The sequence below is a fragment of the Erysipelothrix sp. P66 genome, assembly GCF_038682365.1.
GTDB lineage: Bacteria > Bacillota_I > Bacilli_A > Erysipelotrichales > Erysipelotrichaceae > Erysipelothrix > Erysipelothrix piscisicarius.
This window is the reverse complement of the sequence record NZ_CP152290.1, coordinates 1-57,671: the sequence shown is the minus strand read 5'-3', so window position 1 is coordinate 57,671 and position 57,671 is coordinate 1. Positions and strand designations below refer to the sequence as shown.

General features: G+C 36.6%; 53 protein-coding genes, 2 other RNA genes and 1 other annotated feature (1 of these 56 running past the window's edge). Of the genes, 16 read left to right on the top strand and 39 right to left on the bottom strand.

Annotated features, from left to right (window positions below):
* Positions 1-547, top strand: partial view of a sulfatase-like hydrolase/transferase gene (locus AAG186_RS00275; protein ID WP_342621738.1) — the 3' portion only. Its footprint begins 1,268 nt before the window's first position; 547 of the gene's 1,815 nt are visible here — the last part of the coding sequence; its start codon lies off the left edge, out of view; it ends in the stop codon at positions 545-547.
* Between the two features lie 9 nt (positions 548-556).
* Here the strand turns inward: AAG186_RS00275 and AAG186_RS00270 are convergent, their stop codons facing one another.
* Positions 557-1,789 carry a glutamate-5-semialdehyde dehydrogenase gene (locus tag AAG186_RS00270; protein ID WP_342621736.1) on the bottom strand — a complete coding sequence of 411 codons (1,233 nt, stop codon included), beginning with the start codon at positions 1,787-1,789 and terminating at the stop codon, positions 557-559.
* Positions 1,790-1,797: 8 nt separating this feature from the next.
* The gene (proB, locus tag AAG186_RS00265) at positions 1,798-2,628 is read right to left on the bottom strand and encodes a glutamate 5-kinase (protein WP_161636930.1); all 831 of its coding nucleotides are present in this window, start codon (positions 2,626-2,628) and stop codon (positions 1,798-1,800) included.
* 115 nt (positions 2,629-2,743) lie between these two features.
* Here proB and ssrA point away from each other — a divergent pair.
* From ssrA to AAG186_RS00250, 3 genes are all read left to right on the top strand, one after another.
* Positions 2,744-3,091: a transfer-messenger RNA gene (gene ssrA, locus AAG186_RS00260) on the top strand.
* 125 nt (positions 3,092-3,216) lie between these two features.
* Positions 3,217-3,612: a hypothetical protein gene (locus AAG186_RS00255; protein ID WP_161636929.1), complete on the top strand. Its 396-nt coding sequence runs from the start codon at positions 3,217-3,219 to the stop codon at positions 3,610-3,612.
* 10 nt (positions 3,613-3,622) lie between these two features.
* Complete coding sequence (locus AAG186_RS00250; protein ID WP_200542949.1) at positions 3,623-4,249, top strand: hypothetical protein; 627 nt, start codon at positions 3,623-3,625, stop codon at positions 4,247-4,249.
* A 46-nt stretch (positions 4,250-4,295) separates the two neighbouring features.
* Here AAG186_RS00250 and AAG186_RS00245 read toward each other — a convergent pair whose 3' ends face one another.
* Positions 4,296-5,348, bottom strand: coding sequence for a G5 domain-containing protein (locus tag AAG186_RS00245; protein ID WP_342621734.1), 1,053 nt, complete (start codon positions 5,346-5,348; stop codon positions 4,296-4,298).
* A 211-nt stretch (positions 5,349-5,559) separates the two neighbouring features.
* Between AAG186_RS00245 and AAG186_RS00240 the strand changes: the two genes are divergently transcribed.
* Positions 5,560-6,177, top strand: coding sequence for an HAD family hydrolase (locus tag AAG186_RS00240; protein ID WP_161636926.1), 618 nt, complete (start codon positions 5,560-5,562; stop codon positions 6,175-6,177).
* A complete protein-coding gene (locus AAG186_RS00235; RefSeq protein ID WP_342621731.1) occupies positions 6,177-7,151 on the top strand; it encodes a serine hydrolase domain-containing protein in 975 nt (324 codons plus the stop codon). Before AAG186_RS00240 ends, AAG186_RS00235 begins: the two co-directional genes overlap by 1 nt.
* Here AAG186_RS00235 and AAG186_RS00230 read toward each other — a convergent pair.
* From AAG186_RS00230 to AAG186_RS00205, 6 genes are all read right to left on the bottom strand, one after another.
* Positions 7,148-7,702, bottom strand: coding sequence for a phosphatase PAP2 family protein (locus AAG186_RS00230; RefSeq protein ID WP_161636924.1), 555 nt, complete (start codon positions 7,700-7,702; stop codon positions 7,148-7,150). The genes AAG186_RS00235 and AAG186_RS00230 overlap by 4 nt on opposite strands.
* A 72-nt stretch (positions 7,703-7,774) precedes the next feature.
* Complete coding sequence (locus AAG186_RS00225) at positions 7,775-8,896, bottom strand: metal ABC transporter permease (protein ID WP_161636923.1); 1,122 nt, start codon at positions 8,894-8,896, stop codon at positions 7,775-7,777.
* On the bottom strand, positions 8,893-10,026 hold the full coding sequence (locus tag AAG186_RS00220) for a metal ABC transporter permease (RefSeq protein ID WP_342621729.1): 1,134 nt from the start codon (positions 10,024-10,026) through the stop codon (positions 8,893-8,895). The genes AAG186_RS00225 and AAG186_RS00220 overlap by 4 nt, the downstream gene beginning before the upstream one ends.
* Positions 10,023-10,763 (bottom strand): ABC transporter ATP-binding protein, encoded by a 741-nt coding sequence (locus AAG186_RS00215; protein WP_125163846.1) that lies wholly within the window; start codon positions 10,761-10,763, stop codon positions 10,023-10,025. Before AAG186_RS00215 ends, AAG186_RS00220 begins: the two co-directional genes overlap by 4 nt.
* Before the next feature lie 19 nt (positions 10,764-10,782).
* A complete protein-coding gene (locus AAG186_RS00210) occupies positions 10,783-11,697 on the bottom strand; it encodes a zinc ABC transporter substrate-binding protein (RefSeq protein ID WP_342621727.1) in 915 nt (304 codons plus the stop codon).
* 1 nt (position 11,698) lies between these two features.
* Positions 11,699-12,352: a metal-dependent transcriptional regulator gene (locus tag AAG186_RS00205; RefSeq protein WP_125163848.1), complete on the bottom strand. Its 654-nt coding sequence runs from the start codon at positions 12,350-12,352 to the stop codon at positions 11,699-11,701.
* Positions 12,353-12,499: 147 nt separating this feature from the next.
* On the opposite strand from AAG186_RS00205, the gene AAG186_RS00200 reads away from it, so the two are divergent.
* Positions 12,500-13,159, top strand: a complete 660-nt coding sequence (locus tag AAG186_RS00200) for a metal-dependent hydrolase (RefSeq protein ID WP_342621724.1) — start codon at positions 12,500-12,502, stop codon at positions 13,157-13,159.
* Positions 13,160-13,257: 98 nt separating this feature from the next.
* Positions 13,258-13,731: a hypothetical protein gene (locus AAG186_RS00195; protein WP_125163849.1), complete on the top strand. Its 474-nt coding sequence runs from the start codon at positions 13,258-13,260 to the stop codon at positions 13,729-13,731.
* A gap of 29 nt (positions 13,732-13,760) precedes the next feature.
* Here AAG186_RS00195 and pyrE read toward each other — a convergent pair whose 3' ends face one another.
* From pyrE to pyrR, 3 genes are read right to left on the bottom strand one after another with little or no spacing between them, the layout of a single operon-like run.
* A complete protein-coding gene (gene pyrE, locus AAG186_RS00190) occupies positions 13,761-14,387 on the bottom strand; it encodes an orotate phosphoribosyltransferase (RefSeq protein WP_342621721.1) in 627 nt (208 codons plus the stop codon).
* Positions 14,384-15,073, bottom strand: coding sequence for an orotidine-5'-phosphate decarboxylase (gene pyrF, locus AAG186_RS00185; protein WP_342621719.1), 690 nt, complete (start codon positions 15,071-15,073; stop codon positions 14,384-14,386). Before pyrF ends, pyrE begins: the two co-directional genes overlap by 4 nt.
* Before the next feature lie 12 nt (positions 15,074-15,085).
* Positions 15,086-15,595: a bifunctional pyr operon transcriptional regulator/uracil phosphoribosyltransferase PyrR gene (gene pyrR / locus AAG186_RS00180; protein ID WP_342621717.1), complete on the bottom strand. Its 510-nt coding sequence runs from the start codon at positions 15,593-15,595 to the stop codon at positions 15,086-15,088.
* Positions 15,596-15,819: 224 nt separating this feature from the next.
* Between pyrR and AAG186_RS00175 the strand changes: the two genes are divergently transcribed.
* A complete protein-coding gene (locus tag AAG186_RS00175) occupies positions 15,820-17,013 on the top strand; it encodes a helix-turn-helix transcriptional regulator (RefSeq protein WP_342621715.1) in 1,194 nt (397 codons plus the stop codon).
* A 110-nt stretch (positions 17,014-17,123) separates the two neighbouring features.
* Positions 17,124-18,347: an MFS transporter gene (locus tag AAG186_RS00170; RefSeq protein ID WP_342621713.1), complete on the top strand. Its 1,224-nt coding sequence runs from the start codon at positions 17,124-17,126 to the stop codon at positions 18,345-18,347.
* A gap of 729 nt (positions 18,348-19,076) precedes the next feature.
* On the opposite strand, the gene AAG186_RS00165 is transcribed toward AAG186_RS00170, so the two are convergent.
* From AAG186_RS00165 to AAG186_RS00150, 4 genes are all read right to left on the bottom strand, one after another.
* Positions 19,077-20,189, bottom strand: a complete 1,113-nt coding sequence (locus AAG186_RS00165; protein ID WP_342621711.1) for a cation diffusion facilitator family transporter — start codon at positions 20,187-20,189, stop codon at positions 19,077-19,079.
* A 17-nt stretch (positions 20,190-20,206) separates the two neighbouring features.
* The gene (locus AAG186_RS00160; RefSeq protein ID WP_342621709.1) at positions 20,207-21,046 is read right to left on the bottom strand and encodes a VOC family protein; all 840 of its coding nucleotides are present in this window, start codon (positions 21,044-21,046) and stop codon (positions 20,207-20,209) included.
* A 67-nt stretch (positions 21,047-21,113) separates the two neighbouring features.
* A complete protein-coding gene (locus tag AAG186_RS00155) occupies positions 21,114-21,533 on the bottom strand; it encodes a Fur family transcriptional regulator (protein ID WP_342621707.1) in 420 nt (139 codons plus the stop codon).
* A 12-nt stretch (positions 21,534-21,545) separates the two neighbouring features.
* On the bottom strand, positions 21,546-22,172 hold the full coding sequence (locus AAG186_RS00150; RefSeq protein ID WP_342621705.1) for a YigZ family protein: 627 nt from the start codon (positions 22,170-22,172) through the stop codon (positions 21,546-21,548).
* 79 nt (positions 22,173-22,251) lie between these two features.
* Between AAG186_RS00150 and AAG186_RS00145 the strand changes: the two genes are divergently transcribed.
* Positions 22,252-23,121 (top strand): DegV family protein, encoded by an 870-nt coding sequence (locus AAG186_RS00145; RefSeq protein ID WP_342621703.1) that lies wholly within the window; start codon positions 22,252-22,254, stop codon positions 23,119-23,121.
* 53 nt (positions 23,122-23,174) lie between these two features.
* Positions 23,175-24,029: a DegV family protein gene (locus AAG186_RS00140; protein ID WP_342621701.1), complete on the top strand. Its 855-nt coding sequence runs from the start codon at positions 23,175-23,177 to the stop codon at positions 24,027-24,029.
* Positions 24,030-24,098: 69 nt separating this feature from the next.
* Here the strand turns inward: AAG186_RS00140 and AAG186_RS00135 are convergent, their stop codons facing one another.
* The 7 genes from AAG186_RS00135 to AAG186_RS00105 are packed head-to-tail and all read right to left on the bottom strand — an operon-like array spanning position 24,099 to position 35,176.
* A complete protein-coding gene (locus AAG186_RS00135) occupies positions 24,099-26,390 on the bottom strand; it encodes an ABC transporter ATP-binding protein/permease (protein WP_342621700.1) in 2,292 nt (763 codons plus the stop codon).
* Positions 26,391-26,437: 47 nt separating this feature from the next.
* Positions 26,438-27,571, bottom strand: a complete 1,134-nt coding sequence (locus tag AAG186_RS00130) for an ABC transporter permease (protein ID WP_161636909.1) — start codon at positions 27,569-27,571, stop codon at positions 26,438-26,440.
* Complete coding sequence (locus tag AAG186_RS00125; protein WP_342621699.1) at positions 27,555-28,406, bottom strand: ATP-binding cassette domain-containing protein; 852 nt, start codon at positions 28,404-28,406, stop codon at positions 27,555-27,557. Before AAG186_RS00125 ends, AAG186_RS00130 begins: the two co-directional genes overlap by 17 nt.
* Before the next feature lie 57 nt (positions 28,407-28,463).
* A complete protein-coding gene (gene miaA / locus AAG186_RS00120) occupies positions 28,464-29,360 on the bottom strand; it encodes a tRNA (adenosine(37)-N6)-dimethylallyltransferase MiaA (protein ID WP_161636907.1) in 897 nt (298 codons plus the stop codon).
* Positions 29,357-31,114 carry a DNA mismatch repair endonuclease MutL gene (gene mutL / locus AAG186_RS00115; RefSeq protein WP_342621696.1) on the bottom strand — a complete coding sequence of 586 codons (1,758 nt, stop codon included), beginning with the start codon at positions 31,112-31,114 and terminating at the stop codon, positions 29,357-29,359. Before mutL ends, miaA begins: the two co-directional genes overlap by 4 nt.
* Complete coding sequence (gene mutS / locus AAG186_RS00110; RefSeq protein ID WP_200548992.1) at positions 31,107-33,614, bottom strand: DNA mismatch repair protein MutS; 2,508 nt, start codon at positions 33,612-33,614, stop codon at positions 31,107-31,109. Before mutS ends, mutL begins: the two co-directional genes overlap by 8 nt.
* Complete coding sequence (locus AAG186_RS00105; RefSeq protein ID WP_244660383.1) at positions 33,611-35,176, bottom strand: PTS transporter subunit EIIC; 1,566 nt, start codon at positions 35,174-35,176, stop codon at positions 33,611-33,613. The genes mutS and AAG186_RS00105 overlap by 4 nt, the downstream gene beginning before the upstream one ends.
* A 41-nt stretch (positions 35,177-35,217) precedes the next feature.
* On the opposite strand from AAG186_RS00105, the gene AAG186_RS00100 reads away from it, so the two are divergent.
* Positions 35,218-36,429, top strand: coding sequence for an FtsW/RodA/SpoVE family cell cycle protein (locus AAG186_RS00100; protein WP_125163856.1), 1,212 nt, complete (start codon positions 35,218-35,220; stop codon positions 36,427-36,429).
* A gap of 40 nt (positions 36,430-36,469) precedes the next feature.
* On the opposite strand, the gene AAG186_RS00095 is transcribed toward AAG186_RS00100, so the two are convergent.
* The gene (locus tag AAG186_RS00095) at positions 36,470-37,252 is read right to left on the bottom strand and encodes an NAD kinase (protein WP_342621692.1); all 783 of its coding nucleotides are present in this window, start codon (positions 37,250-37,252) and stop codon (positions 36,470-36,472) included.
* 42 nt (positions 37,253-37,294) lie between these two features.
* On the opposite strand from AAG186_RS00095, the gene AAG186_RS00090 reads away from it, so the two are divergent.
* Positions 37,295-37,840, top strand: a complete 546-nt coding sequence (locus AAG186_RS00090; RefSeq protein WP_125163854.1) for a CYTH domain-containing protein — start codon at positions 37,295-37,297, stop codon at positions 37,838-37,840.
* Here the strand turns inward: AAG186_RS00090 and AAG186_RS00085 are convergent.
* The 3 genes from AAG186_RS00085 to dnaX are packed head-to-tail and all read right to left on the bottom strand — an operon-like array spanning position 37,803 to position 41,108.
* The gene (locus AAG186_RS00085) at positions 37,803-38,681 is read right to left on the bottom strand and encodes a hypothetical protein (RefSeq protein ID WP_161636901.1); all 879 of its coding nucleotides are present in this window, start codon (positions 38,679-38,681) and stop codon (positions 37,803-37,805) included. The two genes, AAG186_RS00090 and AAG186_RS00085, sit on opposite strands and share 38 nt — an antisense overlap.
* Before the next feature lie 9 nt (positions 38,682-38,690).
* A complete protein-coding gene (gene recR / locus AAG186_RS00080; RefSeq protein ID WP_161636900.1) occupies positions 38,691-39,281 on the bottom strand; it encodes a recombination mediator RecR in 591 nt (196 codons plus the stop codon).
* A 12-nt stretch (positions 39,282-39,293) separates the two neighbouring features.
* Positions 39,294-41,108: a DNA polymerase III subunit gamma/tau gene (gene dnaX / locus AAG186_RS00075; protein WP_342621689.1), complete on the bottom strand. Its 1,815-nt coding sequence runs from the start codon at positions 41,106-41,108 to the stop codon at positions 39,294-39,296.
* 88 nt (positions 41,109-41,196) lie between these two features.
* On the opposite strand from dnaX, the gene AAG186_RS00070 reads away from it, so the two are divergent.
* Positions 41,197-41,820 carry a sortase gene (locus AAG186_RS00070; RefSeq protein WP_003774146.1) on the top strand — a complete coding sequence of 208 codons (624 nt, stop codon included), beginning with the start codon at positions 41,197-41,199 and terminating at the stop codon, positions 41,818-41,820.
* Between the two features lie 54 nt (positions 41,821-41,874).
* Here the strand turns inward: AAG186_RS00070 and tadA are convergent, their stop codons facing one another.
* On the bottom strand, positions 41,875-42,774 hold the full coding sequence (tadA, locus tag AAG186_RS00065; RefSeq protein WP_342622098.1) for a tRNA adenosine(34) deaminase TadA: 900 nt from the start codon (positions 42,772-42,774) through the stop codon (positions 41,875-41,877).
* Positions 42,775-42,795: 21 nt separating this feature from the next.
* Positions 42,796-42,883: signal recognition particle sRNA small type (gene ffs, locus AAG186_RS00060), an RNA gene on the bottom strand.
* 98 nt (positions 42,884-42,981) lie between these two features.
* Between ffs and AAG186_RS00055 the strand changes: the two genes are divergently transcribed.
* On the top strand, positions 42,982-43,770 hold the full coding sequence (locus tag AAG186_RS00055) for an HAD family hydrolase (protein WP_342621685.1): 789 nt from the start codon (positions 42,982-42,984) through the stop codon (positions 43,768-43,770).
* 11 nt (positions 43,771-43,781) lie between these two features.
* Here AAG186_RS00055 and serS read toward each other — a convergent pair whose 3' ends face one another.
* The 10 genes from serS to dnaA all read right to left on the bottom strand — a co-directional run bounded on the left by serS (position 43,782) and on the right by dnaA (position 57,617).
* On the bottom strand, positions 43,782-45,068 hold the full coding sequence (gene serS, locus AAG186_RS00050) for a serine--tRNA ligase (protein ID WP_342621683.1): 1,287 nt from the start codon (positions 45,066-45,068) through the stop codon (positions 43,782-43,784).
* A gap of 34 nt (positions 45,069-45,102) precedes the next feature.
* Positions 45,103-45,290, bottom strand: a binding site (T-box leader).
* Between the two features lie 77 nt (positions 45,291-45,367).
* The gene (gene gyrA / locus AAG186_RS00045) at positions 45,368-47,878 is read right to left on the bottom strand and encodes a DNA gyrase subunit A (RefSeq protein ID WP_200548984.1); all 2,511 of its coding nucleotides are present in this window, start codon (positions 47,876-47,878) and stop codon (positions 45,368-45,370) included.
* A gap of 9 nt (positions 47,879-47,887) precedes the next feature.
* Positions 47,888-49,807, bottom strand: a complete 1,920-nt coding sequence (gene gyrB / locus AAG186_RS00040; RefSeq protein WP_161636894.1) for a DNA topoisomerase (ATP-hydrolyzing) subunit B — start codon at positions 49,805-49,807, stop codon at positions 47,888-47,890.
* Positions 49,807-50,892: a DNA replication/repair protein RecF gene (gene recF / locus AAG186_RS00035; RefSeq protein WP_342621681.1), complete on the bottom strand. Its 1,086-nt coding sequence runs from the start codon at positions 50,890-50,892 to the stop codon at positions 49,807-49,809. The genes gyrB and recF overlap by 1 nt, the downstream gene beginning before the upstream one ends.
* Entirely contained in the window at positions 50,882-51,103 is a 222-nt protein-coding gene (locus AAG186_RS00030; RefSeq protein ID WP_342621679.1) for an RNA-binding S4 domain-containing protein, read from the bottom strand. The genes recF and AAG186_RS00030 overlap by 11 nt, the downstream gene beginning before the upstream one ends.
* Positions 51,104-51,231: 128 nt before the next feature.
* Positions 51,232-53,088 (bottom strand): fructose-specific PTS transporter subunit EIIC, encoded by a 1,857-nt coding sequence (locus tag AAG186_RS00025; protein ID WP_342621677.1) that lies wholly within the window; start codon positions 53,086-53,088, stop codon positions 51,232-51,234.
* A 4-nt stretch (positions 53,089-53,092) separates the two neighbouring features.
* Complete coding sequence (locus tag AAG186_RS00020; protein WP_161636891.1) at positions 53,093-54,016, bottom strand: 1-phosphofructokinase family hexose kinase; 924 nt, start codon at positions 54,014-54,016, stop codon at positions 53,093-53,095.
* A 102-nt stretch (positions 54,017-54,118) separates the two neighbouring features.
* Positions 54,119-54,868 carry a DeoR/GlpR family DNA-binding transcription regulator gene (locus AAG186_RS00015; protein ID WP_161636890.1) on the bottom strand — a complete coding sequence of 250 codons (750 nt, stop codon included), beginning with the start codon at positions 54,866-54,868 and terminating at the stop codon, positions 54,119-54,121.
* Positions 54,869-54,873: 5 nt separating this feature from the next.
* A complete protein-coding gene (gene dnaN / locus AAG186_RS00010) occupies positions 54,874-55,992 on the bottom strand; it encodes a DNA polymerase III subunit beta (RefSeq protein WP_161636889.1) in 1,119 nt (372 codons plus the stop codon).
* Positions 55,993-56,255: 263 nt separating this feature from the next.
* Positions 56,256-57,617, bottom strand: coding sequence for a chromosomal replication initiator protein DnaA (dnaA, locus tag AAG186_RS00005; protein ID WP_161636888.1), 1,362 nt, complete (start codon positions 57,615-57,617; stop codon positions 56,256-56,258).
* Positions 57,618-57,671: the final 54 nt, after the last annotated feature.

Genomic DNA, 57,671 nt, shown 5'->3' with positions numbered 1-57,671 from the left:
TGCAAAAGATGAAATAACACGTCTTTCCACAACTGGAAAACCGTTTAATTTCACCATGGAAACAGCCGATACACACTTTCCTGATGGCTACTTACAAGAAGGCGCACCCACACCACACGATTCTCAATATGCAAACGTAATTCAATTCTCACAAGCAGAAACTGTTAAGTTTGTTCGTTGGATTCAAGCGCAGCCCTTCTATAAAGACACAACCATTCTAATCACGGGTGATCACTTGAGTATGGATAAAAAATTCTTTGAGCATTTTGATCCGAGCTATCAACGCACGGTCTTTAACCTAATTCTCAATGCACCTCAAAAATCCGCAGAAACTCATAACCGTGCATTTTCCCCCGTTGATTTCTTCCCGACAACACTTTCCGCAATGGGTGTCGAGATCGAAGGCCACCGTCTTGGTTTGGGTACTGATTTGTTCTCAAAAGAACCAACACTGGTTGAACGTGATGGTCTTGAGACCTTTAATGCAGAACTATCTCGTAGAAGTACTTTCTATGATCGTTCTTTAATGACAACACTCGATAAATAATTAAAAGGGTCAGACACGTGTCTGACCCTTTCCTTTTACGATATATTTATACGATGTAAGCTGTTTTAAGCCCATAGGACCACGCGCATGCAACTTTTGAGTACTAATGCCTATCTCAGCCCCAAAACCAAACTGTGAGCCGTCTGTAAAGCGTGTTGATGCATTCACATACACTGTAGATGCATCCACTTCTTGCGTAAAGCGTTGAGCCGTTTGCTCATTATTTGTAATGATCGCTTCTGAATGCTTAGTATTATAGAAATTAATATGCGCAATCGCTTCTTCTAAAGAATCCACAACCTTAACCGACATTTCTAGATCCAAATACTCTTTTCTAAAATCATCCTCATCTGCGAGTACCATTGTATCCACAATTTCACACGCAACCAAATCCCCATGATAAACAACATGAGAAAGCTTATTCACTAATAAAGGTAAAAATGTTGGTGCAATATCTTTATGAACAACTAAAGACTCCATCGTATTGCACACACCCAATCTCTGACATTTCGCGTTTTCAATAATATCTAAAGCCATCGATACATCCGCATCGTGATCAACATAAATATGACAATTCCCTGCCCCCGTCTCAATAACGGGTATGGTACTGTTTTCCACAACGGCACGAATCAAGCCCGCGCTCCCTCGTGGAATCAAGACATCGATATATTTATTAAGTTTCATAAGTTGGGTCGTTACTTCACGACGTGTATCTTTAATAACTTGGACACAGTTGGGATTTATATTTAAATCCGTCAAGCTGTTACGAACAATTCGTTCAAGTTCTATATTGGTATGTATCGCTTCTTTTCCACCTTTTAATACAACCGCATTACCACTTTTAAAACATAAACCAAAAGCATCGACCGTTACATTGGGTCTTGATTCATAAATAATCCCAATAACACCCAGTGGTACGGATACTCTTTCAATGTACAATCCATTTTCAGGTTCTAAAACCTCTAAAACTTCACCAACTGGATCCTTTAACAGCGTAAGTTCATTTAGACCTTGTACCATCGCTTCAATGCGTGCTTGATTTAAAATTAAGCGATCACGCAATGCGCCAGTAATTCCATTTTGATCTGCCGCTTCCAAATCCAATTGATTCGCTTCGATAATTACATTAGCTTGTCCTAATAAATCATCGCCAATATGTTTAAGTGCTTTATTCTTCTGTTCTTGTGTCAGAAGTGCAAGCGAGCGCGATGCTTCTTTTGCGTTAATTCCAATTTCTTTCATCGTTCCTCCTACAAATAAGCTTCTAAATCAAATGATTCTGATTTATTTGCTTTAAAATAAGTTCCAACTACTTCCCCATCAAGAATTTGATGAAGTATATTCACGTCTTTCCCGTTTGCCAAGACCATATCTGCTCCGGAACTGGTTACAATGCGACCTGCATCAATCTTGGCACTCATGCCACCCGTACCAACAGCGGAAGAACTTGTTTCTTTCCCCATTTTCAGATGACGTTCATCAATTTTCTCCACATATTCGATGAGTCGCGCATCTTCATTTTGTGATGGATCATCCGTATAAAACCCATCAATATCCGAAAGAATAATAAGCAAATCCGCGTCAATCATCGCAAGTACAAACGCACTGAGATGGTCATTATCCCCAAACTCAATCTCATGAGTAGCTACGGTATCATTTTCATTCACAATCGGAATAACACCCATTTCTAAAAGTTCATGAAAAGTATTTTTGGCGTTGTTGCGACTTTCTTCTTTAAACATTGTATGTTTTGTAAGTAACACTTGCGCAACCACTTGATTGTACTCCGCAAACAATCGCTGATAGGTCATCATTAGCTTCGCTTGACCAATCGCGGCTAGTGCTTGCTTCTTGGCCATTTTATCGGGGATCTGAGATAGATTTAATGCCTTTCGACCAACTGCTTGTGCTCCAGAAGACACAAGCACAACTTCTTTACCTTGGCTTTTTAAGTCAGCCAAAACTCGGACGAGTTGCTCGAGTTTACGAAAATTTAAGTCTCCTGATTCTTTATGCGTAAGGGATGATGACCCTACTTTCACCACAATACGTTTTTTATCTCTTAAAACTTCTCTATTCATGATTTTGTCCCTCTATTTCTCCATCTATAATACACTATCTTGTATCTTTTAAAAAGTGCTTCGATAACGTCTAATTATTGTAGTTTTACGGAAATATTGTTATAATGGTGGTCCTGGGGATGTCATGGTTTCGACAGGATTTCGTTTGATTCGAATTGCAGTGGAGTTGCTACCTAATAGCTAAAAAAAATTAACTGGAAACAACAGTTTACAATTCGCTGCTTAATTAGCGTTTAACGCTGCAGCCTGATATCGGGCGTTTGGTCTTTGGGCAAACGATATCAACTCACTCACAAAGAATAAGGGCCAGCACTGCTCGGTGTATGCCACGAAAATTTTAGAGCACATCAAAGGAAGGTTTGTCTGGAGCTTGAACTTTGATTATTTAGAAACAGACTAAACTGTAGACATTCGAATGTGGAACACTTCTTGGACGCGAGTTCGACTCTCGCCATCTCCACCATATTAAATTTCAAACCACCTTCCAGTGGTTTTTTATTTTACCTCCCCACATTCCAAAATGTTCAAAATATGATACCGCAACATTTTGCTATTCAAATCCGTTATAATTGATGTAAAGGGGGAAACATGAAAAAAAATTCAAGAATCATCGTCTTTATTGTTTGTATCGGTGTTTTAGTCCTGATGGGTCTTCCCAATTACTTATCAAAAGGAAAACTCCAATCTATTGATCCAACACAGGTTGAATCAATCACTTACAAATCCAAAGAGACTGAAATCACTACTCACGATGCAAATCGTATTTTAGAGAGCATCACGCTCTTAAAATCTCTTGAACTAAAGGGTTCTACACGCCAGATATCACAGCCTGATACGAAGGATGATATGGAGCTCATATTTAAGGACAAAAATCACATGAAGCTTTCAGTCTTTGACGATAAGCTTGTTGTTGATCGAAAAGTCTATCGCATCGATCCCAACCACGCTACGAAACTCATAGACCATATTCAAACACAAAAATAAAGGAGAACTTATGACAAAGAAAAGTCTACTTCATAATTATTTACAAATTTTTATTATTTCAGTTTTCATCCTATTAATTCCATTTGCACTTGGATTTCTAGATTTTGGGGTCAACCCCTTCATCTCAGCAGTAATCCTGATTTTAATTGGACTGGTATCGATGCTCCTCCATGGTCTGGTGGAGATGGTTGTTTTCTTCAGTCGTCTTGAAGATGCGGAACTGAATTGGGACCTTGTAAAACAAGTTGCAGCGTATGTTGATTGGGGACGGGCACTCAAATTTTATTTACTTTCTGCGCTTGCAATTACAATTGGACTTGTTCTTTTACTTGTTCCTGGTATTTATATCGCAATTCCTTTATCAATTCTTAGTTTTGTGCTTGTGGATTTCCCAGACGATCATAATCTTTTTGAAAAGTGTTTTGAAATCAGCAAAGGATACCGTTTACGCATTTTCGGTTTTACCCTTGCCCTTGTCTTTATCCAATTTTTATTTAAAACACTCTTGGATTCAATATTTGGGCCAGGCACAGCGCAAGGAAATATACTTGACCATGCTCTGAGCCTGCTTCTTGCACCAATTTCCGTAAACTACTTTACAAACCTTTATCTTGAAGCTACCGGTCGTCTCGCATAAAACATAATAAAAGCGTATTTCTCAACATGAGAAGTACGCTTTTTTACTAGTATCCAAAGAGTTGTACTGCGTATGCATAACCATCTTCAATATAAACAGCTGTCGCTGTGTAATTAAAGTCGTTCATGATATTACTGTAATGTCCTGGAGAGTTCATCCATAAGTTCACTAAGAAATCCATATCAATACGACCGTATACAATGTTTTCACCATTGATATCATTTGCCATTGATAACACCGATTGCCCATTCGGACGAGTGTGTTCAAACAGAACAGAAATCTCTTTTGCTCTTATTTGAGCTGAATTATAAAGGCTATTTGACCAAGTTAAATTGCTTAAACCGTTAGCACGACGCTTTGCGTTAATGAGATTATAAACCTCAGTTGCATAACCATCACTCATTGATCCCCGTGCTTCATACGTTCCATTCACAATAATCTTATTAACAGGATGTTTAACGACTGAGGAACTTTTCACAGTCCATTCTGAATCCACACCATCCACAACCTTGACGCTGTAGACAATTTCTTTCTTGCCGTTTTCTCCATCACGTTGAACGTAACTTTCACCTTTATTCATTGATGCATCTTCGCGGTATTCCTCAGAAAATGCAATGGATTCATAATCTTTCGCTTCACGATAGGTTACCGTTGGTTCCTTCTTCTCAGACGGTTTCTCTTGTTTTTTCTCAGATTCTTTTTTCACTTCGTTTTTAGTTTCTTTAGATGCTTCTGATTTCGATTCTTTTTTGGAATCTTTTTTTGTGTCTTTTTTTGAATCCTTTTTTGCGTCAGTCTCTTTTTTCGATGCTTCTTTTTGTTCCTTCAAAACATCCGTTATTTTCTGATCGCCGTCTTTATCATCCAATAATGTAAATGGAACTCTGACTTCCTTCTCATCAACCATAAAGACCATGTTTCCATCTTTATCAACCTTGACTTCATTATTTTCAGTAACATCCAAACCATGTTTTTTAAGAAGTTCCACGTCTTTTGTTGTTAGGGTTTTAGCTTCAAGTGTTTCCTCAGATTTTGTCTTTGCGCCACAACCTGTTAGTAATACAATACATAATAATAATAAGGTAATTCGTTTTTTCATAAGTATCGACTCCATTCCTAGTTTATTATACGTTACAAATAATAGGAATTCACCCCACTCCTTTCTCACATTTTTCATAGTGTTTCGCTTTTGATGAACAAAAATCACGTTTTCGATACATTTTCGTTCTTTTTGATTTCAAATCGTTCATTATTTGTCCAAACTCCCGTATCCTAAATCATGTATAATAGAATAAAAAGTGAGGAAGCTTATGAACTATGATGCAGTTATCTACGATCTCGATGGGACGGTCGTAAACACATTTGACATGAACCTTTACCCATTAATGAAAATTGTTGAAGAGGAGCTCGGAATTCATATGACTTATGATGAATTGATTCACTTAACATGTTATGACGGGCATGGTGTTTTAAAAGCATTAGGCATTTCGACAGATGTCTATCCACGTTGGGTTCAATATGTGAATGAATATCCACATCCTGCAACGTTGTTTGACGGTATTGAATTTGTACTCGAATCTCTTGATGGCATCGTTAAGCAAGGTGTCGCGTCATCAAAACGTCGCTTACAGTATGATATTGATGTGGTGGAAAACGGAATGGATGGTTATTTTAACGCTGTTGTGTTATCCGGAGATACACAACATCATAAACCACACCCCGAACCCCTTCTTGTCTGTGCAGAAATGCTTGATATCACGCCCAACCGCGCTTTATATGTTGGAGATAGTATTTTTGATTATCAAGCTGCTAAGGCCGCTGGAATGGCTTTTGGACTGGCAAGTTGGGGTAATGTTTCGATGGAAGGAATGGATGAAATTGATTTTGTTCTTGAAACACCCGCTGACATCCTCAAAGCAGTATTCTAATGGATCTGTTTATGAATCAAGCACATCAACTCGTCGATGATGGATATGTCAGTGGACTTGCCTTTGCCGTCTATGAAAATGGCATCTGGACCGAGACGATTTATGGCACCACAACATTTGAAGGTCAAAAACTTGAAGAAACGCACCAATTTGATGTGGCATCAATCACCAAATTATTCACAACAACGCGCATCCTTCAACTTTGCGATGAAAAAGTACTCTCCTTGGATGAACCCATCCAAACATACATTAACGATTTTAAAAATCCTGAAATTACCATATCACACTGTTTGCTTCATCGTTCAGGTTTGGCTCCAAGTGTTAAAGGACGTTCTGAAATGAACCGTGAACAAATTTACTTAAGCGTGATGAATTGTGACGATCTCATCAATGCCCCAAATCAAGAAACCATTTACTCTTGTATTAATTTTTTAATCCTTGGATACCTTATTGAAGCAGTAGACACCGATTTGAACCAGAGCTTCTCTAAATCTATTTTTAATCCCCTCGAGATGACGAACACAACATTTAATCCGAGACAGACTGAACGGTGTATTCCCACGGAGTTAACGGAAAAATATGGCCTACTCCAAGGTGTTGTCCACGACGAAACGGCGCGAAATTGTGGGGGCATTGCTGGCAATGCCGGTCTTTTTTCTACATTACCCGACCTAAAACGATTTATGGAAGCAATGCTTACTTCCGATTCTCGCCTTTTATCATCAAAATCCTATGAGCAAATTCGAAGCACAAATATTAATTCGCGTTCGTACGGTTGGAACCGATACGTCTATAACGATATCGATGCCTGTTATCATACTGGATTCACAGGACCGCTTCTTGTTTTTCATGATAATCGAGCCATGATATTACTTGCTCATCGCGTTCATCCAACTCGTGAAGATCATGGTTATCTGCAAAAGCGCGAAGCGCTCATGCAAACGTTTCTTGTAAAAAAAAGAAATAGCCTTTAAGGAGCTATTTCTTTTTTTATACCTATTTTAATTAGAATTGAATTCATGATTTTAAAGAGTTCATCCTGATATTTCGTAACCTCATATGCGATTAGAATACCCAACAACGTCCCTACCAAAACATCCGATGGATAATGAACATAAGCATAAAGCCTTGAAAATGCCATGAGAATCGCTAAAGTGAGATAAATAGGCTTGTATTTAATATGATTAAAGTACAGAATCATTGCAACCGCAAATGAACTGGCTGCATGGCCTGAAGGAAAGGACGATCCTCTCGGAACCGAGATGATTAAATCTACGGGATTAGCGTAAAAAGGTCGAGGACGCATGACTATTGGTTTAATAATGCCGCTAATTAAGACCACTTCTATCGCAAGCGCAATGAGCCCTAAAATTGCGATTTTACGTGTTTTTTTCATTATAAATAAGATTATTAAAATGATAAACCAAATCTCACCATGATCACCCAATGATGTAAAGAGCGCAAAAAAACGATCCAACATCGGTGTGCGCAAAGTCTGTATCCAGTTTAAGATTGATAGTTCCATATTTATCACCCTATTCATCATACCAAATCCGAATTATAAAGTGTGGATTCTGACATAAAAAAACCGCTATTTCTAGCGGTCAAAGATTGTTTCAGCATGATTGATACTTACTTCACGGCCCAAGTCCGTTAATTTAATGATATCTCGATCAATCGTAACATACTTTTTCATTTCTAAACTTTCAATAATTTTTTGTATCTTTGTTTGAGACCAGTTGAGGTGTTCATAAATACTCCATACACCCGCTTCTTCTGCTTCTACTTCACTTTCTTCGTGATTAAACAGATGGAAGAGAACTGTAAGTTCAGCAAATTCGCTTTTTTGTTGGTGACGGCGAATTTTATTTGAAATTAAACCCTCTCGTGGCGAGAAGAGAAATACGATACCAAATGAGATTCCTGTCATCAGTGCCATACTTCCAGCTATTGAAACGTCAAAGTGACTTGCGAATTGATAACCCGTAATGGCATTAAAGATTGCGAACCCAGAACTAATAAGAATCAATTTAACTAAGTCATGTGTCAATAAGAATGCTGTGATTGGAGGTCCAATCATAAATGCGATAACAAGCACCGATCCAACGGCATTAAATGCACCGACAGCCGTTACTGAAATAAGCGTCATTAACGCATAATGTAGGAGTACAGGCGCAAAGCCCAGTGTTGCGGCAAGAAGTGGATCAAAACTTGTAAGTTTTAGTTCTTTAAAGAATATTAGTACAAAGAGTAAATCAACAACGAGTATAACCGACATCGTAACTAAACTCTTTGGCAACTCCATCCCAAGAACGAGCATTGTATCAAATGGCGCGAAAGCAATTTCACCCAATAATACTGCATCGGTATCTAAGTGTACCGAACCTGCATATCGCGTAATTAAGATAATTGCGATACTAAAGAGCAGTGGAAATACAACACCAATTGAGGATTCTTCTGAAAGAAGACGCGTACTTTGCAACATCTCAATGAGGTATACGGTGAGTACACCTGTAATGGATGCTCCTAAGATAAGGATTGGGGAGTTAAAATCATGTGTTATAAAGAATCCGATAACGATCCCCAATAAAATCGTATGCGTAATTGCATCACTCATCATCGCCATTTTTTTAAGAACTAAGAATACACCGAGTAATGAACAGGATAAAGCGACGACAACCGCAATCATCATGATTTGCATTGGAATTGATATTGTCATAACTGATCACCTCGATTTTGTTCGTATTCTAATTTCGCAACACGCGTTAACTTAAAGTACATTGAGTCATCAACCCGTTCGACCATATGTCGTTTCTTGAGATTGTTGAAGAGACGATCAAACGATTTTCCTTCACGATGATGATCAATAATACATGCTTCTTGTAATTGCTCTTTTGTAAACTGTGCATCAATATCAAGCAATTGATGTGTCAATAGATTAATAATTGCCATATCTGCTTCAAATGCTTGTTTTGCACCGTGTTGACGGAGACCTTTGTTAATAATTCCACGTCCAGGAGCAAATAGAAGACTTACAATTACAATACTGCTTGCAATCACGACAATCGCAGGACCTGTAGGAAATTTATTTATGAGAGAACTTACGATGGTTCCTCCAAGACCTGAAATTGCACCAAATACTGCAGCAAGAATTGTCATTCCTGTTAAGGATCGGGTCCATTGTCGAGCAGCAACTGCAGGTGCAATAATAAGTGCTGACATTAAGACAACCCCTACCATCTGTATTCCCATAATAATTGCAGCGACAATAAATCCAGATAATACAATATTAAGAAACTGTGTGGATAACCCAATTGAATGCGCATAAATCGGATCAAATGAGAACACCTTAATTTCTTTCCATAATAAGATCATAAGAACAACCACAACAAGAGTTACCCCTATTACAAAGTAAACATCTCTTTGTAGAATTGTGGCCGCTTGACCAAATAGAAATCGTTCCAAACCAGCTTGTTGTGAATCCGGCATTTTTTGAATATGAGTAAGAAGAATAAATCCTACACCAAAGAATACCGACATCACAAGTGCCATTGCACTCTCGAAATTTATTCGAGTGTTGTTTGAGATTGAGTTAATAATTAACGTTGCAAGAAGACCTGCAATAAGGGCACCTAGAAGCAATATCTCTGTATTTTTAGTTCCGGTCATAATAAATGACACCGTAATCCCAGCTAATGCTGAGTGAGCAATACTGTCTCCAAGTAAACTTTGTTTTCGAAGTACCGCAAATGTTCCAGTAACTCCGGTAAGAATTCCTAACGCAATCGATCCAAGTGCAACGATTTGAAATGTATAGTTACTAAACAAATCGATAATTGCATTCATCATGATTTTACAATACCTCCTACATCTGTATGGTAGGTAAGTTTTAGGTTTTCTTGAGTAAAGGTATTTTGAACAGGACCCCACGCAACAAGTTTTACATTAACAAGTGCTATGTTATCAAAATAACCTTCAATGCTTGTTAGGTCGTGATGCACAACAATTACCGTTTTACCTGCTGCCGCAAGTTCTTTGAGCAATGTCATCAAGATTTCTTCTGTCTTAACATCTACCCCTTTTAAAGGCTCATCTAAGATATAAATCTCAGCTTGTTGTGTTAATGCACGAGCAAGGAAAACACGTTGTTGTTGTCCACCTGAGAGTTGACTAATTTGTCGATCCCGATAAGCACTCATTCCAACACGTTCGAGCATCTCATTTGCGATTTCACGGTCTTCTTTACGTGGGCGTTTAATCCATCCAATATGACCATAACGTCCCATCAAAACGATGTCTTCCACGGTAGCGGGAAAATCCCAGTCAACACTTCCGCTTTGAGGTACATAAGCGATATTCTTATATTCATCCTTTTGATGCTGTCCATTTATTGTTATTTTTCCAGAAATAGGTTTTAAAAGACCCATAATCGCCTTAATCATAGTCGATTTCCCTGCACCGTTAGGTCCAACAATTGCGGTCAATTTCCCCTTTTCAAATTTTACATCACAATCCCATAGAACAGGTTTAACGTCATAAGTGACCGTCAAATCTTCAACTTCGATTGCATATTCCTTCTCTGCCATATTCACACTCCCTTTTCTTTTATTTTAAGTTGTCTACAATTGTATCAACATTAATTTTATACGTCTCGATATAGCTCGCATCTTCTTTTAAGGAGTCCGAATAAATTTCTCCACCAATTGAAACATCAAAACCACGGTCTTTTACTGCTGCTTGTAACGATTCAATTGTTTTCTTAGGTACGCTTGATTCTGTATAAATTGCTTTAATTTTTCGATCAACAATCAAGTCTGAAACTTTATTGATATCTGCGATACCCGCTTCAGATTGTGTTGAAATCCCTTGGATTGCTTCCACATGAACACCAAAGTATCGACCAAAGTATGCGAACGCATCATGGGCTGTAACTAATACACGTTGTTGTTCTGGAATCTCAGCAATACGATTTTTAATATAAGTATCCATATCTGATAATTCAGATACATATTGTGTTGCATTATTTTGGTAATAATCTTTGTTCTCTGCATCAAATGCTGATAATTTATCCGCTACATGTTGTGCACTTTTTTTCCAAAGATTTACGTCAAACCAAATGTGTGGGTCATGACCCCCTTGTTCTTCATCATTAATGATGTCACTTGGTACAAGTGCATCTTCAAGTTTAATAATGTTTTTACCAGATCCTTCAAGACCCGATAGAACATCATCCAATTTAGCTTCAAGATGAACACCATTAAATGCTACAACGTCCGCTTCTTGGATTGCTTTAACATCACTTGGCTTTGCTTTATACAAGTGAGGGTCAACACCAGCAACCATCATTCCACTAACGGTTACCTTATCTCCACCAATAATTTCCACCAGGTCTTTAATCATTGTTGTTGTCGCAACAACATTAAGTTTCCCCTCTTTTTCAGTCGATGGTTTATCGGGTGCGGATTTACATCCTGTTAATACTAAGAGTGAAACAAGTAAAACTGCTAATATTTTTTTCATACTATTCCTCGCTATCTAATATTACGTAGATTTCTTGTGATGCCTTATGACTTACCGGAACATGACGATTGTCGATCAAGATATGGTGGGGTCCCTCATATGGATCAACTTCCACAACTTCAAACGTTGCACCTAAATTTAATTTCACATGTTCTAAATAATTTAAGAGTTCTTCGTGATCACGTACTTTCGCTAGCACACCACGTTGGCCTTTTTTTAATGAACTTAATGGGACTGACAGATTCGTATCTGCCGTCGCATTTCCATAAATCCGACTTCCGTGAGGACAGTGTTCTGGAAAACCTAGAAATTCATTTAACCGATCTGCAAGGAGTTCTGAAGTACCATGTTCAAGAACTTCCGCATCTTCGTGAACTTCAGTCCATGAATAACCAAGATGCTCTACAAGAAATACTTCCCAAAGACGATGCTTACGAACTAACGTTTTGGCTTCATTTGTTCCCTTTTCCGTTAAAGATAATCCAAGTTGTTTATCTTTAACGACATGATCTGATTCAATAAGCTTTCGAACCATCTCACTTGTTGAAGCAGGAGAAACGCCTAATCGTTCCGCAAGTTCTTTATTGGTTAGCTTTTCATTTTTTTCATTACATGAGTAAATTGTTTTAATATAATCTTCACGATTCGGTGTCATTGCATACCTCTTTCTAATAATTAGGCTTACCTAATTCATTAGTAGTATACACCTAACCTCTATGTTATGCAACCCATTATCCATCATTTTCCTTTCACACACCTTACACACAGTCCCGTGTTACACTAAGATAAAGGAGGTCTTTCTATGAAATATATTTGGCACGGGCATTCATGTTTTGAAATTATTTGTAACAACAATCGTATGATTATTGATCCATTTATTACAGGAAATCCTTTAAGCACGACCGATATCACTGAGATATCCGTGGATGCGATTCTCATAACGCACGCACATGAAGATCACGTGGGTGATGCAGCCCGAATCGCGAAACAAAATAACGCCCCGATTATTTGTATCGTAGAGCTTGCGAATTACTTCGAGGAAGAAGGGCTTGAAACCATTGGGATGAACTTGGGTGGAACGTATCGTCTTCCCTTTGCGTCCATAAAAATGACGCCTGCCCTCCATTCTTCATCTTATAAAGGAAAGGAACTAGGTGTCGCTGCTGGATTTGTCATCGATGATGGGACTTCTCGTTTCTATCATGCGGGAGATACCGCACTATTTAGTGATATGGAACTTATCGGTCCAGTTGACATCGCATGCCTTCCCATTGGAGATCACTTTACGATGGGTATTGAGGATGCAGCTCATGCTACCCACTTTATTTCATCCCAGTACTATATACCTATGCACTATAATACCTTTCCCCTCATTCAAGCGGATCCAGAATTGTTTAAACTAAAATGCTCCCCCAAAAAAGTTATGATCCCCAAAATAGGCGAAATATATCACGTAAACTGACATCTAAGCGTGGTTTTGTTGTATATAGAATGTTTTCGCTCTTTCAGTATTGTTTAGTAAACATAGAGGAGTATAATAAAAATAAAGGAGTGATAATTATGTTACAGGAAAGAATTAATCGTGTTATTAATAATCATCAAATGAGTTGCGAACACCGCAGTCATTACCTCTATATCTTAAAAGGATTTAATGTTGTCCTTGATCGATTTACGGTTCCCGTTGAAAATTTAGATATCAATCGTATTGAAGAACAAAAAAACTTCTACATTAAATATGAGGAAGCGATGACCCTAGGAGATGGCATCATCAAACGACTTAAAGATAATAACTATGATATTTGGATTGTTGAATTTAACCTTTTTGAAGGGGCTTATCTTGCAAAACGGGTTCTTTCAGATTATCTTGAAGCAACACCACTTGATGATTTCTATCTCGTTCAATATCCTGATCTTTCATGGGTGGAAACGCATAAAACGATTGCGATTTTCAACACTGATAATCCCCTCAAGGGAATTTCTGACATGCCATTGGATAATGATGCCCGTCTTGATTTGTTTAAATCTATGAAATAAAAAACTTAGTATAAAATATACTAAGTTTTTTATTTAAATGAAGATGGATTTTCAGCCCAAGCTTGGAGTAATGATAGGTTTTCGTCCGTTATCGCTTCCATTTCCCGTGCTACTTGAATCAATGTTGAGTAATTGGACAAAGTATGTAACGTGATTTTTGCTTCATTGAAAGCCACTAGAGCTTTTTGGAGCTCATAAGTAAAGACCGCATAAACACAAAGAACTTCAATTCCTTCATCTTTCAATGCATCACAAACCTTGATACAACTTCCCCCAGTTGAAATCAAGTCTTCGATAACGATAACTTTTGAACCTTTTGGAATCATCCCTTCAATTTGTTTCACTTTCCCATGATCTTTCGGTTTAGGTCGAACATAAGCCATGGGTTTGTCTAATAAATCTGCGACCCAACATGCTTGTGGAATTCCAGCAGTTGCAGTTCCAACAATATAATCTACCTCTGGATACGTTTCACGAATTGCTTTTGCAAAGGCTTCCGCAATATATTTTCGAACATGAGGATAACTCATTGTGATTCGGTTATCACAATATATTGGACTCTTTATTCCACTTGCCCATGTATAAAGATTATCTGGACTTAAGGTTACAGCTTCTACTTCAAGAAGATATTGTGCTATTTTTTTAGATGTATTCATGATGCGACCTCCCATTCTGCAACAATCTGTTCATATGCTAAGACAGGATCTTCGGCTTGCGTAATAGGTCTTCCCACAACAATATAGCTTGAACCATTTGCACGCGCTTGAGCAGGCGTCGTTACCCTTTTTTGATCTCCTTTATCAGCAGCGTTTGGTCTAATGCCCGGTGTAACGGTTAAAAAGTCATTTCCCAAAGTTTCACGAATCAGTTTGGATTCGAGTGGAGAACACACCACACCATCAAGTCCAGCACTCTGTGTTAGCTCAGCATAGTGCAGTACCGAATCGTTTAAAGATGCATGGACAAGTTGTTCTTGTTGCATTTGGAATTCCGATGTTGATGTTAATTGTGTTACCGCAATTAATACACCCTCATCACCAAACCCATGTCGTGCCGCCTCCATCATTTCAAGACCGCCCGCTGCATGAACATTCGTCATGTCAACACCCATTGTTTTTAAGCGACGCATGGTTCGCTCAACAGTATTGGGGATGTCGTGGAGTTTAAGATCTAAGAAAATTTTATGTCCTCTTTTTTTAATCTCATGAATAATAGAGGGACCATTTTGATAATACAGCTCCATTCCCACTTTCACAAAGAGGTTCTTACCCTCGAATAAATCTAAAAATGCTAATGCAGCGTCCGTTCCATCAAAATCTAATGCAATAATTACGTTTTCCATTATATTCTCCTTTTACGTAGTTTCAAGTACAACTCTATCAATTCCATCCGTCTCAATCGTCTGAACATAAATTCGTTCTTTCTGAGAGCTTGGAATGTTTTTACCAATAAAGTCTGCACTAATAGGTAACTCGCGATGGCCTCGATCTATAAGTACAGCGAGAGAAATTGAAGAAGGACGACCTAAATCAATAATCGCATCCATCGATGATCGAACACTTCTTCCTGTAAATAAAACATCGTCCACAATAACCACGTGTTTTTGTGTTAAAACATCAGATCGTTCAAAGATTTGTTTTGAGCGTACATCATCACGATAATCATGAATATTTAAACTCAGACATGCAACAGGTCCTTCAATACTTTCAAGTTTTTTCTGTATTCGAGATGCGATATCGATACCTCGTGTTTCAATTCCCACAAGTACGATATTTTCAATGCCTTGATAACATTCTATAATTTCAAATGCAATACGGTTAATTGCACGTTGTATTTCCTCTTGATTCATAATCATTTTTGTCATAATTTCCCTCCAATCATAGAAAAGAGCCCCTTCTCGCGCACGAAAAGAGGCTCATCATTTGATGAAGTGGTTGTTTCTCTTTCCTTGCTTGCCTCTCTGGACAATTTTAAAGGTTCCTATTTCTTACTAATCATATGCGTTTATGCGTTAACTGTCAACTCTTTAACATAATAACCGTGTCAGTCAACAGTTTGTGTTAGAATGAATTTAAAGGGGGTAATACGATGCTTGGAACACTATTAAGAAATGAACGACTCAAGCAAAACATGAGTCAACAAGCCCTTTGCGAAGGAATCTGTTCGGTGTCTTATCTGTCTAAAATCGAATCAAACACCGTTACACCGAGTTATGAAATATTTGATTTACTGTTTGATTGTTTAGGAATTAATTTAGTTCGAGATCAATCAAAAATTGAACTGTTTTTATCCGGTTTTAATTCCCTTTGGAATGATTATCTGGCATATACGACTCCAACAGTCCCTAAAGAATTAGAAAGCCTTGCAACAGAGTGCTTATACTCTCATCAAACAATTAATGCACATATTCTGCTTTATTATTCCACAAACGACGCTCAATACCTTAATCGTCTCAAGGATTTTGAAGCGCTGTTTTCTGTTGATCAACACCTTGCTTACACACTTGCTTATTCTCAAACATTGAATTCAGAAGGTCAAATACAGTATTTACTTCATGCAACGGGAATTGATCACTACGGTATTATTCACCAAGAACTCGGCGTTGCTTACTATATTACAGGACTTTATTACAGCGCGATTGAAACACTTAGTCACGCATACGAACGTTTTTCACAACAAGGTAACGTTAAAGGGATGTATTTGAGCTCGTTTACGATGGGATCATCCTATGCGAATTTAACTTACACAAGTCCTGATCAGTTAGATATGATGGAATTTTATTATAATCGCGGATTAAAGCTCAATCGTTATCTCAAAGATCCTAACGCTTCAAGTTCAATAAACTACAACCTCGGTGCGACGTATTTATTAATTGGGGATTCCACAAAAGCTCAACTACATCTCACCCGTGCGTATGAACACACCCAAAGCGAAACATTACAACATACTGAACTAAACACATTAATTCTCCAAAAGTTGTGTCTTCTAAACATTTTCCAAAACAAACGAGATCTAGCACAAAACCATTTCGATCAACTGGAAAAGCCAACAGATTCACTCTCTAAAACTGTCTACGCCTTACTCGATTTTATGTTAGAAAATCCAAACTATATTCATCAGAAAGAATATGAAACGATTTTAATAATGTGTAAAGATACCGCAAATCTTCAAGCTCATCACGGCTATGTTCTTATGTATGTGAAATTTCTCATTCAGTACTACAAAGCCAATCGTCTCTATAAAAAAGCACTCGCACTTACAAGCGAGTTCAAGATTTCTTAATTTCTCTTCATTATTGTCTAAAATGAGTTAAAATCACATCAAAATTTCCCAATATCAACCTCTTACATCTTTTAAACAAAACGTGTTTAATTAAAGTAGGAGGTTTTTCTATGCATAAACCATTATGGAATCAAAACTTTATTCGCGTATTTTTAGGTACAATTTTCTCAGAAATGGGTGGTATCGGACTTAACCTTGCCCTCAGCTTAGTAATCTTTGACCAAACACAATCGACTTTACTTTCAGGAATCTTTGCAGCACTCTCTATGATCCCTAATTTAATACTTCCACTTGTAATTGGACCCCTTATTGACCGTAAGAACCCACTCAAAGTTCTCATAACAAACGAATCGACCTTACTTATAGTCTTTATTTTTGCTGGACTGTACGTCCATTTCTTTTCGTTTAATTACTACTCGTATTTATTTATAATCCTTGCGATTAGCTCGCTTGGAAATATTTCCGCAATTGCATCACAATCCATCATTCCTCAAATCATTCACCCGGAAAATTTTTCTAGAGGTAATGCGATTCTTAATACAATTCATCCTTTATGCAGTGTAATCGTTACACCCATCGCTATGATCCTGTACCGCAATTTTGGTCTGGATTTTATATTCTTCGCATATGCCCTTCTAACGCTTATTGATGTACTTATTGAGTATCAGATAAATGCGAAATTTGACTATATTCATTCTGACAAAACGAACTTAAACGATTTATTTAATGACCTGGATGAAGGTCTACACTATCTCAAATCAGATCGCGCACTTCGTTCAGTATTCATGTTCTTTGCACTTGTTATTTTCTCAAGTGCTTCATCAACTTTAATGTACCCTTTCTTCATGTCGAGTCCTTCTTTAAATGAAAATCACTTCGCTACACTGCAATCCCTCGCAAGTCTTGGTTACCTAATTGGTGGATTGATCCACAGTATAGTTATTTTTAAAGATAACCATCGTTATACAATCGCAGTTTCTGTCTACGTTCTTTTTATCGTACTCGAAAGTATTTTCTATTTTGTCTCTTTTCCATTTATGGTTCTGATTCGCATGACACTTGGCGTATTGGGTATGAACAGTGCAAACATTCGAATAAGTTCTGTCCAAAAGCATGTCCCTGCACAATACCGTGCTAAGGTTAATTCCTTTTTCATCATTCTTATTTCAGGATCTGGCATGTTTGGTCAAGTCGTGTTTGGTGCTCTAGCAGAATACTTTCCGATTCCTCAAATTCATCTTTTTGCACAGCTATTCTACCTACTTGCATTGTTTATTTTTATACTTCCTCAAAAAAATAAGGTTAAAGATTTCTATAATTATAGTACGAACTAACTTACAACAATGTAAGGTCGATGTAAGTAAATTCAATGGCGAAAATTTCAATATTTTTCTATGATATTTATAGAAGGAGTTGATACTTTGAATACATTACTTAGCTCAATAAGTTATTTTAAAGATTTATTACCACTCATCAATCCGCTCATTGCTTTACTCGGATTTCATTGTTTTCTGGCCTCAAAAAATAGACGGATTATGCTTTACAAACTCTTAATTGGTAGTACTCTTGTGTTTATACTTAATGCATTATTCAATGCTTTCGTCGTAGCACCGCAATATCAAGTTCATACAAATCTATGCATTACACTTTTCTTAATCTTTATACTTTTATATCTGTATGAATATTTTATTACTGAAAAATATCCAACATTTCAATTAATTGGTTGGTTCCTGTTACCATGCGTACTCTTTTTGATTTTCAAGTTTATTGAAGACGCTGGTATCATTCTCGCATTTTTAAGTATTCTCTATATTTTTAGAGACTCTTCTTATAATCAGTTATTCGGGTGGTTCATACTCACTTTGATACTATCAATCTTAATGAATCCCTTTTATTCTTTAAGCATCTTATTCTTTCCCCTATCTAAAATTAGAAAGTACGACTCACTTCGAACATTTATTTCTTCACTTTTTCTTATATATCCACTCACACTTTGGTCAATTAGCATCTTCGCTACATTTTTCTAAAAAAAAAACGTCCGGGTTATGTAACCAAGACGTTTTTTAAATTAATTGATCTGTATCCATCGTAATTTCTAATTCGTAATGAATTCCTTCACTTCGTAAATACGCCGTAATTTCTTGTTTAATGCGATCAGGTTCATGTTTTAATCCATCACACAGAACAATTTCAAATCTTAGTACATGATTAATTATACGTAAATCATGAAACTTACATCCCTCGCAGGATTCCTTCAAGTAAGTTTTTATCACACGTTGTATGTTTAGAATCTCTGGGCTATCCATATCCAAAGGATCGAGATGTATTACTAAGTCTATATTTGTTTCCTTCTTTATTTCGCGCTCAATCGCATCAATAATATTATGAGCTTCAATTAATGATAACTTAGCATCGACTTCCACATGCACAACACCATAAACATGAAATGTACCATAGTTATAAATCATCACATCGTGATATCCTTCAATCTGCGGGTTGTCACATAGAATTTGTTTAACCTTTAATAATGTATCCGTATCCGGTCTACTACCCAGAAGCTCATTCATAAACTCTCGAAGCATTGTGATTGATGAATAGATTATAAATAATGCAATGATAATCGCAAGATACGTATCGATCCTCAGATTTAAATAATATTGAATAAAAAGTGCAAATAAAATCGAGCTGGTAATAAATACATCATTACGACTATCTTTTGCATTCGCAACCAACACCTCAGAATCAGCTTCTTTAGCTTTCTTTGAATAATATAAAGACATTCCTAACTTCACAATAATAGATATCACTAATACAACCACCATAGCCTTACCCATTTGCATAGGCATCGGATTTAAAATATCCTTTACGGATGATTTAATGATATCTACACCTAAGTAGAGCATGATGATGGATATCACAAAGCCACTGATGTATTCAAAACGTTCATGCCCATAAGGATGCTCCTTATCTGCAGGCTTTGCGGCAATTTTAAATCCAACAATCGTGATGATTGACGACAAACTGTCTGATAAATTATTGATTGCATCCGCAAGAATCGCAAAACTATGCGATAAAGTACCAACGATTAATTTTAAAGTAAAAAGAATCAAGTTACAGATTATTCCCACAATACCTGCCTTGATTCCAATCACATTTCTGTTTTCTAAGTTTTTCATATACCTATTATATCATATTAAATTTTCTCAAAGATAATGTTTATGTGAAATGGATCGATGATTTCAAAATGATTCGCATCTAAGTCCACAATCTTCTCACCGGCTTGAATAAGTTCTTCCCTATAGGTCACAAAGGAAGGTGTCGAAATCGTAAAGGATTCCATACCACTTGTGTTTTCAGGTAAATCCGCAATATTAGGTCCTGCCCATTCATTAATCCCAATGTGATGATGATACCCATCACGTGAGACAAAAAGTGCCTTTTGCATTTCCGTTTTAAGTTCAAAACCTAATCGATTCAAGTAAAAACCACGAGCACTCTCGATGTCTGATACTTGGAGATGAACATGTCCTAAGATAGTATGTTCAGGCATTCCACTCCATGATTGAGGATGAGCAATACGCATGAGCCCCTCAACATCCACACTTCTTGTTCCCCCAATAATCGTTCCATCATTATTGATGATCCATGATGATCGCGGACGATCCGCATAAACTTCAATCCCGTTTCCTTCGGGATCATTGAGATAGATAGCCTGAGAATAAAGATGATCCCCAAGTCCTGTAATTGGTTGTTTTAAAGCAACCAGGTGTTTAATGAATTGCCCAAGATACGCTTCCTCTGGCAATAAAAATGCCATATGATAAAGTCCGCTGTAATTTTGATTAGGTTTTTCATAACGATTGGAAGTCTTTAATGTGAGTAACGGAATGTGATCAATTCCTAAAACAACGTTCTCTTTATGTTGATTTAGAACTGTAAGCCCTAATGTTTTTTCGTAGAAAGATTGCATTGATTCAATGTCTAAAACTTTAAGTACGACGTTTTTGATTGATATATTGTTTAATGTTTTCATAGCTTCACCTCTGTTAACATATTACTACACTATGTTATAAAAGAAAGGATTATGCATAAAAAAAGTGCTAAGCACTTTTTTGACACTCTGGACATAACCCGTAGAGTTCTAATTGATGTCGATCGATAATATACCCGCTATCACGCGCAACTTTACCTTCATAATCTCCAAGTGGACATCCCTCAATAATTGTGATGGTTCCACATTGGGTACAAATAAGGTGATGTTTATGAATATGTCGTTTATAGTCATATACACTTTGCGATGGCTCAAGTGGCACTGTCTTGGTTATAATATTTTTTTGTTCAAAGACATCCAAAACACGATAAATCGTGGATAAGTCCATGTATTCTCCAACCGCATCCAATGATTCGCGAATTTGATTGATTGTGATAGGTGTATTACTATCTTTTAAAATCGTTAAAATCGCTTCACGTTGACGTGTTGATTTTATGCCATGATGATTTAATTCTGTTTTGATATCCATAATCAAGACCTCCTAAATAAACTCAATTGACTCTTTAATAATACTCTTACTTATAGTTCCACGTGTTAAATCATTTAACGGTTCCAATAACATTGGATCGGTAACACATATCTGATAGCGTGCTAAGGAATCATAGTTACGATCCAAAACAGTACCCACACTTGTAATGTGCAATTCCACCTCGTTAATAAACTCGTAGGGAAATGAGAGATCCATCGTATATACCTTTTGAGGTGCTAGCAATTTCGCTTCTTCAAGAGTAAGAGAGACCGTTGAACCGTAAGCTCTAATCAAACCGCCTACACCAAGTAAAACCCCGCCATAATAACGCACCACAACCGCAATTACCCCTTCAAGCTTATGACCACGAAGGACTTGAAGCATGGGTAAGCCTGCTGACGATGCGGGTTCGCCATCATCATTTGATCGTTCGATCTCACCCGTTCGATAAGCACTACAATGATGCGTAGCTTTAGGATGCATTTTTTTGATTGATTTTAAATATGCCTTCGCTTCTTCTTCAGAATTAATTGGCGCTAAAAATCCAATAAATTTAGATTTATTGATTTCTTGTTCCGCAATTACTTCCGATTGAATTGTTATATAGTCTAATTGTTCCATGTATGTATTATAAATCATTTTGGTTCTTTCATAAAGGAATATAATAGTTTGACATTCAAAGTATTATATTCTATAATGCTCTCATCGGAGGATATGTATGAAAAAATTAGCGATTGTATGTGATTCATCAGTATGTTTCACACCAGAAGAAATTAAAAAGTATAACGTTTTTATTGCACCATTAACTTTAATCCACAACAACACTGAGTACTTAGACCAAGAAACTATCTCAAAAGAAGAGGTACATGAATTACTCTCAAAGAAAGAAAAGATTATGACTTCTCAGCCTAATCTTGGTTCATTAATCAATCTTTTTGAAGCAATACGTGATGAAGGGTACGAGCAAATTCTTGCGGTAACACTTTCTTCAAATCTATCAGGGACTTATAGTGCATTTAATCAAGCTGCATCACATATAGAAGGATGCGAAATTCATGTTGTCGACTCATTTACCTTAGGGGGTCCGGTCCAACAAACCGTAAAACTTATAAGAGCTATGGAACTTAACGGCGTGTCAATCGATGAGATGATAACACGAATCAATACATTTTTATTACGCACCGAGTCATTTGTATATCCACAAAACTTAGATCAATTACGTGTTAGTGGACGAATTTCAAAACATGCTGCGACTCTTGCATCACTTTTAAAAGTTAAACCCCTTCTATATCTTGAAAACCATGGTTTAACCATCGAAAAATTTGGAACTGCGCGTACAGAAACTAAGATTTTCGAACTGTTGATTAACCATATGAAGGAACAAGGCGTTACACCTGAGTCGTATGATTTTTATTACTTACACAGCGACGCGAAAGAAATAACAACACGCCTTCGTGATGCAATTTCTGAATCCTTTGGTACTCATGATGCATATATTATGGACTTACCGGCTGCTGTCGCAACGCACGCGGGTCTTGGAACTGTCGCAATTCAATGGATTCCTAAAACCGATAAATATATCAAGTGAGGTCGTATGCCTTTCATTATTAGTGTATAATGATAGTACTTGGAGGTTGTATTATGAAAACTGCGGTTATTGTCGATAGTAGTAGTAATTATTATAATGAAAATATCGAAATGGATGGTCTTTTCGCGATACCCTTACAGATCATCAATGAGGACGATGCTTCACTTGAAAGTGTTGAGATTTCAATTGATCAGGTTAATGCCCTCATGAGGGAAAACATCATGCTTCAAACATCACTACCAGCTCTTGGCATGATTGAAGACTTATTTAGAGAGATTAAAGCTAAAGGATACGAGCGAATTCTTGCGATACCTATTACCACTGGAATCTCTGGTACTATTGGCGCAATGAATACAGCTGCCCAATTTGTCGATATAGAATTTGTTTTCATTGATTGTTTTACAGCTGCATCAATTGAACTTGATTGTGCACTCGCTGCTCGAAAACTTCTTGATCAAGGATATGATATTCCTGAAATCAAAGAACGTATTGATGTGGCCCTCAATAATGGTAACACGTTTATTATTCCTGATGATTTGGCGCATCTGTCACGAGGTGGAAGACTTTCCCCTCTTGCCGCAAAACTTGGTGGTTTTCTAAAAATTAAACCAATACTTCATCTCAATAAAGACACTAAAGGAATTATTGAACCCTTTGATAAAGTTCGAACGATGTCCAAAGCAATTGATCGTGTAATTGAAGCGATGCGAGAAGCTGGTGTTGATGAAAATTATAAAATTACGATTGTGGATGTGGATGCAAAGGATGAGCTTAATAAAGCTGTTAAGAAATTTGAAGAAGCATTCCCAAACACAGAAATCTATGTTACTGAGTTAATTTCAACAGTAAGTGTTCATGTTGGAATTGGATCTCTTGCATTTCAATATATGAAAAAAATCGAAGTCTAGAAGACTTCTTTTTTTTAGAATTAGTGTTTTTAACGCAAAAAAGGACATCCATTTGAGGATGTCCATTTATTATTCGCTTCTTAAAGCAATAACTGGATCTTTCTTAGCAGCCATTCTTGAAGGGATTACGCCCGAAATGGATGTAAGGATAATACTAATAATGATTAAAATCACAGCGTGTAAAGGATTAACTACAGCAATATTCTCTGTTTTCGTTAAGTTATAAATAATCGCATTAATTGGGAAGGTTAATAGGTATGTTACCACAATACCCAATGTACCTGATACAAATCCAATCAAGAACGTTTCAGCATTAAACACACGTGAAATATCTTTTTTACGCGCTCCTAAACTACGAAGCACACCAATTTCTTTTGTTCGTTCAATTACGGATACATAGGTAATGATTCCAATCATCAATGATGAAACCACTAGAGAAATTGATGAGAAACCAATTAATACATATGAAATCGTATTAACAACTGTTTCCATAACACCGGTAATCATCTCTGACATATCACTATATGTAATCTTATCAGCATCTTTTTTATCTGTATTATAGGCATCAAGATGTGATCGAATCTCCTTTTTAGCTTCAAAGTCTGCAGGAATGATTGAAATGTTTCGTGGTAATGAAGAGGATCCGAGTTCCTCAAGTTGATCTTGATAAAGTGCATCGGCTTCTTTAAATGGATGCCCTTCAAATCCCATTCCAGAAACAACGCTGTATTCTTTACCTACTTCTTTTTGTGCTTTAACTACTTCTGAATCTGTAGAATCTTTAATGAATGATTTTACTAAGTCAGAACGGTAATATAAACCTGGTTGATACATTTGGAACGATGAATCTTCTTTTTGTCTCATAACACCAACAATGGATAATGTCTTCGCTTTATCACTTCCGTAGATTGTTTCGTAATTTTGTTGACTAGCTTCTCGATAAAGTCCAAATTCATCTTTAACAAAATAATCATTATTTTGAATTAACTTAAATTCTTGACCTACTAAGGACTTTAGATCGACTTTATCCTCTAAATCACCCAGTCCAAGTTCTTTAACCGTTTCTTTTGCAATTCGGTTATAGTTATCAACAACTAAAATCATTTCGTTATCGCCTTTAGGCATACGACCTTCAAGAATATCGTATTGATTGTTATTGAAGTCTTCATTATCAAGTAACTCTCCCATGTGGGATGAACTTGATTGAACATGTACATACTTATCACCTGATTTACGAATCATATTCATATTCGCTTTATGAATATATTGTATCGAAATATATTTATCGGAATCGAGTTTATTAACATGGTCAATATATTCTTGAGTAATATTGTTTGTAATGACATTTGTTTGAACTTTAGGTTCATATATTTGAAGTTTAGAATCTGTAGGGAATTCGTTCATGTCAGTAGTATCTTCTGTAACTACAGGACCTGAGAAATCAAAATCAGATGATCCGATTGTAATTGGTGATGTAGCTAATGTATCGGACTGCATTTTATTAATTGAATTTGATAACCCTGAAGAAAGTGCAAGAATTAATGCAATACCAATGATTCCAATGCTTCCGGCAAAACTTGTAAGAACCGTTCTCCCCTTTTTGGCCCACAAGTTTTTTCCACTTAGACCCAATGCTGTCATATAAGGCATTTTCGTACGTTTACGCTTCGCAAGTTTTTCACTATTTATATCTGCATCAAAAGGATTACTGTCACTTATAATTTGCCCGTCCAACAATTCTACAATTCGATTGCTGTATTCATGCGCAAGCTCTGCATTATGAGTAACCATGATAACAAGACGATCTTGAGCAATTTCTTTGAGTAAATCCATGATAATAACACTGGTTTTACTATCAAGTGCTCCCGTGGGTTCATCGGCTAGAATAATTTCAGGATCATTAACAATCGCACGCGCTATTGCAACGCGTTGCATTTGTCCACCTGACAATTGATTCGGTTTTTTATTAATATGATCGATTAATCCAACTTTTTCTAAAGCAGTACGAGCACGTGACTCCCCTTCTTTTTTTGAAATTCCGGATAATTTTAATGATAGTTCAACATTTTGAAGAACCGTAAGATGCGGAATTAAGTTATAGGATTGAAAAACAAAACCTACAGAGCTGTTCCGATATGAATCCCAGTCACGATCTTTATAGTTTTTCGTTGAGATTCCTGAAATATTAAGATCCCCACTCGTATAACGATCAAGTCCACCTATTATATTCAACATCGTTGTCTTCCCACATCCTGAAGGACCGAGAATTGAAACGAACTCGTTTTTTCTAAATGTTAAAGAGACGCCCTTGAGCGCTTCTACTTCACCATATCTTTTGGTTATTTTATCTAATTTTAACATTTTATTTTCACCTCTAATGTATTAACACAGTAATACATTAGAGGTTATTAGTCAATCTTTTTCGTATCATTGTCAAAAATAAACTTCTCACTGTAGTACTTCGAGTACTCAAAAACGAGTGTAAAAAAACCAATGGCCGTCGCAAATGAAAATGCAATCTCGTAGATGCTGACATCATAGACAAGCACACGAAGAGGGAGAAACAACATGCTAAATAGTGGTGTTAGGGACAAATAGACACCCCAACCTTCGGTCATATGATAACGTGTATTGAGAAAAATCGATAGATAGTAAATACATAACATTAAAAAGTATAGCGGACCATGAACACTACCTGCTTCTTCAATGGATCGAATACGAACTGCAAGTACGAGTAGGATGATTTGAATCGTTGCAATTCCAACCATTAGAATTAAAAAGGCACATCCAATATTAATAAAATCATTCTGTGATAAGTTTAAGTTCTTTATGATATCAATAAATGTTTGTCCCTCAAAATCAAGAATACCAAGTGTTTGTAATAAATCGACCAACCCCTCACCTTGATCATATGTCTGACGCATGCATACCCAAAAACTAAAAATAAGTGCAAGACTTGTGAGTTGAATTGTCATCATCATGAGTCCAAGAATTACTTTAGTAACAAAATATGTTTTCACATGAATCACCGAACATACCATCTCTAGGACGTTGGAAGTTTTCTCCATAATAACCTCACTCATTGCGGAAGAACTTAAAGAGGTAATTAAGAAATATAAGGTTGTAAGAATTGAAAAGACAATTTCAAGATTAAGATTATTCTTGGCGGTAGTCTTGTATAAAATCACTGGCTTCTCATGACTCCCATTTTCATAGCTATCAATAATCAAGCCTAATGTACTCTTCTCGGTCGGACTTAAGGGTGTTTCCGTTTGGATTGTATAAACGCCTTCTTTTTTTGTAATTAGAACTGAAGCTTCATCATCATATTTTATGATTTTTTCGAATCCATCAGCAAAACGTTCCCAATCAATATCGATGGTTTTAATGGGTGTTGGTTCTGAAACACTGGGTAAAAGAATCGCTAAAATTTTATCACCAAAAAGCAAGCATCCCATCACGGTAAATACGATTGCATAAAATAGGATGGTAGCCCGATTCAGCATGCGTCGCTTAATTGAAAACTTAATGAGTGTCTTCATAGGTAGTTTCCACCATTTCTTTTAAAGAAATTGAATCAACGATAATTTTTTCAACGCATCGATTCTCAATTAAATTTGGAAGTATAGTTTTTAAAATGTCCTTATTATGAATAATCAGATACACCTTGTCCTCTACAACTTTAAAGTCTAAGCCAAGATGTCTGATATCATAAAACTGTTCCTTTTCCACGATTAGATATGTTATCGCTGCATCCCGCTTTAACGCTTTGAGTGATCCATATTTCATCATTTTCCCGTTTTTTAAAATTAGAACGTAATCGGAGACCTCTTCGACCTCTTCATATTGATGGCTTGAAATTAGAATTGATTTTCCTTTTTTCGCCAGTTTACGAAGTAATCCTTTAATCAGTCTCATATTGTGGATATCCAAACCACTGAGTGGTTCATCCATTATGATTGTTTTGGGATCGTGAATCAGCCCACATAGAATTTGTACTTTTTGCTGGTTCCCTTTAGAAAGTGTCATGATTTTAGATTTGAAATAGATTTCAATTTCCAAATACTTCATCCAATATTCCAAACTTGACCGTATTTCATTAAGTTCCATACCATGCAATTGCGCATAGAGTTCTAAATGCTCTTTTACTGTAATATCCTTATACAGCGAACGATTTTCCGGAATATATCCGATGTTAGTAACATAAATATTTCCTGAATCTTTCTGAATTAGACCTGTAATTGTCTTAAACAGCGTCGATTTACCACTTCCGTTAACCCCCAACACAGCGAGAATTTCACCGTCATTGATTTCGAACGAGATATCTTTGATTCCTCGTTTGTTCTTATAAAGCTTCGTTAACTGTTCAACTTTCATAGTACACCCCTCTAATAGATGTGCACTCTTTAAATTTTGACCTAAAAAAAAGTGGATCTACCACTTTTTTAAATCATTTAGCACGAACTCTAACGGATTACTGTTAAAAATATCAATCCATGTACTTTCAGTTTGATGCTTAAACCAGGTAATTTGACGCTTTGCCAATCTTCGGGTGTTTTTTTTAATGGATTCTTGAACTTCATCTAACGTACTATTCCCCTGGAAATAATCTACGAACTCTCGATACCCTATCGATTGCATGCTTTGCATCGTGAATAACTCAGGATACTTCGAATAAAGTTCAGTCACTTCTTCCAAAAGTCCTTGTTGCATCATTATATCAACACGAGCATTTATTCGGTCATAAAGTCTTGAACGCTCCCCTTGCAAGAAATAGATTCTAGCATCATAAAGACGTGTTTTTCCCCTATTCTCATTAACATCCGCTTTGGTCAAATTCGCACTCTTGACCATTTGTAAAGATCGAATAAGACGCTTTCGATTGTTGACATGAATTTTTTCTGCAGTAACTGGATCAATTTCTAATAGTTCATTCAGTAAATCTTGGTTGGATAACGTTTCATCAATTTGAGGAAGGTGAACCTCCTCATTAAATCTATAATCATTAAGCAATGCATTAATATAGAGCCCTGTTCCACCTACCACAATTGGTGTTTTACCTCTACTTAATATTAAGTCAATCGCTTCTCGAGCTTCTTTTTGAAAACGTGCAACATGATATGCGTCCGTAATGGAAACAATATCAATGAGATGGTGCGAAATTCCATCTTGTTCCTTTTCGGTTGGTTTTGCACTGCCAATATTGAGTTCTTTATAAACAGCAACGGAGTCGGCACTTATAATTTCTCCATTAAGTTCTTTGGCTAATGAAACTGCCAAGCTCGATTTTCCGGATGCTGTTACACCGGCAATGACGATTACTTTTTTCATCGTTTAAACTCCTTGATGAGTTGTTTATGCTCAACTGTAATAAATGTTGGTCGACCATGTGGACAATGAAAGGGTTGATCACACGCTCTCAGTTGTCGCACCAACTCCGTCATCTCATCCATAGACATATATTCATTAAATCGAACTGAAGAATGACATGCTAACGTAGCCAAAACATTTCGTCGTAAGTCTTCTTCACGAATTGTTCGTTCATCTTCAAACATATCCAAAACTTCGTGTATAAACTCCGAAACGATTTTTTCCTCGATCCATAAAGGTGTACTTCTTAATACAAATGCATCATCACCAAACACTTCCAACTCAAGTTGAAATTCTTTAAGAATCTGATTAATCTCGTGAACACGACCAATAATTGGCTTACGTCCTTCGATTATTAGAGGTATTAAAAAATCTTGTGTAGGGTTGTTTTGATTTAACATTTTATTTTGATAATATTCATACCGTACACGCTCCATTGCAGCATGCTGATCAATGATATACAGGCCTTGATCGCCTTGAGCTAAAATATAACATCCACTCATTTGTGATAAGACGGTAAGGGGTTCGATTCTTTCAGATACCTCCAAAGGTTCAATTTCTCGGGGTTTAAAGTCTGAAAGTGGCAATGATTCAGGCAGATAATCAGGCACATAGACTTTTTTGGGTTCTTCAATCAACGGTTCAAAACGTGGTAGTGGTTCACCAAGCAGGTCTTCTTTTATATCTGTTTGAACGGGTGGTTGCGTGGGAAAGGTAATGCGTTGTGGACGCATATGTTGATCTAAAATTGATGAAAAACAGTCCTGAATCAGTTCCACAAGAACATTATCTTTTGATAAACGAATTTCCCACTTGCTTGGATGTACGTTCACATCCACTAATTGAGGATCAACGTGAATATTCATCACAACAATTGGGTAGCGATCAGTAGGCATATGACGGCGATAACCATCAACGATTGCTTTTTGAATCTTAGGGAATCGAATCATACGATTATTAATATAAAGCCAAATTGAATATCGGTTTGCGCGATTATGTTGAGGGAGCGCCATAATTCCATCAATTTTGAAATCGTAATTTTCAGCATTAAAAAGTTTCGTGTCTTGAGTCACTTGAGCACCATAAACACGATGAAAAACATCCGCTATATCATTCCGGCCATAACTTCTAAAACTTATTTTACTTTCGTTATAAAGGGTAAATGATATGTGTGGATTTCCCATAGCAAACTTTTGAATTGTATCAAGGATGATTGATGTTTCATAATGGATGTTTTTGATATGCTTCAACCTTGCAGGTGTTTTAAGGAATAGACTTGAAACAGATATGGTTGTTCCTTGATTGCGAGCTGCTCGCTCTTTAACCTTTTTTACTCCATTATCAATAATAATGCGATGACCTTCAGTACCGTCATTTGATAACGCTTCAACATGACTTACTGAAGCAATCGATGGTAATGCTTCACCCCTAAATCCAAAAGAAGCAATCGCATTAAGATCGAGGACACTATTAATTTTTGATGTTGAGTGACGTTCAAATGCTTGTGATAAATCATCACCGCTCATTCCATCACCATTATCACTGACCTCAATAAGGCCCATCCCACCTTCAACAATACGCACCTCAATACTTGTAGCATTCGCATCAATTGAATTTTCTACAAGTTCTTTAATAATACCCGCAGGACGTTCTACAACCTCTCCAGCAGCAATCATATTCGTTAGATGTGTATCCAGTACTTTTATTTTATTCATCGCCCTTGTCCTCAATGATTGATTTTAATTCAGAAAGAACCATGAGTGCTTCAATTGGTGTTAATTGGTTAACATCAAGGCTCTGCAATTTATTTTTTACGACACTATATCCCTGCGGTTCTACTTCTACCGTAACAACCTTAGAATCAATATCTAAACGGCTTTTGGACAATTCAAGAACCTCTAAATTGTGTTTAGCACGTTCAATGATACTTTGAGGTAAATGAGCCAAACGCGCTACATTAATCCCATACGACTTATCCGCACGTCCATCAATGACTTTATAGAGGAACGTCACTTCATCGTTTTCTTCATGTACTTCCACATGAATATTTTTAATCCCCTCATACATCGATTCTAACGTCACTAATTCATGATAATGCGTTGAGAAAATTGTGCGACTTTGAATTGAATTATTGATATACTCGATAATTGCCTGAGCTAGTGCCATTCCGTCATATGTTGACGTTCCTCGTCCAATTTCATCAAAAAGCACTAAGGAATGTTTGGTAGCACGCGAAAGTGCTGCTTGAGCCTCCATCATTTCAACCATAAATGTTGACTGTCCCATTAAAATATCATCACTTGCACCCATTCTTGTAAAGATTTGATCTACAAGGCTGAGTGTCATGCTTTCACACGGAACATAACATCCAATTTGCGCCAAAATAACATTAAGTGCGACCATTCTCATATAGGTACTTTTACCACCCATATTGGGTCCCGTTAAGATTAGAGTATTACGGGTTGCATTCATTAATACATCACTTGCAATATACTGGTGATCTTTTAATGTTGATTCTAAAACTGGATGCTTTCCGTTTTTAATATCTAACTCACTCCCGGATACAAATTCTGGACGTTGATAACCTGGTAAAGCAGACACTTCTGAAAGTGAGAGCAAAGCGTCCATGAGCGCTATCGATGATCCAATATTATGGATTTCCGTTGAAAATTGTGAAATATATTGAGTAACAGAATCAAACAACTCATGTTCAATTTCTAAAATACGTTCACTGGCTTGGCTTGTTTTTAATTCATATTCTTGTAATGCTTCACTAATGTATCGTTCAGCATTTGTTAAGGTTTGCTTTCGAATATAACCAAACTCTTCACGAACATTCTCAATTTGGCCTTTACTAATTTCAATGTAATATCCAAAAGCACGGGTATAACCCACTTTTAAGTTCTTAATGCCCGTTCTTTCGCGTTGTTCCGCCTCAAAATTAACAAGCCATTTCTTCCCATTTTTTGATAACTCTAAAAGTTCATCAAGTTCAGAATGAATCCCTTGTTTGAAGGTTCTCCCTTCTTTAAGTGCAACCGGCGCATCGTCTAAAATATGTGTATCAAGTACTTGATACGCATCCTGAAGAGGGTTGATCTGCATAAAGTTAAAACAGTCAATACCGTCCACTACTTCTTGTATTCGTTTGAAGGTACCGAGTGTTTTTTTAAGACGTACAAGATCCTGTGCATTATGCTTTGCGGTTGATAAGCGTGCAATAACGCGATGAATGTCATAAGTTTCTTTTAAACATTGAGAAAGTGCATCCGCAAGAAGATAATCTTCGATAAGTGTCTCAATTTGAATGTGTCGCTTATTGATGGAATCAACGCTCACCAATGGTTGCATCAACATTTCTTTAAGTGCGCGTGCTCCCATGTTTGTTTTAGTATGATTAATAAAGTGGAATAGGGATAATTCTTTTCCCTTTTGATGGTCAATGAGTTCGAGATTCGTCATTGTAGCATAATCCATACGTAAATATGCTTCATCATTAAGCACTACAACTTCTGATAAATGATTCAAACTACGCTTATGTGTATAAATGAGGTATTGAATTAACCGTGCTTGTGTTTTACAAATTGTTGGATCTTGATGTTGAACATCTTCTGCTAAGTCTTCTTGATATGAAATATAGATTTCGGTTTTACTTTTAATTTCATTTAGAATTTTAGAATCAAAATGTTCAGAAACAACAATTTCTTTTACTTGAAATTGTTGGAGTACTTTAATAATTTCAACAAAATCATTCATGACACGAATTGCACGTAGATTTCCTGAAACGATATCGCAACTGACAATCGTTGCATACACTAAATCGAGCGTTATTGAAGCAATTTCGCGCGTTTCGTTATCATCCATTTCAAAATATGTTCCTGGCGTTACAATCTCAACAACATCACGCTTAACAATCCCTTTTGCGTTTTTAGGATCTTCAACTTGTTCCACAATTGCTACTTTGTACCCTGCGGACACTAATTTTTGAATATAACCTTGCGCCGCGTGATGTGGAACACCACACATTGGGGCCTTTTGATCCTTTCCAGCTGAACGCGCTGTTAAAACAAGATCCAAGACTTTTGATGCTGTGATAGCATCTTCAAAGAACAATTCATAGAAGTCTCCCAAGCGATAAAACACCAACGCATCATTGGTGTTTTTCTTTATGTCCATATATTGTTGTAACATTGGTGTTAATGTTGCTTGTGTCATTCTTCAGCATCCTCTTCCGCTTTAGGAAGTGTATCAAGATGACGATTTACCGCACGTTGCAACATATACGATGAGGATCCTACAGAAAGTGTAAAACCTTGTCGAGTCTCAACGATACGAGTAACCCCTTGTCGGTGTAATCCTGAAACATTTAATTCATCACGATCACGGAGCGCAACATGGATATGCGTTGGTGTGCTTGAAATCGCTTCAATATTTTCAAGGCCTCCCAATCGTTCAATAAAATCATTAACACGTTCTTTTTTACTTCCAATATTTAAGACATCAATTGCCATTCTACTATAGTAGAAACGGGTCATCGCAAAGTAAATAATAAATGTAATAATACCAACTAATAAAATAATCATAATTTTATTAAACATTACTGTATTTCTCATAAGACCAATAAAATCGATAAGGTTTCCCGGTGTTGCACTTGTCAACGTTCCCAAATACGAGAAGCCTACGGTTGCTCCAAATCCAACAAGAATCGCATAAATAAATGCGGTCATAAAGAGATGGAAGAAATATAGAATTGGACTTGTTAAAAGCATTAACAACTCAACTGGGAAGATAATTCCCCCGAGCATTGATGTTAGAATTACAATAACGAAGAGTGAAATGTTTTTCTTTAAAACTTTTTTATTGGAGATTGTTGAAACAACTGCAAGCAGATAACCTGGAATCGCAAATAGATTAAGCACATAGTATGCACTCGTATAGCGTCCAGCACCACTAATCATATTTAGACCCTCTTTAAGTTGAGCCGTCCAAATATTGGCATCCCCTACAAACGTTTCGCCTCCAATATTCATCCAGGACCCCCCAAGAGATCCAAGCCATATTTCTTGATGCATCATCGTTTGAATGTTCCCAAGTGTTAGAAGTCGTTCTAACCCTCCGTATGCAAAAAGACTCATCGGATTATGAGAATCTGAAGATATAAATTTCAATGCATTGTAGATACCATCCACAAACATAGGCCATCCATATGCAAAAAGCGCCCCTACGATTGCAGATCCAATAATTGCATTTACTAATTTAAGTGTATCTTTATCTAAATAAGAAACTTGGGAGAAACCAGTTGTTTCTTTATGGCTTCGATAACAATATCGAACCACAAGGAGTACGGCTAAGAAGCCAAAAATTCCTGTTTTAAACAAACCATATGATTCGTTTCCAATTGTAATGTTTAAAATGTCTGAATACGCAGCTTTTGGTGATGTTGTTGGTGACAACAGCGTCATCACAACTAAGAACACTAAATATGAAATAAATCCTGTAACCACGACATTGGTTTCATCATTTCGATGCGTTAACAATTTAATAAAAACATACAGTGGAAAATATGATAAAATGATACCACCAGCATACAACAACAATTTCGATGCTGTAACAAATAGTGGACTGTTAAATTTAAATATCATTACGATATATGGGTTTGCTATGATAGAACCGATTGTAATCAAGAAACAACCCAAGAATAATGATTTCAATGGGAGTTGTAACTGTTCATAATATGTCTGAAGACGATTCATTTTGAGCACCTCTAACTTTTCCATTCTATTATACACTATTACATTCATTCGCAAAAGGAGGCACGATGAACAAATTTATAAATGAAAGCAAACGACACTTCACCCTTGATGTAACTTTAATTGTCTTACTCTTTGCACTCTTTGGAATAAGTCTTGTGGCAATTCATCTTGCAGCACCACTTATGAACCAAGATGGGGGCGTCAATTTAGTAATAAAACAAATTAGCTGGATTGTCGTAGGTCTTGGAGTCGTTGCTTTTCTACTCAAAATCGGCGTCGATCGTATCTTCACTGCAGTAGATATTGCCTATTGGATTTTAATGGTATGTCTACTCGGTCTTGTTATAGCACGTGTTCTATCTTCTCGATTCGGTATTCACATACCCTTCGCTGCAGAAATAAATGGGACGCATGCTTGGTATTCTATTCCGGGTATTGGTTCCTTCCAACCGAGTGAATTTATGAAAATCGTACTCGTAATTAAAACCGCCAATACTATTCATGAACATAATACATTGAAAACTGAATATTCATTTAAAAGTGATTTTGAATTAATCTATAAAATGATTAAATATGTTCTTCCACCCTTTATCTTGATATTTCTACAACCTGATACTGGGGTTCCAATTGTTATTCTTGTCAGCCTCGCTACGATGTTCTTCCTATCTGGTGTTCGACGCGAATGGATCATTGTTATTGTTGGTCTTGCACTTGGACTGCTACTGGGTATTGTTTGGCTTTATTACAATAATCAAGAGTTACTCAATACCATTTTGGGTGGTGGTGCAACGCATTATCGTCTCACCCGTTTCTATGGTTGGCTCGATTATGAGAAGTATCCTCAAACATATGGATACCAACTCTTCCAAGCACTGTTATCACTTGGTACTGCAGGTCTTACAGGTCATCCCTTAGGATCTGTAATTGCTCAGTTCCCAGAACCTCAAACTGACTTTATTTTCGCCGTTATTTCGCAAAACTTTGGGTTTCTCGGTGCATCTTTAGTTGTTATCTTATCATTTGCCTTTGATATAAAACTTGTGATAAATACACTAAGAAGTAATTTATCTAAAGAACGATATATGATGATGGGAATCATTGGAATGATTGTGTTCCAGGATTTACAGAATATCGGTATGATTCTAGGCATCCTGCCAATTACCGGAATTACCTTACCCTTTATATCTTATGGAGGATCATCTCTTGTTTCCTATATGATACCCATTGCTGTCGCACTGCATATGTACAGCGAAACCATTAATTTACACAAACACTAAAAAAGAAGGAAGGACTTTAGGGTCACTCCTTCTTTTCTTTTTAAAATAAAGCATTCAATCGTTGAATATGCGGAATATCATTAAACCGCGCAAAACGCATCACTTTTGGATAGCTAGAAATTCTAATCTCATGAATACCATCTAAATGCTTATGAAGGTGATCATAACATAATAATGCATGATCGAATGAATCACTTTTTAGAATTATTTTAGAGTCCGGTTTCATAATCAAAGGCGAATCCAAACTGCGTGCATATCGATGATGAATTCCAGATATTTCGGTTAGTTGTAGTAAATCTAATCCTGGGAAAATAACGGCACCACCGATGGAACGATTATATGCCGTCGAACCATATTGCCCAGAGATACAAACACCATTCCCTCTAAATGTCTCGAAATAACAATCATCAATGTAAATATCTAACGCTTGTGTTTTAACGATGTTTTCAACACGTATTTCATTTAGTGCACAAACATGGATTTCACGTGTATCGTTTATACAAAGTGCTTCAAGAATCCGTTTTTCTTCAATCACGGGTTCATTATGGATTACGTCTTTTATAAATTGATCCACACAATCTTTAGTATAGTCTGTGGAAAAACCCAACGTTCCCGAATGAATTCCAACGAAGGATACATCGTCAATAATGTGAATCCAGTCATGAAACGCTTTTAAAAGTGTTCCATCTCCACCAACACAAATAATGAGTTCAGGATTCTGGTCATCAAATATAAAATTATTTTCCACAAGAGCATCGCGAATCTTCATGCAGATACCTTGTGACGCAGCATCACCACGTTGAACAAGTGTAAAACGTTTCATAATCCACTTCCTTTTCCTTTAGACTTATTGTACCATAGATGTATGAAACAACATCTCGAAATTGAATATAAAACTCAACTCACCCAGGACGAATTTAACCATATTTTGAATTCGTTCCCTTTTAAAGATCCTAAGTATCAAGAAAATACATACTATGATACACCGAAAGGTTCTTTATTTAAACAACACTCCATGTGCCGTATACGCACAATTGGTAGTATTCATGAGTTCACATTAAAAGTACCTCAAGAAGAAGGTGTATTGGAATACGAGGTTATTTTAAATGAAAAGTCACTTATGGATGAACGCATTATTGATTTTTTAAATGAAAAAGACATTGACGTAAATACGATGGAGGTCATCGCATTCAGTAATACAGTCCGCTATGAATACTCTGACATCTATGGTGTTTGGTGTTTAGATTATACCCGTTTTTTAAATAATTCCGATTATGAACTGGAATATGAACTTCATGAAAGCAATGAAAAAGCGTACCCGCACTACCTTGATACGCTTCAATTATTGGGGATTCAATATAAACCTTCAAAACCTAAATATCTACGAGCTCTAGATTCATCTGCTGAATAAGATCCTTGTATGATTGTGATGCTGTTTGATTTTTAATGCATAAAGAAATTGAGAACTTGAAATCTTCAAGTTCTTTTTTTATTACCCAGGAAATACCAAGCAAGGGATATATTTGATTCTTAAGGGATGAACAGGGCAATGATATGGATGCAGTTTTGTTTCCATAATAGGTATATCCAATCGGTCCGATTTTATACTTTTCTTGATTGGTAGAAATCATCGACTCCTGAATAAGCGTCCACTCCGTCCGAATGCTTGATAGGATATCTCTTAGACGTTGATGCTCGAGATCTTGAATAATGTCACGTTCGCTTAATTCATGTTTATGGACTTTGGTAAACCACTCATCCAGCCCAATTTCTAATCCTTTGTTTAGAAGATTCAATACGGTATTTTGGTCATCATCCTCAAGATAAGTAAATGATTCTAAACGTTTGGTAAGTTTAAAATCTACTTCATGGAGATAGATTGGTGCAGCAAAGAACTTGAGATCTTCGAGTTCGATGCTCTGAATTTGCTTTGGCACTTCATGATCTTTAGTACGGTTCAAAATTGCTTCTTCAAACATTTCAAATGAAGTATAGCCATTCATGGTTCCATACTGATCCCATGTTCGTTTTACACTCATGGTGCGCACTGTTTTTGCGCGACCATAACCAATAATCCCCTTTTCTTTCGTTTGAGGATGGATATAACGCTTGTCTAAGAAAAAAAGTAAGTCGCCAACATCAAACCGCTCAAAGCCTTTAAGACTGAGTCTCCAAAAATTTACGGTTTGATTTCCATTAATTCGATGATATTCAATCATCTTTTCATCGGAAATATATGCTATTGAGCTCATATGGACCTCCTATTTAACTTTACTGCGACCCTCAAAAGCTTTCATCAATGTCATATCATCTGCGTAGTCTAAATGACCACCAATTGGTAATCCAAAAGCTAAACGCGAAACATCTGCTTGATCTTCTAATTTTTTCGCCAGATAAAGCGATGTCATTTCCCCTTCAACGGTAGCATTGAGCGCTAATATAACTTCAGTTACGTTTTCATCAACACGATTAATGAGTGACTGAATATTCAAATTCTCTGGAAGAATCCCTTTTTGAGTAGAGATTAATCCCCCTAAGACATGATAAACACCGTGATATTCATTCATTTTTTCGATTGAAAATGCTTCCTTTGCTGTTGCGACAACGCAAATGATTGAACGATCACGCGTTTCATCTTGGCATATTTGACAAACCGCCTCATCCGCGAGGTTATGGCAAACTTTACATGATTGAATTTCATGCCGTGCGGTACTCAAATCTTGTGAGAATTTATCCACATCTTCTGGTTTTTGATCTAAAATGCTGAGTGCATAACGCTCAGCCGTCTTTTGTCCAACCCCAGGCAGCATCATAAACGATTCAATTAATTTTTCTAGTTTTTTAGGATACATTTATTGACAACCTCACGATTCTATAATCTCTACGATTCCCCCAAACAGTTCTTTTACTTTTTCTAAACTTTCATCTTTTTGTTCAACTTCATCTTCTTGAGATTGATCGTTAAACGGTTTTGCTTCTATTGGTTCTGGTAAATTGTTGTTCTTTGAAAGATCTAGAAATTTAGAAACAGCTTCTGCGTACATTTCTTGTGTAATGGCTAAAATTTGCTTTGATCCACCAAAAAGAACTTTTGAAAAATGATATAGTTCGCTTTGATTTCGTATTTCTGCCACTTCTCGAACCGCTGCGTCATTGACGAGTGCAATAACAACAAAGAAATTACTGCTTAATACCAGTTTCCCACCACTTATGAGTCTACTTGCGCGTGCCCACGTTAAATCAACCTTATAGCGATCAATTGCTTGATATGAGGCATCGTCTTGGATACGAATTGCTTTATCAGCCGTTACCATATACTGAACAACTTCATCTACTGTTAGAAGTGCATCCGGCTGGTTATTTGGATCTGTAATAAAGACTTCTGTATCAATTTGAATTTCTTCTTCAATAATCTCATCTTCAATCATTTCTTCCGGATTATTTGTTTCGAAAATAATTGGTTCATGAGTCGACTCGTTTGACTTAGGAACATCGTTGTGTGATGTCTTTCTCTGCTTATTACCATGTTCTAATCGATAGATTTCTTCAGCTGTCATTGCTTCTTGGCTTTGTTGATTCAAATTCACATTATTTTTTTTATGATTAAATGAATTAAAAACATCCACCATAGCGACTTCAAAATATGTTGATTGATTTTGAGAAAATTTCATTTTATCCATATAACCTAATAGTTTGTCAATCACTTGCAATCGTTCTTGAACCTGTAACGACTTCGCAAGATATTGGATAAACATTAAACTATTCTCGTTGACAAGCGTTTCAGAATTTGTATGTGAATAGATAATTGAATCTTTTAATCCACTAATGAGATCCATCATCAAGCGATCAATATTAACACTCTTCTCACTCATCATTGCAATTTGATTCACAAGCGTTTCCATATTTTGTTCCTGAATGCTATTGAATAAACGAATCTTATCTTGGTCTGTAATGATACCATTGGTATCATAAATTTGTGCTACCGTAATCTGATCATCTGCGAGAACAATTGCTTGTTCTAGAATCGTTAATGCATTTCTTAAACCACCGCCAGATAAACTTGCAATAAGTTTCGAAACTCCTTGTTCAGCTTCTACATCTTCTTTTTCAAGGACATAATCCAATCGCTTCGCAATATCCACTTCGCCAATACGATTAAAATCGTAGCGTTGACAGCGCGAAATTATTGTAGGCAACACTTTATGTATTTCTGTTGTCGCTAATATAAATACAACATGACTTGGTGGCTCTTCTAATGTCTTAAGAAGTGCATTAAAAGCACCTTGTGAAAGCATATGAACCTCATCGATGATGTAGACTTTATATTTTCCGAGAATCGGTGTATATTTCACTTTTTCAATAAGACCACGAATCTCATCAACACCATTGTTACTTGCGGCATCAATTTCAATGAGATCTGGATGCGTTCCATCCGCTACAGCCTTACAATTGTCACAAGTTCCACAAATTACTTGATCAGGATTCTCACAATTGACTGCCCGCGCAAATAATTTCGCTATCGATGTTTTTCCTGTTCCACGTGGACCACAAAAAAGATATGCATGTGATATCTTATCTTTAGTAATTGAATTTTTTAAAACATGAACGACATGTTCTTGCCCCACAACTTCGTCAAGATGTGAAGGTCTATATTTACGATATAACGATTGATACGACATATTATCACCTTTATCTCATTATATCATGGAGGACCTTATATTGATATTCTGTTTTACAATCTATATAATGTATTTAAGGTGGATGACTATGGAAAACAATACTAAGAAAAAGAAAAAATTTAATTTATTTGGTTTTTTAGGAATCATGATGATCCTCGCTGGATTAGGAATAATCATTTACGATGTCGGTTCTTCTTACCTTGAACGCGAAGCGCTCAAACGAGAATTACAAGACTTTCTAAATGCTCCCCTACCTCAAGATGATTCTGATGGTCCTTCAAAACAAGAGACGGATAAATGGGGCTCGATCGAGATTGAAAAACTTGATATCAACCATTTGATTGTGAAATCAGACGACTGGGGTTATCTCAACCGTTATGTTGTAGCTTGGAATCGTTCAATTGATCCGCCTGGAGAAGGAAACTTCTCGATAGCAGGACATAATGGACGTTGTGCAAGCTGTGTCTTCCGTGATTTCGAAAAAATCGAAAAAGGCGATACAATTAAATTGCATCGAAAAGAAGATAATACAACTTATATCTATAAAGTCTATGACAACTTTGAAGTACCTTATACGGATACTTCTGTACTGAATGACGATGAATCACGTGGTGCAACACTTACACTTGTGACTTGTACCGAAGCGAACGATTACAGCGTTAACCGTACAATAATCAAAGCAGAGCTTGAAAGCTCTGAACCAACTCGTTAAACATATAAAAACACCGTTTCCTGGAACTGAACTAGGTCAGTTCCCTAGTTCCCCTTATTGAATCGGTGTTTTTATATGTTTAATCATTTTAATATGGGAAATACCTACTTCTTCAAATATTTCCCCAGTTATTTCAAATCCTTGTCTCTTATATACGTTCATTGCACTCAGTTGTGCGTTCAATTCAATTTTATCAATCCCATTGTTTTCTGCTTGGATAATTGCATAGCGAACTAGTTTGGAAGCAATTTTTTTATTACGATATGGTTTTAGAACTGCGAGTCTTCCAATTTTCATTGTTCCATCAGAGCAATATAATCGCATTGTACCGATAACGTGATTCTGTTGCATTGCAACTACATGACTAACTTGTTGATGGTCAAGGATGTCAAGTTCATCATATTCTTCTGAAGGGTCAATATTTTGCTCATCTACAAATACTTTTTTACGGACATCAAGATAGCTTTCAAACATAGATTCATCTACCTTTTTAATTTTCACTTGTTTATTTCGTTGCTGTTTAAAGAAATCCAACATCAGTTGTTTGGTTTTATCTCCTTGTATTCCCGCAATCACTTCTGGATAGTGGTTATAGCCCTCTATCTTCGTAAAATCGATTACCGACCCTAAACAACCACTTTTAGGTTCTTTTGATCCGTAAACAACGGTACTTACCCTTGATTGCATAATGGCTCCTGTACACATTGCACAGGGTTCCAGTGTTACATATAAAGTGCAACCTTCTAAATTCCAAGAACCAAGTGTTTCTCCTGCCTGATCCATCGCAATAATTTCCGCATGTCCAGAAGGTTGGTGTTGCGTTTCTCGAACATTATGACCTCGTCCAATGATTTGATTGTTGTAGACAACGACAGCACCAACAGGAACTTCTTCTTTATCATAAGCTTGAAGTGCTTCTTGATATGCCGCATCCATATATTTGTTATGTTCGATAGTAACGCCCCCTTATATACAAAAAGAGCCACAACACACATAAGAGCTAATGTAAGGCTGCTGCATTCCTGCCCTGACCTGGTTAACTAGATTATGTTGTTGTAGCATAGTTATTATACCAAAACTGTCTTAAAAAGCAACCTCTTAAACGACTAATTTAAATGTTCCACGTGAAACATTATGGTATAATTTCAATGGAGGTTTCTTATGATTAAATTAATAGCAACTGATATGGATCACACGCTTTTAGATGATGATTCAAATCTTCCTTGTAATTTTGAAGAGGTGCTTGCGGAGCTCAAGAACAACAACATCCATATGGTACTTGCAAGTGGTCGCACCCTCTTTAGCATTAAGAAGAAGGCCCATGATTATATCGATGATCTTTCGTTTGTTTCTGATAATGGTGCGATCGTTGAACATCAGGGTAAGATACTTTATCAATCTGTCTTTTCAAAACGCGATATTAAGACCGTTACCGAGGTTTTTAGACAATGCAAAGAAACATCGATTATCGCTTCCGGTATTGATTGCGCCTATGTCGAACTTGGTGATCCAGTCCACGAACAATATCTTGAAGAGTATTATCCTGGTTTTGTTATCGTTGATGACTTAACAGACGTTGATCTTAATTTCGTTAAAATAACTGCATGCAGTCTTCATCACACCGTTTCTAATTTCCAAGAGATCGTACAATCAGCTCTAAACGGAACCTTTAATGCCGTTACAGCTGGCGCGGTGTGGATCGATGTTATGCACTCTGATGTTAATAAAGGACAAGGAATCCAGCACCTTCTACAAACGCTTAATATCGATGCTGCGGACATTGTTACGTTTGGTGACTATCACAACGACATCCAGATGTTAAAGCTCGCTGGACGCTCGTATGCCGTTTCTAACGCACACGAAGATGTGAAGCAAATCGTTACTGAGGTAATTGATTCAAATAACAATAATGCGGTAATGAATCAAATTCAAAAATTAATCACTAAATAAAAAAATAGAGCCTATTGATTCGGCTCTATTTTTTTCTTAAATCCCATATAGGGTTGTAATGCTTCTGGTATAAGTACGCTTCCGTCTGCTTGAAGATTGTTTTCTAAAAAGGCGATAAGCATTCGTGGTGGTGCTACTACCGTATTGTTTAAGGTATGTGCGTAAACACGTCCTTCTGGTGTGTCAATACGTATTTTTAATCGACGCGCTTGTGCATCTGTTAAATTTGAGCAACTTCCAACTTCAAAATATTTTTTCTGTCTAGGACTCCATGCTTCTACATCAACACTCTTGTTTTTTAAATCGGCAAGGTCTCCGGAACAACATTCGAGTACACGTACTGGAATATCAAGGGTTCTAAAGAAATCTACTGAATTATGATAAAGTTCTTCAAAGAGTGCTGCACTATCATTTGGATGACAAACGACTACCATTTCTTGTTTCTCAAATTGGTGTATACGGTATACACCGCGTTCTTCAATACCGTGCGCGCCCACTTCTTTTCGGAAACATGGTGAGTAGCTGGTAAGTTTGTGTGGTAGCGTTTCTCCATCAATAATTGTATCGATATACTTACCTATCATTGAGTGTTCACTCGTACCGATAAGATAAAGGTCTTCACCTTCAATTTTATACATCATGTTTTCCATCTCTTCAAAACTCATAACACCACTAACAACGTCACGATGAATCATAAATGGAGGGATTACATAGTCATATCCACGATCAATCATGAAATCACGGGCATAAGTTGTCACCGCTGAATGAAGTCTCGCAATGTCTTTTTGTAAATAGTAGAATCCTGCTCCAGCAACCTTACGTGCGGCATCAAGATCAATTCCACCAAATGACTCCATAATATCCGTATGGTAAGGAACATCGAAGCCTTTATCGATAATTTCACCTACAGTATAACGTTCTACATTTTCGCTATCATCTTTTCCGATAGGAACATCATCCGCAATAATATTAGGGATTTCCATCATCAAACCTTTAATTTTTTCAAATAGAGGTTCTTCTCTCTCTTCGATTTCTTTTAGTTCAAGGGCGAAGGCCTGTACCTGTTCCTTTACAGCATTTGCTTCTTCAATCTTCTTTTGTCCCATAAGTTGGCCGATTTGCTTACTTAAAGCATTACGTTGCCCTCTTAATTCATCCGCACGTGTTTTAATACCGCGGTATTCGATATCCAAAGCAATGATTTTATCTACCATATCTTCCTTATGATCTTGGAATTTCTTCTTAAGGTTGTCCTTAATAAGCTCAGGATTCGTTCTAAATAGATTAATATCTAACATATTTTTCTCCTTTTGAAAATAAAAAAAACACCTCTTAAGGGACGTATGTACGTGGTGCCACCCTTTTTCATATGTTCCACGTGGAACATACCTTTAACAGATAACGGTTGTCTTCCGAAATTAATCTCTCCAGGGTGGAACTATAGCGTTTTATAATGATTTTCACCAAACATCATCTCTCTTAAATAAAACAGTTATATTATTCCCTTTCAACGAGTTTAAGTAAATTATAGCGATTATCATATTTTAAGTCAAATAGAATCGAAAGAAAAAAAGCAAGGATTTTATCCTTGCTTTGCTTATTCGGTTATTTCTATTTCTTTGTTTTCAATTTGTACTTCCGGTTCGTTCGTTTGATCGTCTTCGGGTTCCTCATCAACTGTCGGTTGTAGAATTGCTACTTGAGAAACAGAATCCGATTCACCAACGTTAATCAATCTTACACCAATTGTTGAACGGCCATAGATTCCGATATTGCTAATCTCTGTTCGAATAACAGTACCCTCGTTTGATATAATTAATGCTTCTTCATCACCGTTAACTGCACGTAATGAAACAAGTTCGCCGTTTTTCTCAGTAATATTTACTGTTTTAACACCTTTAGCACCACGTTTCGTACGGCGGTATTCCGAAATGTCTGTACGTTTACCGTATCCCTTTTCAGTTACCGCTAAAATATATTGACCTTCACGATCCGTCGCAATCCCTACAACTTCACCTTCATCAACATTGAATCCAATAACACCTGACGCTGTACGTCCCATTGAACGAACCTCATTCTCATCGAATCGAACAGCTTTACCGTTGCTTCCTCCGATAATGATTTCGTTGTCCCCGTTAGTCATACGAACACCTACGAGTTCATCATCTTCTCGTAACGTAATTGCAATTTTACCGTTTTGACGGATCGATTCAAATTCTTGAACTTCAACTCGTTTCACTATACCTTGCTTTGTAACGAAGAATGCATATCTCGATTCATCATCTTTGGCAACTTTCACGAGCGTTTTAACGGTTTCGCCTTCTGCAAGATTCAATAAGTTTACAACAGGTATCCCCTTTGATGTTCGGCTTGAAGACGGTACATTAAATCCACGAATACGGTACACTTTACCAAGGTTTGTAAAGAGTAGTAGATAGTCATGCGTCGACATTGCAATGAATTGATCCACTGTATCTTCATCATAAGTACTAATACCACGTACACCTTTCCCACCACGGTTTTGTGTGTTGAATGAATCAACTGTTGTTCGCTTGATATAACCATTCATAGTCATCGTAACAACAATATCTTCCACCGGAATTAAATCTTCATCCAACATGTCAATATCCGCTTCTACGATTTCTGAACGGCGATCATCACCGAATTTTGTTTTAATTTCGGTCAATTCGTCTTTAATAATGGTAAGTAAGCGATCATGGTTCGCTAAAATGTCTTTTAAATCAATAATTAGAATTGTTAATTCATTAAATTCGCTCTCGACTTTATCACGTTGTAACCCAGTTAAACGACGTAATTGCATATCTAATACCGCTTTAGACTGGATCTCTGTTAAGTCAAATGCTTCATTAAGTCGGGTAATCGCCTCCGGATCGTCTTTAGATGATCGAATAATTGAGATTACTTCATCGATATGATCAAGTGCAATCATCAACCCTTGAAGAATATGTGCCCGATCTTCGGCTTTCTTCAATTCAAATTGTGTTCTACGTGTAACGATTTCAATTTGATGGTCGCGATAATGACTTAATACCTGTAATAGATTTAAGAGCTCGGGACGGCCATTCACCAACGCAAGCATATTTACCCCAAAAGATGATTGGAGGGCAGTAAGACGATAAAGTTGATTTAAGACAACCTCTGCTTGAACTTCTCTTCGTAATTCAACAACAATACGAATTCCTTCACGGTTTGATTCATCTCTTAAATCGGTAATTCCGTCAATTTCTTTATCACGAACAAGAGTAGCAATTTTTTCAACTAATGTGGCTTTATTTACTTGATATGGAATTTCAGAAATAACAATACGTGGCTTCCCGTTTTTCATTTCTTCGATATCCACTTTAGCCCGCATAACTACAGAACCGCGTCCTGTTTCAAATGCTGACTTAATACCACTACGACCTAATAGGAGCGCACCTGTTGGGAAGTCGGGTCCGAAAATGTATTCATCCATTAATTCTTTAATTGTAATATCTGGATTATCGATAAGTGCAATCGTTGCGTCAATAACTTCGCCAAGATTATGAGGAGGGATGTTTGTTGCCATACCAACCGCAATTCCGGTTCCACCATTAACGAGAACGTTTGGGAAACGTGACGGAAGCACTGCAGGTTCGCGTTCTTCACCGTCGTAGTTATCAATGAAATCAACGGTGTTTTTATTGATATCACGAATTAATTCCATCGAAATTTTAGACATACGCGCTTCGGTATAACGCATCGCAGCTGCACCGTCGCCATCGATTGATCCAAAGTTTCCGTGACCATCAATCAACATATAGCGGTATGAAAACTCTTGAGCCATACGTACCATTGAATCATACACAGCCGTATCCCCATGCGGGTGATACTTACCAATTACTTCACCAACAATACGTGCTGACTTTTTATAAGGTTTATCACTCGTCATACCAAGATCATTCATTGCGTATAAGATTCGACGATGAACGGGTTTTAGACCATCACGGACATCTGGCAACGCACGTGAAACAATAACCGACATGGCATAGGAGACGAATGATTTTTTCATTTCTTCAGAAATATTACGTTGTTTTATTTTGTCATAACTTTGTGTATTATCTTCCATTGTGTCCTCCTAAATATCCAAATCAGCATATTCAGCGTTCGTCTGAATAAATTCACGACGCGGTGCCACTTCATCACCCATTAAGGTTTCAAAAATAACATCGGCTTCCATTGCATCATCAATTGTAACTTGTATTAATGTACGTGTTTCTGGATCCATGGTTGTATCCCATAACTGCTCCGGATTCATTTCCCCAAGACCTTTGTATCGTTGTACGTTAAATCGGTCTCCAAATTCGACCTTTAGTTCATCCAACTCCTCTTCCTCATAGGCATAAGCAATCTTATTTCCACGAGAAATCTTATAAAGTGGTGGTTGCGCGATATAGACGAATCCATTTTCAATGAGCGGTCTTAAGAATCGGTAGAAGAATGTTAATAATAACGTTCTAATATGTGCACCATCGACGTCCGCATCAGTCATAATAATAATTTTATGGTAACGTAATTTTTCGATGTCCATTTCATCTGATACACCCGTACCAAATGCTGTAATCATCATACGAATTTCATTGTTATCAAATATTTTATGTAGGCGTGCTTTTTCTACGTTAATAACTTTACCTCGAAGCGGTAGAATCGCTTGGAATTTGCTGTCGCGGCCTTGTTTAGCACTACCACCCGCAGAATCCCCCTCGACGATATAAATTTCGCACTCAGATGGATTACGATTTGAACAGTCCGCAAGTTTTCCAGGTAAAGAAGAAACTTCAAGAGCCCCTTTTCGACGTGTTAACTCACGCGCCTTACGAGCAGCAACACGCGCTTTCGATGCGATTGCAGCCTTATCTACGATGATTTTAGCGTCATCCGGATGTTCCATCAAGAAACGTTCTAATTGCTCACCAAAGACACTAGAAACAATCTTACGCACTTCACTATTCCCGAGTTTAGTTTTAGTTTGTCCTTCATATTGAGGATCAGGATGTTTTACAGAAATAATTGCGGTGAGTCCTTCACGAACATCGTCCCCTAAAAATCCATCATCATCCTTTTTAAGTAGATTGTGATCTTTTGCATAATTATTAATTACACGTGTTAATGCGAGTTTAAACCCATCTTCATGGGTTCCACCTTCATGTGTATTAATATTATTACAGAATGAATAAATGTTTGGCGTAAAACCATCATTATATTGCATTGATACTTCAACGAGTATTCCTTCTTCTTCTCCTTCACAATAAACAATCTCTTCATGTATTGGAGATTTATTCGCATTCATATACTGAACATATTCACGGAGCCCATCTTCGTAAATAAATTCCAGATGTCTTGTTTCTTCAGGTTCACGTTCATCTTGGAAAACAAGTTTAATTCCCTTATTTAAAAATGCAATTTGACGTAAACGATCACGTAAAATATCATGTGAGAATTCAGTTGTTTCCGTAAAAATAGTAGGATCAGCCTTAAATCGAACCGTTGTTCCTTTTTTATCTGTTTTACCAACTTCTTTAAGTGGTATTGCTACTTTTCCACCTTCTTCAAAACGAAGATAGTATTCTGTACCATCCAAATAAATTTTAACTTCCAACCATTCTGACAACGCATTAACAACAGAAGCCCCAACACCGTGAAGACCTCCCGATACTTTATACGCACCACCACCGAATTTTCCTCCGGCATGGAGTACTGTAAAGATCGTCTCAGCTGTTGAAACGCCTGTCTTCGCATGAATTCCAATTGGAATCCCACGACCATTATCTGATACAGAAATTACATTATCTTTATCGACATTCACAACAATTTCTGTCGCAAATCCAGCTAAAGCTTCATCAATCCCATTATCTACAATTTCCCAAACCAAATGATGTAAACCACGGGATGAAGTTGTACCAATATACATCCCAGGTCGTTTACGTACCGCTTCCAATCCTTCAAGAACTTGAATATCGGAAGACGTATATGAATGATCTACTTTTGTATTCGACATTAAATAACCTCCTCTACATTACCACTAACAACTTTAAAGACCGTCTTATCGCGTTTGGATTTAATATAATCTAAATCTGTAGTAGTAATAAATACTTGCATTTCTTCGTGTAACACGTTTAGAACACGCTCACGTCTGACATTATCCAATTCAGAAAACAAATCATCTAAACACAAAATTGGATAAGTTTTACGACTTTGAAAAATCAATTCCACAATCGCAAGTTTAAAAGCAATTATAAGCATTCGCTTTTGTCCCTGAGATGATACATTCACAACAGGAATATCATTTATCATAAAAATAAAATCATCGCGGTGAATTCCATTCTGTGTGACTTTAAAATCACAGTCACGTTGGAATGAATCTTGCATCTTTGATAATAATTGCACCTTCAAATCCCCTTCGAGTGTAATCGGTGCTTTATAATGTAGAACGATATGATCATCAGAATCACTGAGTAGATGATAATAGTGATTAATGATTGGATTGAGCGCTTGAACAAATTTTGCTCTCAGTTCAATAATCAAAATAGACGCATCCACTAATTTTTCCGTTAAAATTTCTAGATAATCTCGATCAACATTTTTATTTTTCAAGTACGCATTGCGTTCTGATAGTAACTTATTCGACAAACTTAATTGATTGAGATACCGCTTTGACATTTTCCCCAATTCAAAGTCAATTTCTCTTCGTCTTTTTCTCGGACTATTAGAATAAAAGTTAATATCCTCAGGATTAAACAGCACAACATTACAACGACCGATAAACTCGGTCATTTTTTTTAATGGTTGTTGGTTTACTTGAAGATACTTTCCAGCAGTACTGAGTACTACCTTAAGGTTTTGAGTATTATTCTGATCCTCAATATCGGCAATAACACTTAAAAATTCCTTACCGTATTGAATGAGATATTCATCCGAATTAACACGAAAGGATCGCCCTGAAGAAAGATAGACAAGCGACTCGATAATATTCGTCTTCCCCTGACCATTATCCCCTACAAAAACATTTATGTTTTTGTTAAATGATAGATTGAGATTCGAAATATTTCGAAATTGCCTTAATTCAAGATTTTTAACCTTCATGTTCTGTTGTGATTTCGTGTTTATTACCGTTAATTACAACAACATCTCCAGGATACAACTTTCTACCGCGTCGGTTCTCTTCTTCACCGTTTACTTGAATCGAAAACGTATGAATGAGGTGTTTCGCTTCTCCACCTGAATTAACATAATCCGCCACTTTTAGAAATTGCCCTAAAGTGATATATTGAGTCTCTTTTTTCATAGCAACCATCCTTTTTATTACCTTATTATTATACTATAAAAACGAATTAAAATCATCTTTTTACGGCTCATATAACGCACAAAAAACCACATTCTTTAAACCAAATGTGGTTTCATGATAATTGTGTTAAAAAAGAACTAATTACGCTTTAAAATACCCATTAAAAGCCCACTAACAATCGAACCAATAATGATAAATAGAATATATAAGAGTGGTTGACTCACAAGAAGAATCACAAAGAGACCTCCATGTGGTGCGTTAACGGTAATATTAAATGCTAATGACAAGGCTCCTGTCAAGGCAGAACCCACAACGAAACTTGGAATAACACGAAGAGGATCACTGGATGCAAATGGAATCGCTCCCTCAGTAATGAACGAAGCACCTAAAATTAAGTTTGTCATACCAGCTTGACGTTCTTCATCTTTAAATTTGTGTTTAAAGAACAGTGTAGCAACAAAAACAGCAAGTGGTGGAACCATCCCTGCTGCCATAACAGCAGCCATAACAGCGCTACCTTGCCCTGCGGCAGTTGCAGCTAACGTACCCGTTCCAAACACATAAGCAGCTTTATTAATTGGCCCACCAAGGTCTACAGCCATCATACCACCTAATAATGCACCTAACAGTATTGCATTGGTACCTGATAAACCATTTAAGAAGCCATTCATCGCCTCATTTACGGACTTCATCGGTATATTAATTAAAACCATTAATAAACCGGTCACAAGTACACCTAAAACGGGATACAAGAGGATTGTCTTAATACCATCAAGACTTTGTGGAAGCGTTGCAAGGAGTTTTTTAATCATGTTCATTGCATAACCCGCTAAGAAACCACCAATTAGTGCCCCTAAAAATCCTGCTCCACCTGCCGAAGCAATACCTCCAGTAACAAACCCTACAACAAGTCCTGGACGATCAGCGATACTGTAAGCAATATAACCAGCGAGTACAGGCAACATAAATCCAAATGCTTGCCCACCAATATCTTTTAAAATCGCTGGAAATGCGTTATATGAACCAAGCTGTCCTAATTCTGTAGTTGGAACTCCCATCAATTGGTCAAGCATAAATGCAATCGCAATTAGAATACCGCCCCCTACAACAAATGGGAGCATGTGTGATACACCATTTAAGAGATGTTTATACAGATTACTGCCTTCATTTTCCTCACTCGATGTTACAGAAGATGATGACGTATAGATTTCCGATTCTGTTAATGCTTTATCAATAAGAGAATCGGGATGACTGATTGCGGAAGCAACCGGAACTTTGATTAATTTTTTTCCGTTAAAGCGATTCATCTCTACATTAATATCTGCGGCAACAATAACTGCATCAGCATTATTAATATCACTTTGTGTCAAACGATTTCCTACACCCGAAGAACCGTTTGTTTCGACTTTAATTGCGATTCCTTTGTTTTGAGCTGTTTCTTGAAGCTTTTCTGCTGCCATATACGTATGTGCAATCCCTGTTGCACATGCTGTTACCGCAACTACAAAAGATTCACTCTTATCATTATTCTCTTTTTCTTCTTGATCAACATCAAAAGCCGCCACAAGTTCATCATACGTTGAAGCAGTTTTTAATGCTTCTTGAACTTCTGATTTCATGAGTAAACCTGATAATGTAGATAAAATAGCTAAATGATCATCCCCAGAATTTTCTGGAGTTGCAATCATAAAGAACAAGTGGGCTGGCTCACCATCCATAGAATCAAAATCGATGCCCTTATCACTTCGACCAAAGACGACAACAGATTCTGATACGACTGAACTTCGACCATGAGGGATTGCAATACCATCTCCAACACCCGTTGTACTAATGGCTTCGCGTTCTTTAAGTGTTTCGATAAACGACAGTTCATTTGAAACAATTCCCTCTTTGCTTAGTTTTCGAGTCATTTCAGATAGGACTTCTTCCTTAGATGATGCATTTAATTCGAAAATAACAAGATTTGGTTTTAAAACTTGAGTTATATTTTTCATATTATTAATCGATCCTTTCGATAATTATTTTTTCATTTAATTCAGATATTGATGTCGCTGATGCAAGATGGTCCGAAAATGCAGTTGCACTTCCCGCAGCACACGCTAACTGATACGATTCAAGTAATGAATATTTATTTACATAACCATAAATAAATGCAGCAACCATAGAATCTCCAGCACCTACAGAATCCACTAAGACACCTTCCGGCGCGTAAGCTCGATAACATGCATCTTCAGTTATCAATAGAGATCCCTGTGATCCAAGTGAGACAATGATATTACGAGCCCCCCTTTCAATAAGTATTTTTGACTCACTTATTAAACGTTCTAATGATAAATCGTTTTCTTCGATGCCAAGAATAGCACGAATTTCATCCTGATTCGGTTTGATAAGAAGCGGATGATAAGCGATCATATCGATGAGTTTATCGGAACTGACATCTACTGCAAAGGGAATATTTTGTTTATTCAATGCCTCACAAACTGAGACATACCAGTCGTAAGACATGCCCGATGCAACACTTCCTGTTAAGACTACAAAATCATTCGGAGTAAGTGTCGTGATAAATGTGGAAAGTTCTTCAATTAAAGCGTCATCAATCGGATGACCACTACCATTAATTTCAGTCTCACCTTTATAATCGAGTTTAATATTTATGCGGGTTGGATTGTTTGCGTCCATAAACCCATCAACAAGCAGAGGATATTTTTTCAATTCTTCACGAACATGATTCCCTGTAAAACCTCCAAGAAAACCAATACATGTAGAAGATTGTCCCAGATTGTTTAAAACAATACCAACATTAATCCCTTTTCCACCAATACGTATCTGTTCTTCTTGAGAACGATTGGTAACGCCAAGTGATAACGTTTTAGGTGTCATTAGGTAATCAATCGAAGGGTTAAGTGTAACGATATAAATCATATTAATTTCCTCCTAAATATAGAATAACACAATATGTAAGTGGTTTCAAACATTATTTATCATATAATATCATTTATATTCAAGTTATAAAAAAAGGTGAACTTAGTGTTCACCTTGTATTTTAATATCATAATTTTTATATGCTTCGCCTGGATCTTTATCCGTAATGAGCAATCCATCATCTGATAACGCAAAACTCACACTGGAGCGCTTATTAAATTTAGAGCTATCCCCAATAAAGAATACCTGCGATGATTGCGCAACAATCGTAGATTTTGTTACTGCTTCCATTTCATCCGGTGTGGAAAAACCAAAATCTGCATCCAAAGCATTAAATCCGATAAAGGATTGATCAAAATTCATTTGCTTTAGATATTGGGTACTTAATCCACCCACTGCTGCACGAGTTGTCGGCTTCACAAATCCACCGATAACATAGCACTCAATACCAAATTGAACTAACGCGTCAACATGATGCAATCCATGTGTATACACAGTAACATGCTTATCTTTAAGATACGGTATCATCCGCGAAACAGATGTTCCTGCATCAAGATACACGACGCTATTCGGCTTAACCAACGCTGCAGCTGTTTTAGCGAGTTGGTCTTTGATTTCTGAATTCACATCATTTCGAGTATGTAATTCAACATCATTTGAATAATCACGAATTGTGATGGATGTCGCACCACCATGTACTTTATGAACTAACCCTTTTTCATCCAACTCATTAATATCTCGACGAACGGTTATTTCGGAAACATCCACAAGTTGTGCAAGCTCTTCAACTTTAGCAAATTGATGCAAATCAATATAGTGGATAAGTTGTAAATGTCTTTGATTCTTTAACATAATCGTTAATCAAATGTTCTTACAGGTAAAACAAGTTGGACAATTGAATCGTCTTCTGGGTTTTTAAGAATAAACGCTTGCATTTCTCCCACAAATAAAATCTTAACGATATCTGTTTTAAATGATTTAAGGGCTTCAATCATATAACGTCCACTGAATGAGATTTTTAAGTTACCACCAATATAATCAATCGGTCTTAAAATTTCCTCTGAACTACCAATTTCTTGTGACTTAGAACTAATTAGGACACCATCATTGGATGCCTCCAATTTAACAGTCCAATATCCATCACTCTTTAAGAAAGAGGATCGATCGATTGCACTGATCATATCGTGACTGTTTACTGTGAGTTCAAAACCATATTCCGAAGGAATTAATCGATTAACATCGGGGAATAATCCATCAATTAAACGGGATTGAATTAACGTTGAATCGACATAGAATTGAACAAGTTTATCAGAAACAGCAATATGCACATCTTTATTATCACTAATCGTTTTTGCTACTTCATAAAGGTTAACTGCTGGAATACATATATTAAAATCCATTGGTGTAGGAAGTTCAATTGATTTTTTGGCTAATCGATAACTATCCGTAGCAACACAATTCATAACATTCCCATCTGCTTTAAAATTTACTCCAGTAAATATTGGACGATCTTCACTTGTCGAACAAACAAAAGCAGTTTGTTGAATTACTTCAGAAAGTTTAAAGCCTGGCATCTTAAATTCTTTTGTTGGTTTTGTAAAATCAATTGTTGGATAAAGTTCTGCTTTACTACCATTGATGTTGTATTCTGCTTTATTTCCACTAATACGTGTTAAAGCACCATCAATGATTTCAAAGTCGATAAAATCGCTATCAAGTTTTCGAACTGCTTCAAGAATATAACGAGATTCTAAAACAACTTCCCCTTCTTCATATACGTTCAATTTATTTTCGTCATTCGCATAAAGAACTTCTTTAATTGAAATATTAGAATCACTTGCAATTAATGTTAGAGCATCATCTCTTAATTCAAATTTAATTCCTGAAAGAATTGGTAATGGTGAATGTGTAGATGCTGCACGTCCTACAGAGGACAATGCTTTATAAAATGATTGTTTCTTTATATTGAACTTCATATAACCCTCCAAATGATAAACACTATTGTATTAATTATATCATATTATGTACTTTTTATTATATTCTTTTTTATAAAAATAAATGGATCACTGCGAGAACTTTTAAGTAAATTATTCTCCAAGGCGATATGTTTATTAGTATTAAATAATTAATTAGTATTACTAGGGCCTGTGGATAAGTGTATAACTTGTATAAAACACTCTAAACAAGCGACAATACTTACGAAAAACGGTGTTATTAAAGTGTGGATAACTGTTGATAACTATTTAATTTTGGCTTCAAGTTCATAAACAGCACGAGCCAGCATTTGGTCCGTTTTAAGTTTCTTTTCAATCTTGTCACAAGCACTAATAATTGTAGAGTGATCACGTTTTCCAAAATCCTCACCAATTTTATTGTAAGGCAAATCAAGATGCTTACGACATAAGTAGATTGCAATGTGTCGGGCATTTGCAATTGCTTTGGTTCGAGCCTTTGAAACAAGCTGAGCTTGGGTTAACCCATAGTAATCTGCAACAATCCGTTTAATGGTCTTTGTATCCAATTCATTTGTTTTAATAGGTTCCCCATTTGTTTTAAAGGCGTTCATTGCGATGTTAATGTCAATATGGTCATTTTGAGAAAACTCAATCGAGAAAAAGAGCAGTCGATTTAAGGCACCTTCTAGCATACGGACATCTTTAGAAAAATTAGAGGCGATGTAGCTTAAAACATCTTCATCAAATAATCCTGGATCAACACTTTTATGTTTGATTTTCAATTCAAGAATGGCAAGTGAGGTCTCAAATTCCGGGGAATCAACACCGACCGAAAGACCTGAAGAAAATCGACTGATTAAGCGGTCTTCTAGACCTTTTATCTCGGTAGGAAGGCGGTCACTTGTAATAACAATTTGTTTCTTATTGTAAATAAGTTCATTAAAGATATGAAAGAAGATCTCATGAGATTTTTCTTTACCTGCGAGGAACTGGATATCATCAATAAGTAAGACATCGAGATTATACATTTGTTCTTTAAAGTCTTCAATCGTGCGATTCTGTATTGAATTAGCAACTTGTCTAACGAAATCTGAACTAGACGTATAAAGGACACGTGCATCTGGATTTAATTTTTTGATGTAATTTCCAATTGCATTTAAAAGATGTGTTTTTCCTAGACCGGAGTTTCCATAAATGAATAGGGGCGTATAAAATTGTCCAGGGCGATACGCACACCCTAATGCTGCAGAATGGCTTTCTTTATTGCTTGGACCAACGACAAAATTATCAAAAGTTTGATTTGGGGCAATGCCATCATTGCGAACAACGACTGGAATTTGAGGTTGAACAGGAACTTGAACGGCGATATTTTTCTTGAATTCATTTTCAAGCAGAACCTCACACACCATAGATGTTTTATCTAAAATTTGATTAATAACATCATTTAAAAAAGGAATTTCTTCAGAAAGAATTACTTTTTGGAGATAGGTTGGGACCACAATAATCGCTTTTGTCTCATCCAACGCAGCAAGGTTTGTATCTTCGATGTAAGTATTATAAATGGGCTCATCGAAATGATTGCTTTCCTTGATCGCAAGCTTTACTTTTCCCCACACATCTTCTAAATAAAATTTCATAGTTGTCATATTCAAATACCCCTTTGCAAGTTCTATAATATCAAATTTAGAATACAATTCCAT

What these genes read in the sequence shown, in the direction of transcription:
- AAG186_RS00270 (WP_342621736.1), bottom strand. Translation starts at nt 1,789, where the DNA reads ATGAAAGAAATTGGAATTAACGCAAAAGAAGCATCGCGCTCGCTTGCA.
- proB (WP_161636930.1), bottom strand. Translation starts at nt 2,628, where the DNA reads ATGAATAGAGAAGTTTTAAGAGATAAAAAACGTATTGTGGTGAAAGTA.
- AAG186_RS00255 (WP_161636929.1), top strand. Translation starts at nt 3,217, where the DNA reads ATGAAAAAAAATTCAAGAATCATCGTCTTTATTGTTTGTATCGGTGTT.
- AAG186_RS00250 (WP_200542949.1), top strand. Translation starts at nt 3,623, where the DNA reads ATGACAAAGAAAAGTCTACTTCATAATTATTTACAAATTTTTATTATT.
- AAG186_RS00245 (WP_342621734.1), bottom strand. Translation starts at nt 5,348, where the DNA reads ATGAAAAAACGAATTACCTTATTATTATTATGTATTGTATTACTAACA.
- AAG186_RS00240 (WP_161636926.1), top strand. Translation starts at nt 5,560, where the DNA reads ATGAACTATGATGCAGTTATCTACGATCTCGATGGGACGGTCGTAAAC.
- AAG186_RS00235 (WP_342621731.1), top strand. Translation starts at nt 6,177, where the DNA reads ATGGATCTGTTTATGAATCAAGCACATCAACTCGTCGATGATGGATAT.
- AAG186_RS00230 (WP_161636924.1), bottom strand. Translation starts at nt 7,702, where the DNA reads ATGGAACTATCAATCTTAAACTGGATACAGACTTTGCGCACACCGATG.
- AAG186_RS00225 (WP_161636923.1), bottom strand. Translation starts at nt 8,896, where the DNA reads ATGACAATATCAATTCCAATGCAAATCATGATGATTGCGGTTGTCGTC.
- AAG186_RS00220 (WP_342621729.1), bottom strand. Translation starts at nt 10,026, where the DNA reads ATGATGAATGCAATTATCGATTTGTTTAGTAACTATACATTTCAAATC.
- AAG186_RS00215 (WP_125163846.1), bottom strand. Translation starts at nt 10,763, where the DNA reads ATGGCAGAGAAGGAATATGCAATCGAAGTTGAAGATTTGACGGTCACT.
- AAG186_RS00210 (WP_342621727.1), bottom strand. Translation starts at nt 11,697, where the DNA reads ATGAAAAAAATATTAGCAGTTTTACTTGTTTCACTCTTAGTATTAACA.
- AAG186_RS00205 (WP_125163848.1), bottom strand. Translation starts at nt 12,352, where the DNA reads ATGACACCGAATCGTGAAGATTATATTAAAACAATTTACTCATGTAAT.
- AAG186_RS00200 (WP_342621724.1), top strand. Translation starts at nt 12,500, where the DNA reads ATGAAATATATTTGGCACGGGCATTCATGTTTTGAAATTATTTGTAAC.
- AAG186_RS00195 (WP_125163849.1), top strand. Translation starts at nt 13,258, where the DNA reads ATGTTACAGGAAAGAATTAATCGTGTTATTAATAATCATCAAATGAGT.
- pyrE (WP_342621721.1), bottom strand. Translation starts at nt 14,387, where the DNA reads ATGAATACATCTAAAAAAATAGCACAATATCTTCTTGAAGTAGAAGCT.
- pyrF (WP_342621719.1), bottom strand. Translation starts at nt 15,073, where the DNA reads ATGGAAAACGTAATTATTGCATTAGATTTTGATGGAACGGACGCTGCA.
- pyrR (WP_342621717.1), bottom strand. Translation starts at nt 15,595, where the DNA reads ATGACAAAAATGATTATGAATCAAGAGGAAATACAACGTGCAATTAAC.
- AAG186_RS00175 (WP_342621715.1), top strand. Translation starts at nt 15,820, where the DNA reads ATGCTTGGAACACTATTAAGAAATGAACGACTCAAGCAAAACATGAGT.
- AAG186_RS00170 (WP_342621713.1), top strand. Translation starts at nt 17,124, where the DNA reads ATGCATAAACCATTATGGAATCAAAACTTTATTCGCGTATTTTTAGGT.
- AAG186_RS00165 (WP_342621711.1), bottom strand. Translation starts at nt 20,189, where the DNA reads ATGAAAAACTTAGAAAACAGAAATGTGATTGGAATCAAGGCAGGTATT.
- AAG186_RS00160 (WP_342621709.1), bottom strand. Translation starts at nt 21,046, where the DNA reads ATGAAAACATTAAACAATATATCAATCAAAAACGTCGTACTTAAAGTT.
- AAG186_RS00155 (WP_342621707.1), bottom strand. Translation starts at nt 21,533, where the DNA reads ATGGATATCAAAACAGAATTAAATCATCATGGCATAAAATCAACACGT.
- AAG186_RS00150 (WP_342621705.1), bottom strand. Translation starts at nt 22,172, where the DNA reads ATGATTTATAATACATACATGGAACAATTAGACTATATAACAATTCAA.
- AAG186_RS00145 (WP_342621703.1), top strand. Translation starts at nt 22,252, where the DNA reads ATGAAAAAATTAGCGATTGTATGTGATTCATCAGTATGTTTCACACCA.
- AAG186_RS00140 (WP_342621701.1), top strand. Translation starts at nt 23,175, where the DNA reads ATGAAAACTGCGGTTATTGTCGATAGTAGTAGTAATTATTATAATGAA.
- AAG186_RS00135 (WP_342621700.1), bottom strand. Translation starts at nt 26,390, where the DNA reads ATGTTAAAATTAGATAAAATAACCAAAAGATATGGTGAAGTAGAAGCG.
- AAG186_RS00130 (WP_161636909.1), bottom strand. Translation starts at nt 27,571, where the DNA reads ATGAAGACACTCATTAAGTTTTCAATTAAGCGACGCATGCTGAATCGG.
- AAG186_RS00125 (WP_342621699.1), bottom strand. Translation starts at nt 28,406, where the DNA reads ATGAAAGTTGAACAGTTAACGAAGCTTTATAAGAACAAACGAGGAATC.
- miaA (WP_161636907.1), bottom strand. Translation starts at nt 29,360, where the DNA reads ATGAAAAAAGTAATCGTCATTGCCGGTGTAACAGCATCCGGAAAATCG.
- mutL (WP_342621696.1), bottom strand. Translation starts at nt 31,114, where the DNA reads ATGAATAAAATAAAAGTACTGGATACACATCTAACGAATATGATTGCT.
- mutS (WP_200548992.1), bottom strand. Translation starts at nt 33,614, where the DNA reads ATGACACAAGCAACATTAACACCAATGTTACAACAATATATGGACATA.
- AAG186_RS00105 (WP_244660383.1), bottom strand. Translation starts at nt 35,176, where the DNA reads ATGGAAAAGTTAGAGGTGCTCAAAATGAATCGTCTTCAGACATATTAT.
- AAG186_RS00100 (WP_125163856.1), top strand. Translation starts at nt 35,218, where the DNA reads ATGAACAAATTTATAAATGAAAGCAAACGACACTTCACCCTTGATGTA.
- AAG186_RS00095 (WP_342621692.1), bottom strand. Translation starts at nt 37,252, where the DNA reads ATGAAACGTTTTACACTTGTTCAACGTGGTGATGCTGCGTCACAAGGT.
- AAG186_RS00090 (WP_125163854.1), top strand. Translation starts at nt 37,295, where the DNA reads ATGAAACAACATCTCGAAATTGAATATAAAACTCAACTCACCCAGGAC.
- AAG186_RS00085 (WP_161636901.1), bottom strand. Translation starts at nt 38,681, where the DNA reads ATGAGCTCAATAGCATATATTTCCGATGAAAAGATGATTGAATATCAT.
- recR (WP_161636900.1), bottom strand. Translation starts at nt 39,281, where the DNA reads ATGTATCCTAAAAAACTAGAAAAATTAATTGAATCGTTTATGATGCTG.
- dnaX (WP_342621689.1), bottom strand. Translation starts at nt 41,108, where the DNA reads ATGTCGTATCAATCGTTATATCGTAAATATAGACCTTCACATCTTGAC.
- AAG186_RS00070 (WP_003774146.1), top strand. Translation starts at nt 41,197, where the DNA reads ATGGAAAACAATACTAAGAAAAAGAAAAAATTTAATTTATTTGGTTTT.
- AAG186_RS00055 (WP_342621685.1), top strand. Translation starts at nt 42,982, where the DNA reads ATGATTAAATTAATAGCAACTGATATGGATCACACGCTTTTAGATGAT.
- serS (WP_342621683.1), bottom strand. Translation starts at nt 45,068, where the DNA reads ATGTTAGATATTAATCTATTTAGAACGAATCCTGAGCTTATTAAGGAC.
- gyrA (WP_200548984.1), bottom strand. Translation starts at nt 47,878, where the DNA reads ATGGAAGATAATACACAAAGTTATGACAAAATAAAACAACGTAATATT.
- gyrB (WP_161636894.1), bottom strand. Translation starts at nt 49,807, where the DNA reads ATGTCGAATACAAAAGTAGATCATTCATATACGTCTTCCGATATTCAA.
- recF (WP_342621681.1), bottom strand. Translation starts at nt 50,892, where the DNA reads ATGAAGGTTAAAAATCTTGAATTAAGGCAATTTCGAAATATTTCGAAT.
- AAG186_RS00030 (WP_342621679.1), bottom strand. Translation starts at nt 51,103, where the DNA reads ATGGTTGCTATGAAAAAAGAGACTCAATATATCACTTTAGGGCAATTT.
- AAG186_RS00025 (WP_342621677.1), bottom strand. Translation starts at nt 53,088, where the DNA reads ATGAAAAATATAACTCAAGTTTTAAAACCAAATCTTGTTATTTTCGAA.
- AAG186_RS00020 (WP_161636891.1), bottom strand. Translation starts at nt 54,016, where the DNA reads ATGATTTATATCGTTACACTTAACCCTTCGATTGATTACCTAATGACA.
- AAG186_RS00015 (WP_161636890.1), bottom strand. Translation starts at nt 54,868, where the DNA reads ATGTTAAAGAATCAAAGACATTTACAACTTATCCACTATATTGATTTG.
- dnaN (WP_161636889.1), bottom strand. Translation starts at nt 55,992, where the DNA reads ATGAAGTTCAATATAAAGAAACAATCATTTTATAAAGCATTGTCCTCT.
- dnaA (WP_161636888.1), bottom strand. Translation starts at nt 57,617, where the DNA reads ATGACAACTATGAAATTTTATTTAGAAGATGTGTGGGGAAAAGTAAAG.